Raw genomic sequence first — 54,681 nt, forward strand, 5'->3', positions numbered from 1 at the left:
AGCCGAAGATCGCGGATGACCACCCCGCTACGCCGCTCACTCGCTACGGCGCCTTGTGGAGGCGCGCTTCGCGAGCGGCTCCGCTACCGCCCAGCTACACCACGTCCCGGGACACGACCTCCGTCAGCGCCTCACGGCTGGTGGCCGAGGGATTCCGCTGACCCGAAGACGCGTCGGACATTGAGAAGCCAGTCAGCGGTTCGCCCCCGCCTCATACAGGCAATCTACGAAGGCATGGATGAGGAGGAAAGCGAGCTCCTTGCGGGCCAGCCTGTCGGGCCGACACACTGAAGTGGAGATAGCCGCTCCCCCAGTTTGCTATCCGCCATCGCGTGCCTCAACGTGCCAGGCGCGATCGGCAGATCGTTGGAGCGAGGAAGGGGAAGACATACTCGCCCGCGCCCTTTCGCCGGATTTCGTGGAGCTCAAGCGCGTCTTTGCTCAGCGCCACGGGCGGATCCGAAAGGAGCACGAGGTGCTCTGCCCGCCCTTTGGTGCGGTCCTCGGGGATGATCCATGTCTTTTCGCTCCAGATCCAGCTCCGAGCGGCGCATCCCTGAAATCTCGCCACCCACCGACGCGTTGCAGGGCGTTACAGGTTGTATCGGCGACCACATCGCCTGATCAGAGGCGGGCGGGACGGCCGACTGCACGTGAACACGGCTGAACATCGAGTGGGCCTTGTGACCCCAGTGTGACCCCAGCGGGAATTCACCCAGGCCAGCGATGCACTAAGTGCTTGAAAAAATTGGCGCGCCCGGAACGATTCGAACGTCCGACCCTCAGATTCGTAGTCTGATGCTCTATCCAGCTGAGCTACGGGCGCGCACACGCCTTACGGCGAGGGCGCGGAACCTAGTCAGGGGCCGGGCAAAGCGCAAGCCCCCTGTCGGCATTTCATGGCGGGGGGCTGGAAATCCGGGAAGAAGGAGGCAAGAAAGCGAGGGTGCGCCGGTCGGGGAGGCCCGGTAGAGGAGACGCCGGATGGTCGCACTGTCCCTGGAACAGGTGGTGGAGATGCTTGTGGCCGTGCGCGACGCCGCCGTCCGGCCGGCCACCGAGCAGATCGGCTTTCTGGGCTACTGCCTGGACCGGCTCAACCGATCGAAGGCCCAGTTCCTGCAGGACCTGTGGGTGGACTACGAGCTGAAGGGCCGACGCGACGGCTTCTTCGTCGAGTTCGGCGGCGCCGACGGGGTGAGGTTCTCCAACACCTATTATCTGGAGACCGAGCTCGGCTGGCGCGGCATCGTGGCCGAGCCGGCCCGCGTCTGGCATCCGGCCGTCCGCGAAAACCGCGCCTGCTTCGTGGACGGCCGCTGCGTCTGGACCCGGACGGGCGAGCGGCTGGTGTTCAACGAGCCGGCGATCGCGGCCCACGCCACCATAGACGCCTATTCCGACCGCGACCGCCTGGCCCACACCCGCAAGGAAGGGCAGCGCTACGAGGTGGAGACGGTCTCGCTCGACGACCTCCTGGCCCACTGGAACGCGCCGCGCCGGATCGACTACCTGTCCGTCGACACCGAGGGCTCGGAGCTCGACATCCTCAAGGCCTTCGACTTCGAGGCCTGGGACGTGCGGCTGATCACCGTGGAGCACAACCACTCCCCCCAGTGCGAGCCACTGCGCGAGTTCCTCACGTCCAAGGGCTTCCGGCGGAAGTTCGAGATGCTCTCGAACGTCGACGACTGGTACGTGCGGGCGGACTGACCCGGCTTCAGGGGATCGGCACCCCCAGCGCGCCGCCCAGGCCCTTCAGCATCTGGTTGCGGCGCTTGGCCTTGGGGTCCTGGGCCCTGGGGTCCTGGGCCCTGGGGTCCTGGGCCGGACGCTGGGCGCGCGGGCCGTCGTCTTCGTCGCCCGGGTCGTCCATGCCCGGCATGGCCATGCCCAGCATGCCGCCCGTGGCCGACCGGTAGCGGACCTTGACCTGCCATTCCTGGTTCCAGTCGACCTTCGGGTCCTGGGGCCTGGGCGGATAGACGAAGTTCGCCTCGTCGCCATAGGCCACGAGTTGCACCATCGCCTGCGGCGCGGCGTCCAGCACCTCCTTGGGCACCGAGCAGGTGGTGGTTTGCGGCCCCATCAGGGCGCGCGAGGCCACGAGGCGGGCGACGTCGCGGTCCGAGATGTAGTCGGGCATGGAGAAGGCCGAGGCCTGCACCTCGGACGAGGTCCACAGCACCATCGTCTCCTCCTGGCCGCCGATGGCGGTGGCGAGGTAGGCGCGGGCATGGGGGACGGCGTTCCAGCCCAGCCGGCCGAAGCCCGCCGGGGCCTTGTCGTTGGTCGTGAGATTCAGCGGCCCCAGGAAATCCTGGTCCGGCGTCAGGCTGAAGCGGATCTCGGGGCTGTAGTTGCCCCGCACCACATGCTCGCCGGCCAGCGAGCTCGCCCCCTGCACCTGGGTGCGGGCGCGCTCGTTCGGCCATTCGCCGTAGGTCTTGTTGCGGGCGGGCGACGGCGGCTGCATCGGGCGGATGTCGAGCCCCTTGCTCAGGGCCGCCATGCCGGCCGGGACCTTGCCCGCCGCCATCTGGGCCATGTCGATCACCACCGGCTGGCCCGGCCGGGCGCGCTCGCCGCAGCCCCAGAAGATCAGCATCCTGCCGCGCGGCTTCTCGTACTCGCGGGGCATCTCGGGCGTCTCGTCGGACTTCTGGACCGGCTGGGCCTTGGGGGTGACCAGCGGCAGACTCTTGCCCGCGCGCAGCGCCTCGGGCGGCACGTGCTCGGCGGCCGGCGTCGGCGCCTGGCGCGACGAACCGAGCTGGAGGATCAGCGACTTCTGCGGCCCGCCGCCGCCCATCATCGCCCCCATCATGGCGCCCATCGAGGGGCGCCCGCCCATCATGCCGGCGCCGAAGCCGGTCTGGGTCTGGGCGCTCATCCAGTAGGTCGCGACGGGGCCCGTCACCTTCTGCTGGACCTTCTGGCCGGCGGGCTGGGCGGCGGCGGCGTTCGCCAGGGCGGCCGCGCCCGCGACGAGGACGAGCCTGCGTCCGAAAGACATCACGTGAACTCCTGAACAGCGTAAGGCGAAGCTACCAGCCGGGAGTCTGCGCCGGAAGGTCCCGCCAGCAGGCGACATCCGACCCCGGCCAGGCGGCCGCCTCGTACACGCCCCGGGCCACGGCCCGTGCAAGCGTGTCCGCGACCAGGGCTCCCAGCCGTGCGACCGTGTAGTCCGCGGGGGCCTCCAGGGGCCGCCGTCCCGTGGACAGCGCGAAGACCACGTCGCCGTCGAACGGCGCGTGCACCGGGCGGATGGCGCGGGCCAGCCCGTCCTGGGCCATGACCGCGAACCGCTTCGCCTGGGCCGGCGTCAGGATGGCGTCCGTGGCCACGCAGGCGATGGTGGTGTTGCGCGCCTCGGCCGGGCGCTTGGCGAGGCCCCACTCCTCGGGACCGGCGCGAAGGCCCTCTGCGCCCAGCCCCCCGAACTCGCCGCCGATCTCGTAGGGGGCGGCCCAGAACGTCCGCCCGCCCGGGGCCGTCACCGAACCCCAGCAGTTCACCGCCACGAGCGCGCCCACGGTGTAGCCGTCCGCCGTCACGGCCGAAGCCGAGCCGACGCCACCCTTCAAGCTTCCGGCCATGGCGCCGTAGCCCGCACCCGCCGTCCCGAGCGCGAACTCCAGATCCGCCGCGGCGACGGCCCTGCGGCCCAGGTCGCGGTACGGCGGCGCCTCGCCCCAGGCCTTGTCGCCGCCGTTGGCCATGTCGAACAGGATCGCCGCCGGAACCACGGGAGAGGGCGGCACGCCGGGGATAAGCCCATAGCCGCGCCCTTGCGCGCCCAGCCAGCCCACCACGCCGTCGGCCGCGGCCAGGCCATAGACCGAACCGCCCGACAGCACGACCGCGTCCACGGCGTCCACGAGGTTCTCGGGCGCCAGCGCGTCGGTCTCCCGCGTGCCCGGCGCCCCGCCGCGCACGTCCACGGCGCAGACCGCGCGGTTGTCGGGAAGGATCACGGTCACGCCCGTTCGTGCGTCGGCATCCTCGGCCTGCCCGATTTTCAGGCCAGGAACGTCGGTGAGGAGGTTGCGGGGGCCGACCCCAGGGCGCATGTCCTGCATGTGGGGGACCTCGCACGAGGCGGCGTTTGTTGTCCACGCGTCCGCGCGGCTATGGTCGCGCTTCCATCGTTCCGGAGTGCTACCGTCCGTGACTGTCCAGACGCGTTTCCTGCCCCTCGCCATCGCCGCCTTGCTGGCCGCCTGCGCCGCCCCCGCCAGGGTCGAGCCGCCCGCCGCGCCCCTCGCGGCGAGGCCCGCGAAGTCTTCCGGCATGGTCGCCGCCGCCAATCCGATGGCGGTGGAGGCGGGGCTTCGGGTGCTGCGCGAGGGCGGCTCGGCGGTGGACGCCGCCGTCGCCGTCCAGGCCGTGCTGGGCCTGGTGGAGCCGCAGAGCTCGGGCCTCGGCGGCGGCGCGTTCATGACCTACTACGACGCGAAGACCCGCTCGGTGACCGCCTACGATGGACGCGAGACCGCGCCGATGGGCGCCACGCCCGACATGTTCCTGGGCGCCGACGGCAAGCCGCTGGACCGGGCGACGGCGATCCTGTCGGGGCGCTCCACCGGCGTTCCCGGCGCGGTCGCCATGCTGGCCATGGCCCAGGCCGACCACGGCAAGCTGCCCTGGAACCGCCTCTTCGCCGACGCCGAGCGCCTGGCCGACCAAGGCTTCCCGGCGCCCGGCCGCATGGCCATGTCGGCCGCCAGCCGCGCGCCCCAGGCCTCGGCTCCCGACGCCGTCGCCTATTTCACCAAGCCCGACGGCACGAAGATCCAGCAGGGGGATATCGTCCGCAACGCGGCGTACGCCGAGACGGTTCGCCGAATCGCCGCCGAGGGTCCCAAGGCCCTGCTGGAAGGGACCATCGCCGAGGCCATCGTGGCCCGCGTCCATCAGGACCCGATCCCGGGCGCCCTGAGCCTCGAGGACATGAAGCGCTACCGGCCCAAGAAGTCCGAGGCGCTCTGCCGGCCCTATCGCGTCTACATCGTCTGCACGCCCGGCGCGCCGTCCGGCGGTCCCGCCGTGCTGCAGGGCCTGGGCCTGCTGGAACGCACCGACATCGCCGCCCATCCGAACGACGCCGAGGGCTGGTACCTGTTCAGCCAGGCGAGCCGCCTGATGTACGCCGACCGCGACCGCTATATCGGCGACCCGGCCTTCGTGGACGTACCCGTCAACGGCCTGCTCGATCCGACCTACCTCGATGAGCGCGCCAAGCTGATCGGCCCGACCGCCGGCCCGCCCCCGCAACCGGGCCTGCCCCCCGGCGCCAAGCCCCGCGCGCCCGACAACACCCGCGAGCCCGGCGGCACCACCCACTTCGTGGTCGTCGACGGCGCCGGGAACGTGGTCTCCATGACCACCACCGTGGAGAGCATCTTCGGCTCGGGCCGTATGGTCGCGGGCTTCTTCCTGAACAACCAGCTCACCGACTTCTCCTTCTCGCCCACCGACAAGGACGGCCTGCCGGTCGCCAACGCCGTCGGTCCCGGCAAGCGGCCCCGCTCGTCCATGGCCCCGTCCATCGTCCTGGACCGCGACCGCAACTTCGTGGCCGCCGTGGGCTCGCCCGGCGGTCCGGCGATACTCGCCTACAACCTCAAGGCCCTGGTGGGCGTGCTGGACTGGAGGCTGCCGATGCAGGACGCCATCGCCCTGCCGAACCTCATCGCGCCGGGACCGTTCTACGCCGCCGAGGTGGACAAGTTCGCCCCCGAGGTCGTCGCCGGCCTCGCGGCCAAGGGCGTGAACCTCCAGTCGGGCCCCGGCGCCGAGGGTTCGGGCCTGCACGGTGTCGAGGTGACGCCCCAGGGCCTGCGCGGCGGCGCCGATCCCCGCCGCGAGGGCGTGGCGCTGGCCCCCTGACGCGACGTCCTAGGCGCCCGCCTTCGCCCGCCGGGCGCCCGCCTTGGTGGGCGCGCCGGGCAGGCGCAGTTCGAACACCGAGCCCTCCGGTCCCGTATCGGCCAGGGTCAGGTCGCCCCCATGGCCAAGGGCCAGTTCGCGGGCGATGGCCAGCCCCAGGCCGGCCCCGTCGGGCCGTCCCGACCCGGCGAACGGCTGGAACAGCCGCTCGCGCACCCGCTCGGGGATGCCCGGCCCGTTGTCGGCCACCCGGATCACCGAGGTCGCGCCCTGGGCTTCCAGGGTCACCTCCACCCGGCCGGGGGCGGCCCGCCCCTCCTGGTGCTCGATGGCCTGGCGGGCGTTGCGGAAAAGGTTGGCGAGGATCCGGTGGAGCTGGTCGGGGTCGGCGGCGACCCGCGCGCCGCGCTCCACCTTCGAAACCAGCCGCACGCCCTTGTCGGCCAGCCGCGCCTCCAGCGCGGCCTCGTCGACGGCGACGGCCAGCACGACCTGCCGAAGCTCCGGGGCCGCCTCCTGGGTCTTGCCGTAGGCCAGCACGTCGGAGGCCAGCTTGACCGCCCGGTCCAGGGCCCGCTCCAGGCGCGGCAGGGCCTGGGTGACCTTGGGGTCCTTCAGCGCCGCCAGCCGTTCCGAGGCGATCTGGGCCGAGGTCAGCATGTTCTTCAGGTCGTGGTTGATCTTGGCCACGGCCTCGCCCAGGGCCGCGAGCCGGGCCCGGGAGTTCAGCGCCGCGCGCAGGTCGGTCTGCATCCGGTCCAGCTCGGCCTCGGCGCGGCCGATCTCGTCACGGCGGCCCGACAGCTCGACCCGCGCGTCGGGGTCGTCCGGATCGGCCCGGAAGCGCTCCATGGCGTGGGTGATCCGCTGCATGGGCCGCACCAGGAAGAGGTTCAGCGCCACGAAGACCAGCACGCCGGCGATCGTCGAGACCAGCACCACGATGCCCAGGAGCCGCCAAAGGTAGCTGGCCAGCGCCCGCTTCAGCTCGGTGTCGACGGCCACGAATTCGATAAACTCGGCCCTGCGGAAGCGCGGCTCGGCCACCACCCGCACCCGCCGGCCCTCGGGGCCGAAGATCGTGCGGAAGGGCGCCACCAGCGACAGCCCCGCCGCCCGGGGCCTCAGGTCCACCACGTAGGGCGCCTCGGCAGGCCGTGCGCCGGCGAACACCAGCGAGCGCACCCCATCCACCGAAATGGCCACGATCTCGACCCCCGCGCCACGCAGGAGCTCGGTCTTGAGCTGCTCGCTCACCACCCGGTCGGGGGCCACCTCGGGCGCCAGCGAAGCCAGTTCGGCGGCGCGGACCCGGTCCAGCAGCCACTGTCGCTCATAGGCCGCCATGGCCGGCGGAATGGCGATCATGCCGCCCAGGGCGGCGAAGAGGACGGTGAGGACCAGCAGGCGCGCCGAAAGGCCGCCGGGCCAGAAGATGCGGCGCCTGTCCCGCTCGGGGTGCTCCTTGGGCGCTGAGGCGTCCGCCATGATCCTTTCGAGTTAATCGCTCGCGCCCGCCAGGGCAACGCGAAGCCGCGCGCTTAGGTGGAAACCGTCCGCGGGCGCCCGCTATTTCGCCCCGACGGCGTCCCGGACGGAAGCGAAACCGTCCGCCTTCAGACGGGCGGCCAGCTCGCGCTTGATGCGGGTGATCAGCCCAGGTCCCTCGAAGACCAGGGCCGAGTAGAGCTGAACCGCGCAGGCCCCGGCCCGGATCTTGGCGTAGGCGTCGGCGCCGGAGGCGATCCCGCCAGCCCCGATCAGCACGAGACGACCCTGGGCGGCCTCGGCGAACCGGCCCAGCATCTGGGTGGACAGGCTCATCAGCGGCGCGCCTGAGAGCCCGCCCGCCTCCTCGCGGAAGCGCGACTTCAGCGGCGGGCGGCTGACCGTGGTGTTGGACACGATGATCCCGGCAAGGTCGTGCGCCGCCACCGTCTCGACGATGGTCTCGACCTCGCCGTCCTCCAGGTCGGGCGCGACCTTGAGGAACATCGGCGCCAGGCCCTCGCGCGGCAGCGAATCGCGCGCCTCGGCCACCCGGCCCAGCAGTTCCTCCAGCGCGGCCCTGGTCTGCAGCGCGCGCAGCCCCGGCGTGTTGGGCGAGGAGATGTTGAGGGTGAAGTAGCTGGCCATGCCCCAGAGCCGGCGAAGGCAGGTCACGTAGTCGCCGATCCGGTCCTCGGAGTCCTTGTTGGCCCCGACGTTGGCGCCCACCACGCCCGACCGGCGTCGCGCGAGGCGGCCGGCGAAGGCCTCCAGGCCCTCGTTGTTGAAGCCCATGCGGTTGATCACCGCCCGGTCCTCGGTCAGTCGGAAGAGGCGCGGACGCGGGTTGCCGGCCTGGGGCTTCGGCGTGACCGTGCCGCACTCCACGAAGCCGAAGCCGGCGTTCAGCATCGGGCCGAACACCTGGGCGTTCTTGTCGAAGCCCGGGGCGAGGCCCACGGGGTTTGGCAGGGAAAGACCCGCCACCTCGGTCGTCAGGATCGGATCGTCCGCCGCCCCGCGCGGCCCCAGCCCCGCCTCCAGCGCCCGGATGGCCAGGGTGTGGGCGTCCTCCGGGTCCAGCCCCCGCATGGCCCGGGTGACGAGGCCGTGCAGCGCGCTCATGCCGAGATCCCGATCTGCGGCGCGCCGGCGGCGTCTAGCGGCGCCTCGGTCACGCTCCGCACCTTCGACACGTCCAGGGTCCCGTACAGGTGCGGGAAGAGGTCCCCGCCGCGCGAGGGCTCGAACTTCAGGGCGGCGCCCAGGTCGTCGGCCTCCACCTCCAGCACCACGAGATCCGCCTGGCCCGCGAAATGCCGCCGCGCCGTCTCCTGCGCCTGGGCCGCCGTGGAGAAGTGGATGAAGCCGTCGGCCCGGTCCACGGCCGAGCCCTCGAACCGGCCGGCCGCCTGCGCCGCCGCCCATTCGGGCCTGGGCAGGATCTTGTAGATGCGGCCCATTCTCAGGGGCGGTCCGGATAGAACAGGCCGTCGAAGCTGGGCCGGCCGTTGGCGTCGATCAGGAAGACGGCCGCCGCCCCGGGGGGGAACTTCCGCTGCGCCTGATGGATCAGTTCGCGCGGCGCCGAGCCCTCGATCAGCAGCTGGACGGCCAGTTCCTGGAGTCCCGGATTGTGGCCCACCACGATCACCGTGCCGGCGTCGCGGCCGGCCTCCTCGGCGGCCTGGCGCACCTGGCCCGCGTCGGCGTGGTAGAGTTCGCCCACCACCCGCGTCTCGGCGTTCGGAAAGGCGGCGGCGGCCTGGGCCCAGGTCTCCTGGGTGCGGGCCGCCGACGAGACGAGCGCCACGTCGGGCCGAAAGCCCATGTCGGCGAGGCTCGCGCCCACAGCGGCCGATTCCAGCACCCCGCGCGGCGCGAGCCGCCGGTCGAAATCTTCGCCGCTTGCGGAGTCCGGCTCGGCCTTGCCGTGCCGGAGCAGGATAAGCCGCTGCATGGATGCTCCCTGACCCGATGGTCCTCATAGACGAGGCGCGCCGCGCTGCAAGCCATTGACACCGGTTGGGCGAGACGGTCCAACGCGGCCATGACGGCCCAGGCCCCGATCACCACGGCCATCGAGACGGGCGGCGGGACCTGGCGGTTCCCGGCGACCCAGCCGCTGCGCCTGGATTCGGGCGCGAGCCTGGCCCCGCTCGAGATCGCCTACAAGACCTACGGCAAGCTCAACGAGACGAAGTCCAACGCGGTCCTCGTCTGCCACGCGCTGACCGGCGACCAGCACCTGGCCTCCACCCACCCGGTCACCGGCAAGCCCGGCTGGTGGAGCCGCGTCGTGGGCCCCGGCCTGCCGCTGGATCCCGAGCGCTACTTCATCATCTGCTCGAACGTGGTGGGCGGCTGCATGGGCACCACCGGTCCGGCCAGCCCCGACCCCAAGACCGGCGAGCCCTACGCGCTGTCGTTCCCGGTCATCACCATCGCCGACATGGTGCGGGCCCAGGCCATGCTGGTCGAGGCCCTGGGCATCGAGACCCTGTTCGCCGTGGTCGGCGGCTCGATGGGCGGGATGCAGGTGCTGCAGTGGGCGGCCGACTATCCCGAGAAGCTGTTCAGCGCGGTGTGCATCGCAGCCGCGCCGCGCCACTCGGCCCAGAACATCGCCTTCCACGAGGTCGGCCGCCAGGCGGTCATGGCCGATCCGAACTGGATGGGCGGCGATTACCTGAAGGCCGGCGTGCGCCCCGAGAAGGGCCTCGCCGTGGCCCGAATGGCCGCGCACATCACCTACCTGTCCGAAGCGGCCCTGCAGCGGAAGTTCGGCCGCGAGTTGCAGCGCGACGGGCTCTCTTGGGGCTTCGACGCGGACTTCCAGGTGGAGAGCTACCTGCGCCACCAGGGGGCGAGCTTCGTCGACCGGTTCGACGCCAACTCCTACCTCTACATCACCCGCGCCCTGGACTATTTCGACCTCGCCGCACAGCACGGCGGGGTGCTGGCCAACGCCTTCGCCAAAGCCCGCGGCGTGAAGTTCTGCGTGCTGTCCTTCTCGTCCGACTGGCTCTATCCCACGGCCGAGAGCCGCGACATCGTGCGCGCGCTGAACGCCGCCGGCTGCCGGGCCAGCTTCGTCGAGATCGAGAGCGACAAGGGCCATGACGCCTTCTTCCTCGACGAGCCCCAGCTCGACGCCACCCTGCGCGGCTTCCTGGCGGCCCAGGCTCAGGCCAGAGGGCTTAACGGCGGGCTGAAGGGGGGCCCCGCTTGAGCATCGTTCGCGAGGACTTCCGCGAGATCCTCCGCCTCGTGCGCCCGGGCGCGCGGGTGCTGGACGTGGGCTGCGGCGAGGGCGAGCTGCTCGAGATGCTGACCCGCGAGAAGCGCGTCGACGGCCAGGGCCTGGAGATCAGCCCCGAAGGCGTTTCCGCCTGCCTCGCCCGGGGCCTGGCCGTCGTCCAGGGCGACGGCGACCGCGACCTCGACCACTTCCCCACCCGGGCCTTCGACTACGCGATCCTGTCCAAGACGCTGCAGCAGATGCGCGAGCCCCGGCACGTGCTCTCCGAGCTGCTGCGCATCGCCGACCAGGCGGTCGTCTCGCTGCCGAACTTCGGACACTGGAAGGTCCGCTGGGCCCTGCTCGCGCGCGGCCGGATGCCCGAGACGGGGGCGCTTCCCGACCCCTGGTGGGCGACGCCCAACATCCATCTCTGCACCCTGCGCGACTTCACCGCGCTCTGCGACGACCTGGGCCTGCGGATCGACGCCTGCGCCGCCCTCGACGGCGGCAGGCCCGCCCGCCAGATCGACCCCAGGAAGCCGGTCGAGAACTGGCGCGCCGAGACGACCCTCTTCCTGCTGAGCCGCAAGGCCGAGGCGGAGCCGCGGGCCGTGCCCCGGAACCTGTTCGGCGAGGTCGAGCTTCCCAGGCCGGAAGGGCCTGCGAAGCCGAGGCGCCGGAAGGCGAAAAGCTAAGGGTTGTCCCTCCCCCTCGTGGGGAGGGTGGATCCGGCGAAGCGGGAGACGGTGGGGCCGTTTCCCGCTACGCCAGGCCGAGCGCCCGCACGACAGCGCCCTGATCGAAGTAGGGCCGTTCGCAGACGATCTTGGCGGCGCCAGGGGCGAACTCGAAGCTCGCGGCCATGCGCACGCGGAAGGCCTTTCCGGTGGGCTCGATGGTGCGGCCGGCATGGCGCAGCGGGCCGAGGTGGGTGCCGGTGAGCCAGAACTCCACCAGCACGGTGTCGCCGTCGTGGGCGATGGCGATGATCTCGTTCCCCTGGTCCGGGAAGGGCGTCCGCGAGGCGGCGAAGTAGCCGCGCACCGCCGCCTCGCCGTCGAACACCACGCCGGAGCCGTACATCTCGTATCGGGGGCGCTCGAAGGTGGCGATCACGCCGTCCCAGTCTTGGACGACCTCCAGCGCCATGTGCTCGCGCACCACCTGGATGCGCGCGGCGGCCAAGTCTTCCATGTCGTCCTACCCCGTGATCGCGCCTTCGTCGGTCTCGCCGGTGCGGATGCGGACGGCCTTCTCAAGGTCGAGGACGAACACCTTGCCGTCGCCGATCTTGCCCGAGTTGGCGGCCGCCTTGATGGCCTCGACGACGCCCTCGCAGATGTCGGTGGGGACGGCGATCTCCAGCTTCACCTTGGGCAGCAGCTTCACCTCGTACTCGGCGCCCCGGTAGACCTCGGTCTTGCCGCGCTGGCGGCCGTAGCCGCGCACCTCCGTGACGGTGAGCCCTGATGCGCCGGCCTCGGTGACGGCGTCCAGGACCGCGTCGAGCTTGCTGGGCTTGATGACCGCGATGATGAGCTTCATGCGCCGGAATCTCCGATCTTGCGGGCCGACCCTAGGGCCTTCCCCGGGCGTTCGCCAAGCGTCCGCCCCGTCGCGCCGGCCCCGGCCGGACTGGGAACGAGCGCCGGCCGGACGACGCCGGCCCGCACCCGCGCGCCCTTGGGCTTCACCGCGTAGGTCTGCTTGACCGCCTCCATCAGCAGCAGGCCCGCGAAGCCCGGCCACAGGCGGGAGCCCACCTGCTCGAATCCCTCCGCCCAGCGGGCCATCCAGCCCACCGGCGGCACGTAGAGCGCCCGCGTCCAGCCGGACGGCTCCAGCTCGGCCTCCCGCAGCAGCTCGGCGAGCTGGGCCCGGGTATAGGGCCGGCCGTGCCCGAAGGGGGTCTTCTCGGCATTGGCCCACAAGCCGTTGCGCGCCGCCACGGTCACGATCACCCGTCCCGAGGGGGCCAGCACACGCCAGACCTCCTTCAGCAGGCCCACCGGATCGGCGCTCTCCTCGATGGCGTGGACCACCAGGATGCGGTCGAACAGGGCGTTGCGGAACGGAAGCGCATCCTCGGGCGTGAGGGCGGCGAGGTTGCGCCCGCCCACGGGCCAGACCTCAACGCCCTGCTGCGCGGGCATGGCGGCGACCATCCGGCGGGCGGCCGTCTGGAAGGGCATGACGAACGGCGTGCCGTAGCCCAGGGCCAGCATGTCCAGGCCACGGCCGTCGCCCCAGGCCTCGACCAGCTTGCGCTCGACCATGGTCCGGGCCGCCCGGCCCAGGTCCGAGGCGTAGAACCGTCGAAGCTCGAGGACGTCCCTGCGCATGTCCGATGGCTATTCTCGACGCGGCGTTTCCACCAGCCTAAACCGGTTCGCGCGCCAGCCGATCAACCGCCGACGGAGTTGCATATGCCGGTCACCGTCCATCAGTTCCCCTGCCTGTCCGACAACTACGGCTTCCTCGTCCGCGACGACGAGACCGGCCTGGCGGCCTGCATCGACACGCCTGAGGCGGGCGCCATCCTGCGCGAACTGGACAAGCTGGGCTGGAATCTGGCGCTCATCCTCAACACCCACTGGCATCCCGACCACGCCGGGGGCAACGCCGAGATCAAGGCCGCCACGGGGGCGCAGGTCGTGGGCCCCGCCGAGGTGACGCGCATTTCCCCCATCGACCGCGAGGTGAAGGGCGGCGACGAGGTCCTCCTCGGGGCGACGCGCTTCCAGGTGCTGGAGAGCGGCGGCCACACCCTGGGCCACGTGGCCTATTACGACGCCGCCGACGGCGTGGCCTTCGTCGGCGACACCCTGTTCGCCCTGGGTTGCGGCCGTCTCTTCGAGGGCACCGCCGAGCAGATGTGGGCGAGCCTCCAGCGCCTGGCCGCCCTGCCCGACGACACCCGCGTCTACTGCGCCCACGAATACACGGCGTCCAACGCCCGCTTCGCGCTCAGCGTGGACGCCGACCCGGCGCTCAAGGCCCGCGCGGACGCCATCTTCGCCGCCCGCGAGCGCGGCGAGCCCACCGTGCCCACCACCATCGGCCTGGAAAAGGCCACCAACCCCTTCCTGCGGGCCGGGAACGCCGAGGCCTTCGCCGCCGTCCGCCAGGCCAAGGACGTCTTCAAGGGGTGAGGCGCGCGGCGCCTACTGGGTCGCCGCCACCATCACGATGCGCTCGGAGGACGGGCGGCCGGCCAGGCCCTGGGCCGGGGCCACGGTGATCTTCAGCACCTGGTCCTCGATGTCGGCCGAGGCGCGCTGGCCCTCGATCAGCAGCACCTTGCGGAACTGCGCGAGCAGGGTCCGGCCATCCTTGCGCCGCGACATGCGCACCACCGCCACGCTGGTCACGGTGGCGGCGTCGGCGATCAGGGCCGAGGAGGCCGGCGTCGCCTCGGCCTCGAAGAGGATGGTCCGCCGCGCCGCCCGGCTGGCCCTGAGGCTCGCCTGGGCCAGACGCTCCAGCAGGGCCTGGGGACTCAAGGGAGACAGCCGGAGCGGGGGGCCGTCGCCGGCCAGGGCCGCGGCCGCGCCGTCCGGCCGGGCGTCGGTGAAGACGGTGACGCCGCCCAGGCGCGTGGCGCGCAGCATCGGTTCGCCCAGGTCGTTCTTGTAGATGACGTCGCCACGCGGAGCGGGCTGGGCCTTCAGCGCCCAGACCTCGGGGCTGTCCTCGAACTTCAGCAGGGGCCGTCCCTGGGTGCGGTCCAGCACGAAGATCTGGCCGTCCTCGGAGACGTAGCGGGCGACGGGCGGAGCCTGGACCTGGCGTCCGGCGCCGGCCGGCTTGCCGAACAGCCCCTGGCGCAGGCCGGTCTGGGCCGAGGCCGGTTGAGCGAATCCCAATAGGGCGAATCCCAGGGCGACGACGCCCAGGAGCGCCGCGGCGATCGCTTTCAAAGACGCCGATGGCTCGCCGGTCATATCAAGCAGCAGATGACCCCGGATCGGGGCGCTTTTTGGACCGGTCCGGGGCGGACGCGGGCGCTGCGGCGTCGCGTCGCCCCGCGACGGTCAGCCGACGAGGTACTGGCCGCCATTCAGGGACAGCGTCGATCCGTTGACGTAGCCGGCCCGCTCGCCGGCCAGGAACGACACGGCGTCGGCGATCTCCTCGCCCCGGCCCAGCCGTCCGGCCGGGATCTGGGCGATGATGCCTTCCAGCACCTTCTGCGGCACGGCCTGGACCATCTCGGTGTCCACGTAGCCGGGGGCCACGCAGTTCACCGTCACCCCCTTGCGGGCGTTCTCGAGCGCCAGCGCCTTGGTGAAGCCGATCACGCCCGCCTTGGCGGCGGAGTAGTTGGTCTGGCCGAGCTGGCCCTTCTGGCCGTTGATGGAGCTGATGTTGATGATCCGCCCCCACTCGCGCTCCCGCATGCCCTCGATGACCTGGCGGGTCATGTTGAACAGCGAGTCCATGTTGACGCGAATGACCTCGCTCCACTGGTCGGGGGTCATCTTGTGGAAGAAGCCGTCGCGGGTGATGCCGGCGTTGTTCACCAGCACGTCCACGGGCCCCAGTTCGGCCTCCACCTCGGCGACGGCCCGGCGGCAGTCCTCGAAGACGCCGACGTTGCCCTTCACGACCATCACGCCCAGCTTGTCGGCGCAGGCCCGAGCCGCCTCGTCGTTGCCGGAATAGCCCGCCGCCACCTTGAAACCGTCGGCGCACAGCCGCTCGACAATGGCCCGCCCGATCCCGCGCGTGCCGCCCGTCACCAGAGCCACTCGAGCCATCGTCACCTCCCTAGGAGGCCTCCCGCCGGGAGGCCCGTTGTTGTTCGGCGGTCGACCGGTTGCTCCGACCCGTCCGCCTCAGATCGCCTCGACGCACATGGCCACGCCCATGCCGCCGCCGATGCACAATGTCGCAAGGCCCTTGCCGGCGCCCGAGCGCTTCATCTCGTGCAGCAGCGTCGTCAGGATCCGCGCCCCGGAAGCGCCGATGGGGTGACCGATCGCGATCGCCCCGCCGTTCACATTGACTTTATCCGGGTCGAGGCCGAGCTCGCGCACCACGCAGATGGACTGGGCGGCGAAGGCCTCGTTGGATTCCACGAGGTCGAGGTCGCCGGCCTTCCAGCCGGCCTTTTCCAGCGCCTTCCGGCTCGCGGGAATCGGGCCCGTGCCCATGATCTCGGGATCGACGCCGGCGTGGGCCCAGGACGCGATGCGGGCCAGCGGCTTCAGCCCCCGGGCCTTGGCCTCCTCGGCGCTCATCAGCACCAGGGCCGCGGCGCCGTCGTTGATGCCGGAGGCGTTGCCCGCGGTCACCGAGCCATCCTTGGCGAAGGCCGGCTTCAGGCCAGAGATGCTCTCCAGCGTCACGCCATGGCGCACATATTCGTCCTCGCTCACGACCGTATCGCCCTTGCGGCCCTTGATGGTCACCGGGACGATCTCGTCGGCGAACCTGCCGGCCTTCTGGGCGGCCTCGGCGCGGTTTTGCGAGACCACAGCGAACCTGTCCTGGTCCTCGCGGGTGATCTGCCAGCGGGCGGCGATGTTCTCGGCCGTCTGGCCCATGTGGTAGCCGTGGAAGGCGTCCCAGAGCCCGTCCTTCAGCATGGTGTCGACGAGGCCGAGTTCGCCCATCTTCACGCCGCCCCGCAGGTTCGCCGCGTGCGGCGACTGGCTCATGCTCTCCTGTCCGCCGGCCACGACGACCTTGGACGAACCGTCCTGGATCTGCTGGGCGGCCAGCGCCACCGCCCGCAGGCCCGAGCCACAGAGCTGGTTCAGGCTCCAGGCGGGGCTTTCGACGGGAACGCCGGCGCCCACCGCCGCCTGGCGGGCCGGGCCCTGGCCAGCGCCCGCCTGCAGCACCTGACCCATGATGACCTCGTCCACGTCCGACGCGGCGACGCCCGCCCGCTCGATGGCGGCCTTGATGGCGATCTTGCCCAGTTCGTGCGCCGGCAGCGACGACAGCGCGCCGTTGAAGGAGCCCACGGGCGTGCGGGCGGCGGAAACGATGACGATGTCGCTCATGGCGGGGGTGGACTCCTCGAAACTCTTTCAGCGGCCCGCCTCTTCTATCGGCAAGCCTGCGCCCGCCCGCAAGTCCGCGTTGCGCGAAACATTTGTGGCCATTTGCTTATCCGCTCGCATCCGCGATACTGCGGTGCAGAACGGGGCCTCGCAGGAGCGCGGCCTTACGGATAAGGACCAGGAATGGCCGAGACCGAGGAAACCGGCGCCGCCCAGGGTGAGCGCGTCGTCATCAAGAAGTATGCGAACCGGCGGCTCTACAACACGGCGTCCTCCAGCTACGTGACGCTGGAGCACCTCGCCGACATGGTGAAGAAGGGCGTCGACTTCGTCGTCTACGACGCCAAGACCAACGAGGACATCACCCGCACCGTCCTCACCCAGATCATCTTCGAGGAGGAGGAGAAGAGCCAGGGCCAGTCCCTGCTGCCGATCCAGTTCCTCCGCCAGCTCATCAGCTTCTACGGCAATTCGATGCAGGCCTTCCTGCCGAGCTACCTGGAGCTCTCGCTGGCCTCCTTCGCCCAGCAGCAGGAGCGCCTGCGCAGCCAGCTCGCGGCCTTCGGCCAGACGGGGGCGATGGCGGGGGGGATGTCGGGCGGCGCCTACGAGGAGCAGATCCGCCAGAACCTGGCGCTTTTCGACCGCGCCATGAAGATGTTCTCGCCGTTCGCCTATGCGCCCCGCGCCGAGGAGCCGGCCCAGCCCGCGCCGAAGGCAGCCGAGCCGGCGTCGGACGATTCGCTCGGGCAGCTGCGCAAGCAGATGGCCGAGATGCAGGCCCAACTCGACAAGCTTGCGTCCAAGGGTTGAGAATGGCCCGGCGATTGCAGCCGTGAGGCCATGATGTCCCGAATTGACCGCATCCGGCGCACGTCCCTGATCGGCGGGGGCATCGTGGCCGACAACGACCACGCGGACGAAGTCTTCGAGTCCAAGACCGAGACGTCGTCGGTGCAGCCGCCGCCGCGCCCCCCCGCCGGCGGCGAGCGCCACGGCGCGGCGATCTTCGCCGCCCAGCTCATGGGCCAGGAAGGCCAGAAGCGCGGCCTGCGCGCGGGTCCCCTGCACATCGGCCGCGCCCAAGGCGCCTATAACAAGGTGGAGTGGTCGGGCTCGAAGGACCGCCGCACGCCGGCCGGCCGCAACGCCAAGACCGAGATCTAGCGCGACTTCAGCCGCGCCACCTCCGCCTCCAGCTCCGCCACCCGCCGCTCCAGGGCGGCCAGCCGCGCCTCGGCGCTGGCCCCGGGGACGGGCGTCGAGACTCCCGCCCGGTCGGCGACTTCGGCCGCCGGCTCGCCCAGCAGCTCGGCAAGGATCGCCACCTCGCGGGCGGAAAGCTCCCTCTGGTCCTTGAAGACGAGATCCACCTCGGCCGGGCTCATCCCGGCCGCGGCGGCCAGGACGTCTCGCGAAAGCCCGCGCTCGGCGAGCTTCGCATCGAACCAGCGGGCGTCGAAGAAGAGGGCCATGGGTTGGCGCCGGACTTGCTTAACCGTGTTTCGAACCTTCGATCACGGACCGGGCCATGATTCAATTCGCCGCCAAAGCCTTCGACCTGGTCATCGTGACCCTGATCTTCTCGGCCCTCACCTGACCTCGTCGTAGCCGCCCGGGTCCCGCGCCCGGGACTGCAGCCACATCACGCCGAACAGGTCCGACAGCGAGGCCCACAGACGACCGAGGTTCGTATACTTCGAGCGGCCGGTCTCGCGGTGGCGGTGGTTCACCGGCCGGTACTCGGAGCGGTAGCCCTCGCGGATCACCAGCGCCGGCAGGTAGCGGTGGATATGGTCGAAGTAGGGAAGCCGCAGGAACACCTCGCGCCGGATGGCCTTCAGGCCGCAGCCGGTGTCGGCCGCGTCGTCCCTGAGCAGCCGGCGGCGCACGCCGTTACCGATCTTCGAGGCGATCTTCTTGGCCTGGCTGTCCTGGCGCTTGACCCGCTGGCCGCCCACCATGGCCAGCTCCGGCGGCCCCGCCAGCAAGGCGTCCACAAGCGCCGGTCCGTCGGCGGGATCGTTCTGGCCGTCGCCGTCCAGGGTGACGATCACCTCGCCACGGGCGGCCAGCACGCCGGTGCGGATTGCCCGGCTCTGGCCGGCGTTCTTCCGGTGGGCGACGACCCTCAGTTCCGGAATTTCGCCCTTGAGCGCGCTCAACGCCGCGCGCGTGCCGTCGCGGCTGGCGTCGTCCACGAAGACGATCTCGAAGCTGCGCCCCCTGAACGCCGCGGCGATCTCGCGGGCGAGCGCGGGCGCGGCGCCCTCCTCGTCGAAGACCGGGACAACCACCGAGATCTGGGGTGCGGAAGCCATGGCCCTCCATAGCGTGCGCCGCGTTCCGCCGCGACCCCGCACCGGTTCGTGCTATTCACCGCCCATGACCCTGGAGCCCCTCCTCGCCAAATGGAGCCGCGGCTGGCGCGGACCGGCCATCGCCGCCCTCGTCGCCTTCCTCGCGGGCCTGCCGGGCCTGATTGCCGTCCCCCCGCTCGACCGGGACGAATCGCGCTTCGCCCAGGCCACCGCCCAGATGCTGGAGAGCGGCGACTTCGTGGTCATCCGCTTCCAGGACCAGCCGCGTTTCAAGAAGCCTGTTGGCATCCACTGGCTGCAGGCCGCGTCGGTGGGAGCCTTCTCAAGTCCGGAGGCGCGCGAGATCTGGGCCTATCGCCTGCCTTCCCTGCTGGGCGCCATGCTGGCGGCGGCCGCCTGCGCCTGGGGGGCGGCCGCCTTCTTCGGGCCGCAGGCGGGCCTGGTCGCGGGCGTGCTGCTGGCGTCCACCTTCCTGCTCTCCACCGAAGCCTTCATCGCCAAGACCGACGCGGTGCTGGCCGGGACCACGACGCTGGCCATGGCCGCCCTGGGCCGCCTCTACGCCGCCGCCCGCGACGGGCCGCCCGCCGGCAAGCGGACCCTGACGTTGTTCTGGGGCGCGCTGGCCGTCTCGATCCTGGTGAAGGGGCCCGTGGGGCCGCTGGTCGTGGCCCTCGCGCTCGTCACGCTGGCGCTGTGGGACCGTCGGGTAGGCTGGATCACGCGACTGAAGTGGTGGTGGGGCCTGATCGCCATCCTGGTGATCGTCGGACCCTGGGCCGGGGCCGTCACGGTGGCCACCGACGGCGGCTTCTGGACCGAGGCCATCGGCGCCGACCTCGCGCCCAAGCTGGCGGGCGGCCAGGAGACCCACGGCGCGCTCCCGGGCTATCACGTCCTGCTCACGCCTCTCCTGGCGTTCCCGATCACCCTCCTGCTGCCGGTCGCCCTCGTGATCGCCTGGACCCGGCGCGCCGAGCCGGGCGTCCGCTTCGCCGTCGCCTGGCTGGTCCCCGCCTGGCTGCTCTTCGAGCTCATGCCCACCAAGCTGCCGCACTACACCCTGCCGACCTACGGCGCGCTGGCCTGGCTGGCGGCGGCCGCGCTGGCCCAGCCGCTCGGGCCGAGGGTCCGCTGGATCGGGGCCGGCCTGGGCGCGGCGGTCGCGCTGGCCCTCGCCGCCGGGGTCATCTACCTGCTCAGCCTCTACGCCGGCGCGGCCGACGCCTGGGCCGCGGCCCTGGCCGCCGCCCTGTTCGCCGGCGCCGGCCTGGTCGGCGGCTATCTGATGCTCCAGGGCGCGCCGCAGGCAGGCGTGGCCGCGGCGCTCGTCCTGGGCGTCCTGGGTCATGGCGCGCTGGCTGCGGGGCTCCTGCCCCGCCTCGGTCCGCTCTGGGTGTCGTCCAGGCTGGAGCGCGTCATGGCCGAAAGGCAGCTTCTCCCCCGCCAGGGCGTCGCCGAGGCTCCGGTGGCGGTCGCGGGCTACGCCGAGCCCAGCCTGGTCTTCGCCCTGGGCACGCCGACCGAGCTCGACGGGGCCGAGGAAGCCGCCCAGGCGATCGCCGAGGACCGCCCGGCCATCGTCGAGGCGCGCGAGGCCGAGGCGTTCCGCCGCGCCCTGGCGGCGCGGGGCGTGACGGTGCGTGAAGTCGCGCGCGTCAACGGTCTGAACTATTCCAAGGGGGACGAGGTGAGCCTCGGGGTCTATGTGAGCCCCGAGGCCAAGGTGCGAGAGGGTAGGCCATGAGCCGGCGTATCGAGATCGTGGAAGTGGGTCCCCGCGACGGGCTCCAGAACGAGAAGACCCTGCTCGAGGTCGACCAGAAGCTGGAGATGATCCGCCGGCTGGAGGACGCCGGCGCTCGGCGCATGGAGGTGGTCTCGTTCGTCAATCCGCGCCGCGTGCCCCAGATGGCCGGCGCCGAGGAGATCATGGCGGCGCTGCCCAGGACGCCCGGCCGCTCGCGCATCGGCCTGGTGCTGAACCAGAAAGGCTGGGAGCGCTGCGTGGCGGCGGGGTGCGACGAGGCCAACGTCGTGGTCTGCGCCTCGGACGGCTTCGGCATCCGCAACCAGGGCGCCTCGGTGGCCGAGCAGATCGACACCCTGGGCGCCATCATGCAGGCCCGCCGCCTGGAGGACCCGCCCGTGACCGTGACCGTCTCGGTGGCGTTCGGCTGCCCCTTCGACGGGGAAGTGCCCGAGGACCGCGTGGTGGAGATCGTGAAGACCGCCGCCGACATGCGCGTGGCCGAGATCGCGCTCGCGGACACCATCGGGGTGGCCGATCCCTGGACCGTGCGCCGCCGCGTGGAGGCCGCCCGCAAGGCCGCCGGCCGCATCCCCCTTCGTCTGCACTTCCACGACACCCGCAACACGGGCCTCGCCAACGCCTACGCGGGCGTGGAGGCGGGCGTCGATGTCCTGGACGCCAGCGTCGGCGGCCTGGGCGGCTGTCCCTTCGCGCCCAACGCCACCGGCAACATCGGGACCGAGGATCTCGTCTACATGCTGGAGCGGGCCGGTTTCGAGACCGGCTACGACCTTTCGCAGCTCATCGAAATCGGCAAGTGGGTGTCGGACCTGTTGGGCAAGGCCCCGGCCGCCAGCGTCACCCGCGCCGGCGTGTTCCCGTTCGCCGCCTGAGCCCTAGCGGGCCCGGAAGCGCCACATGAGGGGCCGGATCACCGCGGCCCCGACCACGATCGGCGAAAGCACCCAGGCGGCCAGGCGCTGCGAGAACGTTCCGGCGCGCTTGCGGAAGTAGCGGGCCAGGCCCACGCCCTTGTGGAACTCCACCTTCAGGGGGCTGGCCAGGCTGGTGTGGCCCAGGTGGACGACCTCGGCCTTGGGGTGGAACAGCACCGTCCCACCCTGCTGGCGCACCCGCCAGCACAGGTCCACGTCCTCGACGTGGAGGAAATAGCCCTCGTCGAAGCCCCCGACCGCCTCGAAGTCCTCGCGCCGCATGCAGAAGCAGGCGCCCGAGATGGTGGGGACCGCCGCCACGCCGTCGGGCGCCGCCTCGTCCTCCCAGTGCACTTCGAAGCGCCGCCAGCCGGGAATCCTCCGCGACAGGCGGCTCAGCGACATGAGCGCGCTCACCGGCGTGATGTCGCCCCGGCGCGCGCCACGCTGCTCGGTGCGGTCGGCGTTCAGGATTCGGCCGCCGACGATGCAGGGGACCGGCCGGCCCTCGATCTCGCGGACAAGCTCGGCCACGCAATCCGCTTGCAGGAAGGCGTCGGGGTTCAGGAACACCAGCAGGTCGCCCCGCGCCGCCTTCGCGCCCATGTTCGCGCCCCGGGCGAAGCCCACGTTGCCGTGGCCGGTGATGAGCCGCACCCGGCCGTTCCGCTCGGCCAGGCCGCGCAGGCGCCGGGCTTCGGCGGGGCTTGAGCCGTTGTCGACGATGACGAACTCGTCGACCAGAGGGTCGGCCAGCACCCGCGCGATGCTCTGCTCCAGCGCCTCGCCGGTCATGTAGACCACCATCACCACCGAGACGCCGCGGCGAGGCCGCAGGTCCTCGGGCGTCGTGGCGGGTCCGGCAGCGACGATGGGTGCGGCGACGCCGTTCATCCAGCCTCCTATTCGCCGCCCAACCCGCGCGCCGCGCTCTCCTCGCCGCGCTGGCGAGCAAGATCGGGCGGACTCGCCTCCAAGGCAAGCGCTTCCGCCGCCTCGGCGAGGGTGAGGATCGTCTGGCCGTCGGATCCGAGGCGCCGCAGGGCCACCTTGCCCTCCTCCGCCTCGCGGCGGCCGACCACCGCGATGACGGGGACCTTGGCGAGGCTGTGCTCACGAACCTTGTAGTTGATCTTCTCGTTCCGCAGGTCGAGGTCGACGCGCAGCCCCTTGGCCTTCAGCTCGGCGGCCGCCTTGCGGGCGAAATCGTCGGCGTCGGACGTGATCGTGGCCACCACGACCTGCACCGGCGACAGCCACAGCGGGAACGCGCCGGCGTAGTTCTCGATCATCACGCCGATGAACCGTTCCATCGAGCCGCAGATCGCCCGGTGCAGCATGACCGGCCGCTGCTTCGACCCGTCCTCGGCCACGTACTCGGCGCCCAGCCGCTCGGGCAGCACGTAGTCGAGCTGCAGCGTGCCGCACTGCCACGTGCGGCCGATGGCGTCCTTCAGGTGGAACTCCAGCTTGGGCCCATAGAAGGCGCCCTCGTTGGGAAGCATCTCGACCCGCTCGATCCCGGCGTTGAGCGCGGCCCGTTCCAGCTTCTTCTCCGCCTCGTCCCAGACCTCGTCCGTGCCGAACCGCTCGTCCGGCCGGAGCGCCAGCTTCACCGCGTGCAGCTCCAGGCCGCAGTCCCGATAAACCTGCTCCAGCAGGCGGATGAACTTCGTGGATTCCGCCTCGATCTGGTCCTCGCGGCAGAAGATGTGGGCGTCGTCCTGCGTGAAGGCGCGGACCCGGAAGATGCCGTGCAGGGCGCCCGACGGCTCGTAGCGGTGGCAGGCGCCGAACTCGGCCATGCGCAGCGGCAGGTCCCGGTAGGACTTCTGGCCGTGGTTGAAGATCTGCACGTGGCCCGGGCAGTTCATCGGCTTCACGGCCAGGGACTCGCCCTCCTCCGTTTCGCACGTGAACATGTTCTTCCCGAACTTCTGCCAGTGGCCCGACTTCTCCCAGAGCTCGCGGTCCATGATCTGGGGCGCCTTGACCTCCAGATAGCCGTCGGCGTCCAGCATGCGGCGCATGTAGGCCTCGACCGCGCGATAAAGCGTCCAGCCCTTGGGATGCCAGAAGATCATCCCCTTGGCCTCTTCCTGCATGTGGAAGAGGTCCATCTGGCGGCCGATCTTGCGATGGTCGCGCTTTTCCGCCTCCTCGAGACGGTGGATGTAGGCCTCCAGGTCGGCCTCGCTGGCCCAGGCCGTGCCGTAGATGCGCTGGAGCTGGGCGTTGCGGTGGTCGCCGCGCCAGTAGGCGCCGGCCAGCTTGGTCAGCTTGAACGCCTTGCCGGCGTGCTTCGTGGACGGCAGGTGCGGCCCGCGGCAGAGGTCCTTCCAGTTCCCTTGGCGATAGACGCTGACCTGCTCGCCGGCCGGGATGCCCTCGATGATCTGGGCCTTGTACTCCTCGCCGATCCCGCGGAAATGGCGGATGGCCTCGTCGCGGTCCCAGACCTCGCGCGTGATCGGCTCGTCGCGGTCGACGATCTCCTTCATGCGCTGCTCGATCTTGGCGAGGTCGTCCAGGCTGAACGGCTCGTCGCGGGCGAAGTCGTAGTAGAAGCCGTCCTCGATGGCCGGGCCGATGGTCACCTGGGTGCCGGGGAACAGCTCCTGCACCGCCTCGGCGAGGATGTGGCTCACGTCGTGGCGGATGGTTTCGAGCGCCTCAGGGCTCTCGCGCGTCAGGATCTTGAACGCGCCGCCCTTCTCCAGCGGCCGGTCGAGGTCGAGCAACTCGCCGCCGACCTCCACCAGGATGGCCTTCTTCTCCAGGCTCTTGGAGATGCCGGCGGCGATCTCGCGGCCCGTCACGCCGGCTTGGAACTCCCGCTTGGAGCCGTCGGGGAAAACCAGTTCGATCATGTCTTCAACGTCTTCCGGGTCGGGGGCGGCGGCGGATCATAGCCCGCCGGGCCCCAGGGATGGCATCGGCACACCCGCCGCACGCCCAGCAGGGCGCCGCGCCAGGGGCCATGGTCGATCAGGGCCTGGGCCGTGTATTCCGAGCAGGTCGGAAGGAACCGGCACTGGCGCCCGATCAAGGGCGAAAGCGTCAGCTTGTAGGCGCGCAGGGCGCCCCGGACGCAGCTCTCGTAAAGGCTCATGCCGGTCGCGGGAGGAGAGGGTTTCCCAAAGCCCCCGTCGCTTACGCCGGGGTCAGGAGGGGATCAAGCCGCGCCGGCGGGGGTAGTTCGCCCCCCATCCTTGAATTCGGTGGCGCGGCGGACAGCCTCGGCGGCGGCCTCGAACGCCAGCAGCGTCGAGGCGTGGCGGGCGGGATAGTCCTTCACCGGGGCCAGCATCGAAAGATCCGAGAAACGTCCGTCGGGCGGGGGTCCGCCCTCCTTCAGCATTGCACGGAACTGGTTAGCGGCCCGTTCCAGTTCGGGCAAGGTCGCGCCGATCACATGCGCCCCCAGCACCGAGGCCGCCGCCTGGCCCAGCGCGCAGGCCTTCACGTCCTGGGCGAAGTCCGAGACCCGGTCGCCTTCGACGGCCACGTCCACCACCACGCGGCTGCCGCACAGCTTCGAGACCTTCTCGGCCGAGCCGTCGGGCGCGGCCAGGCGCCCCACGCGCGGGATTTCCGCCGCGAGCCGCAGGAGCTTCGCCGAGTAGAGGTCGTCGATCATCGGGCCTTAGGTCGTGCCTGGGGGCCCTCAAGTCAAATCCCGCCTACTGCCGCGCCATCTCGGCCTGGCCCACGGCCTCGCCGTCCAGGGCCTGGTCAGGGTCCATGGTCACCGTCACCTTGCGCAGGGTTCCGGTGAAGGCGAACGGCGCGGCGTACTCGGCGACGGGGCTTCCCCGATCCAGGCCGATGTCCAGCCCCGACCAGGAGATGAGCGTGTTGAAGCCGTTCACGGCCGCGACCTCGCCGGCCGGCTCGCCGTCGATGGTGAGCGTGAACGTCCTGGGTCCGTTCTCCCCCCGCCGCGACACCACGCCCAGCCGCGTGGCTCCCGCCGGGATCGGCCGGTCCGAGACCACGGTCGTCTTCTCGCCGCCGATGTTCAGGGTGTGCTTCAGGCGCCCCTCCTCGACATAGAGCGAATAGCCGCTGGTGGCGTCGCCGTGGGCGATCAGCACGCCCGCCTCACCGCCGGTAAGCCGCACCTCGGCCTCGATGCGGTAGGACCGGGCCCGCACGTCCGGCGCCACGTCGGTGGGCAGATGGCCCATGCCCTTATGGAAGACGAACCGGCGCCGGGCGCCGTGGAAGCGGGCGGCGTTGTCGGCGAATCTCTGGCCGAAGCGGTCGTCCAGGGGCAGGACGTTATGGGCCTCCGCCTGCCGCCACCACTCGTCCGTCAGCGCCTTCAGCCGCTCCGGCTCCCGTTCCGCCAGGTCCTCGGTCTCCGAGAAGTCGCGGTCCAGGTGGAACAGCTCCCAGCGGTCCTCGTCGAAGGGCGTTCCCGGCGGGTGGAAGGCCACCGCCTTCCAGCCGTCCTTCCAGAGGCCCCGGTGGCCGAACATCTCGAAGTACTGCGGCGCCCTGCGCGGCGGGGCGGCCGGGTCGGTCAGGCTGGCGGCGAAGCTCTCGCCCTCCAGCGGCATTTGCGCCACGCCCTGAACCGTTTCGGGCGGGGAAATCCCGATCACGTCCAGCAGGGTGGGGACGAGATCGCAGGCGTGGGCGAAGCGCTCCCGCACCTCGCCCCGTGCGGGGATACCCTTCGGCCACGACACCACCAGCGGGTCGCGGATGCCGCCGCCGTGGGTGTTCTGCTTGTAGCGCCGAAGCGGCGTGTTGGACGCCATGGCCCAGCCCTGCGGGAAGTTCGAGTGCGTGTCGGGCCCGCCGATGTCGTCGATGCGGGCGATCTTCTCGGCCATGGACTCGCCGCGGAAGTTGAACGGCCCCATGGCGTTGACGAAACCCTGCGGCCCGCCTTCCTGGCTGGCGCCGTTGTCCGACAGCACCAGGATCAGGGTGTCGTCGCGCAGCCCGGCGCGGTCCAGGAAGTCCACCAGCCGGCCGAGGTGGCGGTCGGCGTGGTCCAGCATGGCGGCGAAGGCGCTCTGCAGCCGGGTGAACAGGCGTTGCTCGTCGGGCTCGTAGCTGTCCCAGGGCCGCACCCCGTCGTTGGGCGGCGGCAGGCGGGTGTCGGGCGGCACGATGCCCAGGGCCTTCTGCCGGGCGAGGCGCCGCTCGCGCTCGGCGTCCCAGCCGTCCTTGAAGACCTCGTCGTAGCTTCGGATCAGCTCGGCGGGCGCCTGGTGCGGGGCGTGGCAGGCGCCGGGCGCCAGCCACAGCAGCCAGGGCGTGTCGGGCGCGTCGGCGATGTGGTCGGCGAGATAGCGGATCGACTGGTCCACCAGGTCCTCGGTCAGATGGTAGCCGGTCTCGTAGGTCCCGGGCGCGGCGATGGGCGTGTTGTCCCGCACCAGCTCGGGCGAATACTGGTCGGTCTCGGCGTCCATGAAGCCGTAGAAGCGGTCGAAGCCCCGGCCCAGCGGCCAGCCGTCGAACGGTCCGGACGGCCCGGTCTCGGTCAGCGGCGTCACGTGCCACTTGCCGACCATGTAGCTTCGGTAGCCATGGGGCCGGAGCATCTCGGGCAGGGTCGCCGCCTCGCGGGCGATCTTGCCGCGATAGCCCGGATAGCCGCTGTCGAAGTTGGCCAGGCAGCCGACGCCGACCGAATGGTGGTTGCGTCCGGTCAGCAGCGCCGCCCGGGTGGTCGAGCACATGGCGGTGGTGTGGAAGCCCGAGTACCTCACGCCCTCGGCGGCCAGCCGGTCGATGACCGGCGTGCGGATCGGCGAGCCGTAGCAGCCGAAGTCCGAGAACCCCACGTCGTCGAACAGCACGACCAGGATGTTGGGCGCGCCCTTCGGCGGGCGCGGCGCCTCGGGCCACTCCGGGACCGAGTCCGCCACCGTCCGCCCGATCTTCGCCGCCATCGCCGCCCCTCCCCTTATGTCGTTGGGAGACACCTTGGCCGAGGGCGCCGGCGGAGGGAAGCGCCTACCCTCGCCGCTCGTTCCAGATCGCCTCGGCGCGCGCCTTCAGGGCCTCATTCATGGCGTGGAAGCCGCGGCGCACCGGGCCCGCCATCCGCCGGCCCAGCGAGGCGCCCATCAGCCCGCCGAAGATCTCGCCGTTGTCGACCACGCAGCCGGTCGCGGACAGGGCCTCGATCTCGATGTAGCGCAGGGTCTTGATCGTCCCGCCCAGCAGGCTGAGCTGCCAGTGGAGCTGCTCGTTCGGCACCCATTCCAGCACGCGCGGCCTGATCTCCTGCCGGGCCTGGCCGGGCAGGGCGAGCGTCATGGAAAGCTGCTCGCCGATGCGGATCACGCCCGCGGCCCGGGGATAGGTCGGGTTCCACTCGGACCAGCGGTCCAGGTCGTAGAGGACCTCCCAGATCACCTCGGCGGGCGCCTGGACGCCGATGCGGTCCTCCACCCGGAAGCCCTTGGGCCCCTTGGGCGGCGGCGGCTTGCCCTCGGTCTTCAGGCTCATCAGCTTGGGGCCCATGGAGCCGGTGCGGCCGAAGGGCGCGGCCTTCAGCTCGGGCGTCTTGAAGGCCATTACGATTGCTCCTTGATGCGCCAGGTGGCGCCGGTGGGATTGTCCATCACCTCGACGTTCAGCGCCGTCAGTTCAGCGCGGATGCGGTCGGCCTCGGGCCAGTTCCTGGCCGCCCGCGCGGCGACCCGCTGGGCGATCAGCGCCTCGACCCGCTCCTTGAGATCGGCGTCGCCGCCCTGGAACCAGGCCTCGGGGTCGCCCGCCAGGAAGCCCATCAGGTTCGCCGCCGCCAGCAGTTCGCCCTTGGCCACGGCGCGCTCGCCCGCCCCCGCCGTCTCCAGGCGGGTGGCCATGGCGAACAGCTCGGCCATGGCGGCGGGCGTGTTCAGGTCGTCGTGCAATGCGGCCAGGAAGGCGGCCGGCGGCGGCATCTCGGCGGCCGCCACGTCGCCCGCCCGGCGCAGGGCGCCGTAGAGCCGGTCCAGCGAGCGCTTCGCCTGCTCGATCAGGTCGGGCGTCCATTCCAGCGGCGCGCGGTAGTGGCCGACCAGCAGCGCCCAGCGCAGGGCCTCGCCGGGCGTGGTCTTCAGAAGGTCGTGGGCCAGCGCGACGTTGCCGACGCTCTTGCTCATCTTCTCCTCGGCCATGTTCAGGAAGCCGTTGTGCAGCCAGTACTTCGCATATTCGTGCGAATGGCCGGCGCAGACGCCCTGGGCGAGCTCGTTTTCGTGGTGCGGGAAGACGAGGTCGATGCCGCCGCCATGGATGTCGATCGGCAGGCCCAGCACCTCCCGGATCATGGCCGAGCACTCGATGTGCCAGCCCGGCCGCCCCGGTCCCCACGGGCTCTCCCATTCGGGTTCGCCTGGCTTGGACGGCTTCCAGAGCACGAAGTCGCGCGGGTCCTGCTTGTAGGGCGCCACGTCCACCCGGGCCCCGGCGATCAGGTCCTCCAGCGGTCGGCCCGACAGCTTGCCGTAGTCGGGGAAGCTCGCCGTCGAGAACAGCACATGGCCCTCGGCGGCGTAGGCGGCCCCATTGGCCACCAAGTCGCCGATCATCTTCACGATGGCGTCCATCGTGTCGGTCACGCGGGGCTGGAAGGTGGGCGGCAGCGCCCCCAGGGCCCGGGCGTCGGCGTTGTAGGCTTCGAGGTAGCGGTCGGTGACCGCGGAGATCGGCACGCCCTCGGCGGCGGCCTTCTGGTTGATCTTGTCGTCCACGTCCGTGACGTTGGCCGCGTAGAGCACGTGATCCGCGCCGTAGAGGCGGCGCAGCACCCGGAACAGCAGGTCGAAGACCACGACCGGGCGGAAGTTGCCGATGTGGGCGTAGTTGTAGACCGTCGGCCCGCAGACATACATCGTCACCCGCCTCGGATCGGTGGGGACGAAGTCCCGCTTGGCGCGGGTCATGGTGTCGTAGAGCTTGAGGGTCATGGTCACGCTGACGCTGGGGAACAGTTGCCGGTCCGGCCTTGCGACCCATATACAGACGGCCCGGACTTGAAGCCAACGTGGCGTCGGGTCCGTAAGGACAAGGGTGCCACGCGTCATTCCGGGACCGTCGTCCCGGCGCAACTCAGGCCCAAGGAAGACCGCTCTCCCATGGATGCTCCCGCTCGCGACCGCACCCTGATCGGGGCCGACGACAACCTCGACCCCGTGAAGCGCCCGACCCGCGAGGAGGCGATGGAGGCCGTCCGCACCCTCATCGCCTGGGCCGGCGACGACCCGCGCCGCGAGGGCGTGATCGACACGCCCAAGCGCGTGGTGGACGCCTACGCCGAATGGTTCGAGGGCTACAGCCTCGACCCCGCCAAGGAGCTGTCGCGCACCTTCGAGGACGTGCAGGGCTACGACGACATCGTCATGCTCCGCGACATCGAGGTCGAGAGCCACTGCGAGCACCACATGGCCCCGTTCCTGGGCAAGGCCTATGTGGCCTACATGCCGACGAACCGGGTGGTGGGCATCTCCAAGCTGGCCAAGGTGGTCGAGATCTTCGCCCGCCGTCTCCAGACCCAGGAGACCATGACCCAGCAGATCGCCGACGCCATCACCGACAGCCTCAGGCCCGCCGGCGTCGCCGTGCTGATCGACGCGGCCCACCAGTGCATGACCACCCGCGGCGTGCACCACCGCCACGTCTCGACCATCACCACCCAGTTCACCGGCGTCTTCAAGACTGATCCGACGCTGCGCCAGCGCTTCCTGGACTTCGTGAACCGGCGCTGAGGCGCTAAAGGGGAGGCCATGACCGGCTTCCCCACCGCCCCCGACAAGCAGGCCCTGGAACAGGGCCAGACGCTTTCGCCGCGCTTCGATGCGGCCGGCCTGATCGCGGCGGTGGCCACCCATGCCGAAACCGGCGAGGTGCTGATGTTGGCCTGGATGAACGCGGAGGCGCTCCAGCGCACTATCGACACCGGCGAGGCCCACTACTTCAGCCGCTCCCGGAACGAGCTCTGGCACAAGGGCGCCACCTCCGGGCAGGTGCAGAAGGTGGTCGAGTTGCGCGTCGACTGCGACCAGGACGCCGTCTGGATGAAGGTCCGGCCCCAGGGCGACGGCGGCGCCTGCCATACCGGCCAGCGCTCGTGCTTCTACCGCGTGGTCGAGAACGGCAGGCTGGTGAAGCGGCCGTGACCGTCGCCGCCGCCCTTCTCGCCTTCAGCGTCGCCGCCGGCCTCCTGACCATCACGCCCGGCCTCGACACCGCCCTCGTCCTGCGCACCACCGCCGCCGAGGGGTCGAAGCGCGCGGCCCTGGCGGGCCTGGGGATCGTGACGGGCTGTCTCGCCTGGGGCGCGGCCGTGGCGCTGGGCCTGGGCGCCCTGCTCGCCGCCTCGACCCTGGCCTTCACGATCCTGAAGTGGATCGGAGCGGCCTATCTCGTGTGGCTGGGCCTCAATCTGATCCTGAAGCCCCGTCAGCGCTTCGACCTCGACGCCGCGGCCGCCCCGGCCGGCGACGGCCTGGCCTGGATGCGCCGCGGCCTGCTGACCAACCTGCTCAATCCCAAGGTCGGCGTCTTCTACGTCAGCTTCCTTCCGCAGTTCCTGCCGCATGGCGTCCCCGCCGCGCCCTTCATCTTCCTGCTGGCGGCGCTGCACGCGGTCATGGGCCTCGCCTGGTTCGCGACGCTGATCGCGGCCACGCGGCCCATCGCCGGGGCCCTGAAGCAGGCCGCCGTCGTCCGCTGGCTCGACCGCCTGACGGGCGGCGTCTTCCTGGCCTTCGGCCTGCGCCTGGCCCTGGAGCGACGCTGAGCGGATTTCAGGCCGCGAGCGGCAGGGTGACGATCGCCGTGAGCCCGCCGGCTCCCGAAGCCAGCTCCACCTCGCCGCCATGCGCCCGGGCCGTCGAGCGCGCGATGGGCAGGCCCAGGCCCACGCCGCCCTGGTCCAGGTTCCGCGAGGCGTCGGCCCGGTAGAAGGGCTGGAAGGCCTGCTCCAGCTCCTCGGGCGAGAGGCCAGGCCCGGCATCGGCGATGGTCACCACCGCAGTCTCGCCCTCGCGGCGGACGCGGATGCGGGCCGAGCGGCCGTACTTCACGGCGTTGTCCACGAGATTGCCGAACAGCCGCTGGAGCGCCACGGGATCGCCGTCCACCGCCAACGGCTCCCCTTCCTCGATCTCCACGTCGGCGCCCAGGGTGGCGGCGTCGTCGGCCACGCATTCCACCAGCGACAGCAGGTCCAGGCGCTCGCGGGTGCGCGGGGTGCTCTCGTCGCGGATGAAGGCCAGCACGCCGGCGATCATCTTCTCCATCTGGGCCACGTCGGCGAGGACGGACTCGCGCACCTTGGGCGGCGCGGCCTCCAGCTTGAACCGCATCCGGGCGAGCGGCGTGCGCAGGTCGTGGGAGATGGCGCCCATCATGGCCGTGCGGTCGTCGACATAGCGTTTCAGGCGGGCCTGCATCTCGTTGAAGGCCACCGCGGCGGCGCCCACCTCGGCCGGACCCGACACCTTCATCGGCGGCGCGTTGGGGTCGCGCCCCAGCCGCTCGGCGGCCTCGGAGAACCGCTTCAGCGGCGCGGTGATCCGGCGCGCGATCAGCAGGCCCGCCGGCGCCACCACCAGGAAGCCGACCGCCAGCCACAGCATCATCCGCCGCTGCCAGAGATTGGGGAACGGCTCGGGGCTGGAGCGCACGATCGTCCAGCCGCCCTCGGGCCGGCGCACGGCGGCGGCGAAGTCGCCCACGATCGGCGGCTCGCCCATGAAGATGCGGTTGCGCCCGTCGTTCAGCTCGACGAAGCGGGGCGGCCGATCGGCCGGCGGGAGATCGCGGGGCCCGACGGTCCTCAGGTGCAGGCGGGAGCGTACGGGACCCCGATGGCGCTGGACCAGCCGCACGTCGGCCTCGGCGGCCCCGAGCGCGCGGGCGAGCGAGGCGGCGGAGAGTGGCGCGAACCCTTCGGAGCGCTCCAGATCCTCGGGAAGAGTCTGAGCCGTCTCGCGGCGCATGGGCGGGCCCAGCCTGGCCGTGAGCGATCCGCCCTTGAGCGCGGCGGCCACTTCCTCCACGCGGTAGATCGGCGGCCGCGGCGGCGGGTTCAGCAGAATCGCCATCGTGCTGACGGTGTGGGCGACCACCAGGCTCGCCAGCAGCAGCAGGACGAGCTGAAGGCCGATCGGCAGGCCCCTCAGCCGCCGCCGCTCAGGCGTGCTCATGGACGCGTGACCTTGGCGTCGAACATGTAGCCCGCGCCGCGCACGGTCTTGATGATCTCGCCCTCGATGCAGGCGTGCAGCTTGCGCCGAAGCCGGCTGATCTGGACGTCGACGGCCCGGTCGAAGACGTCGCTGGATTCGCCCCGGGCCAGCTCCAGGAGCTGGTCGCGTGACAGGATGCGCTGCGGATAGTCCAGGAAGGCGTTGAGCAGGGAGTACTCGCCCGAAGTCAGCAGGATGGTCGTGCCGTTGGGGGCGCGGACCTGGCGGCGCTGCATGTCCACGACGAAGCCCAGGAAGTGGTAGGCCTTGCCGCGCTTGGGCGCCCCGCCGCGCGCCTCCTCCAGCCGGCGGAACACCGCCCGCACGCGGGCCAGCAATTCGCGAGGGCTGCAGGGCTTGGCCAGGTAGTCGTCGGCGCCGAGCTCGAGACCCAGGACGCGATCCACCTCCTCGCCCATGGCGCTGACCATGATGATGGCCGGGCCGCCGCCATCCGCCGCCAGCCTGCGGCAGATGGAGAGCCCGTCCTCGCCCGGCATCATCACATCGAGGATGACGAGGTCGATGGGTTCGGCGCCGAGCACGCGGTCCATTTCGGCGCCCGAGGCGGCGGCGTGGACCTGGAAGCCGTATTCGCCCAGGTAGCCCGCGACCTGCTCGCGAAGCTGGGTGTCGTCGTCGACGACGAGGACATGGCGGGCGGGCAGCACGTTGGGGGCCGGGGTCATGGAAGGGTCCTCTGCGCCCGAACTGTGGCGCCAGCACTACCGGTTCGCCACAATTCCCGGCGGTTCGGACATGAAGCGGCAGGCCGGGCCCCCGTTCGGAGCCCCGGCCGCCGCAGCCTCAGGCCGCCGCCTGAGCCGTTGCGCCTGCGCTGGCGCGGCTCCACGAGTGGGTCCGTCCGAACGAGCCCAGGGCGGCGCTCAGCTCGGCCGCGCTCAGCCGGCCGTCGCCGTCGGAATCCAGCTTGGCCACGGCCTCACTCAGGGCGTCGCCATCTTGTCCGAGGGCCGAACGGATCTCGTCGAGGCTGAGCGCCCCTTCGGAATCCGCGTCCGCCGAGGCGATCAGGTCCGAGACCATGTCGGCCTCACCGGACTCCTCCTGCGCGCCCAGCAGGCTGGAGAGGGTCATCGAGGCGAAGGTCCCGCCGGAGGGCGGCGGCCCCGGGGGCGGTCCGGACAGCCGGCCCTTCCCGCCGGCCTGCACTTCGCCCGGCATCTCTTGCCCGTCGGCCTCGGCCTGCGGCCGCAGGATCATGCTCAGGAGCTTCTGGGCATGGGCCGAGCCGTAAGCCGCTGAATTTGCGGATATCTGCACGTCGGTTCTCACATTGCTGTTGTTGCCTGGGCCGCCTCGCCCCAGAGAGGTCGCGCCGACCAAATCAATCAAAGGCAAGACGAATGCTAGATTACACACTCCAGTTATATTTCATATTTTCGATCTTGATTGAAATATATGAGAAACGTTGGCGCATATCATCGAACATTACACCCCCTTTGTAGCCATTCGACAGACACAATTACATAAGACTTCTGACGTCACTGTCGGAGGGACTACTGGATGTCTGGGAAATTTTCGCCGGGGTCGGCCAATCCGCGCCGGCACGCCTGGCGGATCGGCGCGTCGGTCGTCAGCCTGTCGACCCTGGCCTGGGCCGCCCAGGCGAACGCCGAGACCAAGATCGATTCCGCACGCACGACGCCGATCGCGACGTCGACGGCGGCTTCCGGGTCGCCGGACAGCATCAGCATCACCAGCGACGGTTCGGTGAAGCCCGCGAGCGGGGTCGCCGTGACGCTCGACAGCGACAACGACGTCGCCAACGCCGGGACGATCCAGATCCAGGATGCCGACGGCGCCGTGGGCGTGCTGGTCACGGGCGGCCACACGGCCGGCGTCTCGAACTCGGGGACGATCCAGGTGGACGAGACCACGGAGGCGTCCGACGCCGACGAAGACGGAGACGATGACGGAGCCTTCGCCACCGGGGCGGGCCGTTACGGGATCCGCGTGACCGGCCCCTCCGCCTTCACGGGCGACATCGTCAACGGAAGCGGCGGGGCGATCACCGTCGAGGGGAACGACTCCGCCGGCGTCTCGGTCGAGACGGACCTCACGGGTTCGCTCTCAAACCTCGGCGGCATCACGGTCGTGGGCGACCGCGCCTACGGTCTCCGATCCACCGGCGAGATTGGCGGCGACGTGGCCATCCTGGGATATGTCTCCGCCACCGGCGAGGCGGCCCAGGGCGTGGCGCTCGAAGGCGACATCCAGGGCGGCGTGGTGGTCCAGGCGGCGGTCGTCTCGACCGGCTATCGTAGCACCGGCCGCAGCACCGACGCCGATGTGCTGGCCGCCCTCGACGCCGACGACCTGCTCCAGGGCGGCCCAGCGCTCGCCGTCTCGGGCAGCGTCGCCGGCGGCCTGCTGATCGACACCCCGCCCGCCGACAACGATTCCGAGGACGACGACGAGGATGACGACGGAACCGCCGACGCCTCGGAATCCACCGGCTCGGTCGCGTCTTACGGCGGCGCGCCGGCCGTCGTCGTGGGCGCGGCGGACCGCGACATCAGCCTGGGCGCGGTCAGCACGGCGGCGCCCTATGGCGTGGTCATCGAAGGCTCCGTGACAGGTTCGGGCGTTTATGACGGCGTCGCCGCCACGGGCCTTCAGCTCGGTCTGGAGAACGGCTGGCGGGTCGACATCGCGGGCGGCGTGACCGTCGGCGGCGCCGTGGGCGCCGTGGCCTATGAGGCCGACGCCACGGCGATGGTGCTGAACGGCGGCGCCTCGGCGCCGCTGCTGCGCGTCGACGGTTCGGTGACGGCCTCCGTCACCTCGGAGACCGGCTCCACGGCCCGCGCCATCCTGCTGCAACCCGGCGCGACGGCGGCCGCCCTGCAGAACGCCGGCTCGATCACCGCCATCCTGTACGGCGAGGCGGGCGACGCCGTGGCGCTCCAGGACCGTTCCGGCAGCCTGACCGAGATCCAGAACATCGGCGCCATCGGCGCCAGCATCGTGGCGACCGACGATTCCGACGACGCGGACGACGACACCGACACGACCAACGAAACCGTTACCGGCCGCGCCGTGGCCATCGACGTCTCGGCCAACATCACGGGCGTCACCGTGCTGCAGTACGACGAGAGCGGCGGCGAGACGCCCCCGTCCATCGTAGGCGACATCCTGTTCGGGTCGGGCGACGACCACCTGCGCGTGCTGGGCGGCGTGGTGACGGGGGACATCTCGTTCGGCGGCGGGGCCGACGCACTCACCATCGACGGAGGCGCCACCGTGGCCGGCCGGCTCGGCCTCGATGGCGGATCCCTGGCCCTGTCGATCGCCGACGGGTCCCTGGCCATCGAGAACGTGGGCGTGCTTCATCTCAGCTCGCTGATCCTGGGCGCCGAAGCCGAACTGGCCTTCACGGTCGACCCGGCGACCGGGACCTACACCGCCCTGCAGGTCGCCGGGACCGCCGCCATAGCGAACGGCGCGCAGATCGACCTGAAGCTCACCTCGCTGCTGCGCGGCGAGGCGACCTACACCTTGATCCGGGCGGACAGCCTGGCGGCTGGCGGCGTCGACGGCGGCCTGCTGGGCGACCTGCCCTACCTCTACGCGTCGCAGCTCGCGGCCGACACGGACGCGGGGACGGTGAGCGTGACCCTGTCGCGCAAGACCGCCGGCCAGCTCGGCCTGGCCGCCGCCGCCCAGGGAGCCTACGAGCCGCTGATCGGCGTGATCGGCGCCGATTCCGAACTGGAAAAGGTGCTGCTCGCCCAGACCGACCGCGAAAGCTTCCTCCACCTCTACAACCAGATGCTCCCAAACCGTTCAGGGAGCGTCTTCCGGCTGGCCGCGGCGGCTTCGGCCGCGGCCGCGCGGCCGATCGACGATCGACTGGCGCCCGAGGGCGGCGGCGTCTGGATCCAGGAGATCAACTACGGGCTGAACGTCGATGGGACCCTCGAGGCGCCTGGCTACAAGGGCTGGGGCTTCGGGTTCGTGGGCGGCGCCGAGTTGCCCGCCACGTCGCTGGGCGTGGCGGGCCTCACCCTGGGCGGGACCTCCAGCGAGCTGGACGACGACGGCGCGACAGTGGGCGAGAGCCTGGTGATGAACCAAGTGGAAGGCGGCGCCTACTGGCGGATGGCGCGCGGCGCCTTCTTCGCCAACGCGCGGGTCGCCGTGGACTATGTCTCGGTCAAGAGCGAGCGGGTGATCATCGGCGTGACCGACGACCTTCAGATCAGCCGGACGGCCAAGGCCGACTGGTCGGGCCTGGGCCTCGCCGCCCGGCTCCGCGCCGGCTTTCAGCTCGACTGGGGCGGCCGCTTCTATGTGCGCCCGGAGGCCGGCCTCGACTACTTCCGCCTGCGCGAAGGGGCCTACGAGGAGGCCGGCGGCGGCGAGGCGGTCGACCTGGCGGTGGAGGCCCGCACCAGCTCCAGCCTGTCGGGTTTCGCGGGCGCGGCGTTCGGCGCGGCCTTCGGCGAGGAGGTGACCTGGGGGCCGGAACTGCTGCTCGGCTGGCGCGGGGTCGCGAGCGAGAGCCTGGGCGACACCAACGCCCGATTCCGTTCCGGCGGCGACGCCTTCCGGCTCATGGCCGACGAGATGGAGGGCCAGGGACCGGCCGCGCGGCTCTCGTTCAAGGGCGAGGGGGACATGGGCGCCTTCGTCCTGGACGGCGGCGTGGAGACCCGCGGCGACCTCGCCATCTACGACATCCGGCTCTCGGCCCACTTCCGGTTCTGAGGAGGTCCCCGTGGGAAGCCCCCGTGCCGACACTGGGTTGAAACGCCCGTGAAACAAGCGCGCCCAACTGCGGCCCGGCGGCCGGCGCACCTTGATCCCGCGCCAAGGCGGACGGCCCGATCTCTCCACCCCTGCCGGACCTTCGCGGGCGCCCGATCCTCGGGGTTGACCCCAAGCCGCCCCGAAACGCCCCTCCGCCTTTTCCCCCCGGGCGGAGGGGCCCGGGCGCGTCCCGAGATTGCGGCGCATCAATGCGCCGCCCGCCCGGAGGACGCAGGAACCGGCGACTTCACCCCCCCGCGGGACTCATCAGGTGGATAGACGACCCTCCTTTCCCACGCGCCGCTTGCCGACGGCGGCCTGCATGGCGGCTTCGGCCCTGCTCGCCGGATGCGCGGCGGGTCCCGACTACCGCGCGCCGACGCTGTCGGAACTCAAGGTCGCCGAGCGGTTCGCCGCCGCGCCCCCGGCCACGGCGGCGGATGAGGACGACCTGGCGCGCTGGTGGCGGGCGTTCGACGACCCCGCGCTGACCGGCCTGGTCGAGCGCGGGCTGGCCGCCAACCTCGATATCGACGAGGCGGGCGCCCGGGTGCGTGAGGCCCGCGCCAACCTCTGGGGCGCGCGCGGCGCGCTGCTGCCCGGCCTCGGCGCCTCCGGTTCGGCGGCGCGGGCGGTCGGCGGTCCGATCGAAGGCGACCGCACCCGGTTCCAGGTCGGGTTCGACGCCGCCTACGAGGTGGACGTGTTCGGCGGCGTCCGCCGCTCGGTGGAGGCGGCCCGCGCCACGGCGCAGGGCGCGGAGGCCAGCCTGCGGTCGGTCCAACTCACCGTCGCCTCGGAGATCGCCCTCAACTACTTCGCCGCCCGCGAGGCCCAGACCCGCCTGCGCATCGCCCGGGAGACCCTGGCCGCCCTGGACGAGACCGTCGAGATCGTGGGCTGGCGGCGCCAGGCCGGCCTGGTCGGCGCGCTGGACCTCGAACGGGCCCGCCAGATCCGCGACCAGACCGCGGCCACCATACCCTCGCTGGAGACCGACTATGCCGCCGCCGCCAACCGGCTCGCGGTGCTGCTGGGCGAGGCGCCCGGCGCGGTCGCCGCGGCCCTGGAGCCGGCGCGCGACGCCCCCGCGCCGCCGGGCGCGCTGCCGGCGGCCATTCCCGCCGATGTCGTGCGCCGCCGGCCGGACGTGGCGCTGGCCGAGCGCACCCTGGCCGCCGAAACCGCCCGGATCGGCGTCCAGGCCGCTCAGCTCTATCCGGCGTTGACGCTCAGCGGGAGCTTCAGCGGTTCGGGGACCTCGATCTCGGACGCCGCCAACGATCTGGCTGGCGACCTGATCGCCGGGATCACCGCCCCCATCTTCCACGGCGGACAGATCCGCGCTGCCGTCGAGGCCCAGCGCGCCAGCGCGGCGGCCGCACTCGCCGCGTACCGGACGGCCGTGCTCACGGCGCTGGAGGAATCCGAGAACGCCCTGACGTCCGTGTCCGCCACCCGGCGCCGCCGGCAGTCGCTGGCCTCGGCCGAGACCGCCGCCCGGAACGCCGTCGAGATCGCCCGGGCGCAGTACCGCTCGGGCCTCATCGACTTCCAGTCGTTGCTGGAGTCCGAGCGCACCCTGCTCTCCAGCCAGGACAGCCTGGCCTCGGCGCGGGTCGCCGAGGCCGCGGCGGCGGTCCAACTCTACAAGGCGCTGGGGGGAGGCTGGCAGGCCGCCCCCACGCCCTCCAGCGTCTCCGCCCCTGGAGCCCGTCAGGGTGAAGTGGCCGCCGGTTCGCCCGCCCGGGCGGGCCCCAAGCTTTTGAAGATAGCGCCTTCTTATCCGGATCAAGCGAGTCCGCTTGATCCTGGACGGCTCTAGAGGATCCGATGGACCAGACCTCCGACGCCCGCGCCAAGATCGACAGCTTCCTGGGCGTGAAACCGGGCGGGCGCCGTCCCCGGCCGCTGATGATCGCCGCCCTTGCGGCGGTCGGCGTGGCCCTGGCCTTGCTGATCTTCTTCCTGTTGCGCGGCCCGGGCGACGCGCCCCGCTACGCCACCGCCGCGGTGGAGCAGGGCGACCTGCGGGTGACCGTCTCGGCCACCGGCAACCTCGCCCCCACCAACGAGGTGGAGGTCGGATCCGAGCTCTCCGGCATCGTCAGCGCGGTCTATGTCGACAACAACGATCGGGTGACCAAGGGCCAGCTCCTGGCCCGGCTCGACACGTCTCGCCTGGAGGACACGGTCCGCGAAAGCGAAGCCGCCGTGGCGTCCGCCGAGGCCAGCGTCGCCCAGGCCGAAGCGACCCTGACCGAGGCCCGCGCGAACCTTCGCCGCATGGAGGAGGTGTATCGCCTGTCCGCCGGCAAGGCGCCTTCCGCCACGGAACTGGACGTCGCCCGCGCCGAACAGGCTCGCGCCGCGGCCAACCTGCGCGCCGCCCAGGCCGCCGTCGGCCAGGCCCGGGCGAGCCTGTCGTCCAACCGCACCCAGCTTTCCAAGGCCTCGATCCGTTCGCCGGTGAACGGCGTGGTTCTGTCGCGCGACGTGGAGCCCGGCTCGACGGTGGCCGCGACACTGAACGCGCCCGTGCTCTTCACCCTGGCCGAGGACCTCGCCAAGATGCAGCTCGAGGTGAAGGTCGACGAGGCCGACGTGGGCCAGGTAAAGGACGGCCAGAAGGCCACCTTCCAGGTCGACGCCTATCCCGGCCGGACCTTCAACGCCGTAGTCAAGCGCCTGGACGTCGGCGCCACGGCGACCGCCAGCTCCAGCGGCTCGGGACAGGTGGTGGCCTATACGGCCGTGCTGACCGCCGACAATCCCGACCTCGCGCTCCGGCCCGGCATGACGGGCACGGCGGCCATCGTGGCGACCGAGAAGAGGAATGTCCTGCTGGTCCCCAACGCGGCGCTCCGCTTCACCCCCGAGGCCGCCGCCGCGAAAAACGGCGGGGCGACCAGCATGCTGATGCCGCGCATGATGCGCTCGCAGGGCCAGGCCGCCGGCGTCGCCATCGGGCGGGGCAGCCGCCAGACGGTCTATGTCCTCAAGGACAACGGCGAGCTGCAAGCCGTTCAGGTGCAGGCCGGCGACAGCAACGGCAGCCAGACCGAGGTCGTCGGCGACGGGCTGAAGGCCGGAATGAAGGTCGTCACTGGCCAGCTCGCCGGGGCGGCGCAATGACGGCCGAGCCGCTGATCTCACTGCGCGGCGTCACCAAGACCTTCGGCAGCGGGACGGCGGCCTTCCAGGCGCTGAAGGGCATCGATCTCGACGTCCAGGCCGGCGACTTCGTGGCGGTGATGGGCCCGTCCGGCTCGGGCAAGTCCACGATGATGAACATCCTGGGCTGCCTCGACACCCCCACCAGCGGCGAGTACGTCTTCAAGGGCGTCCACGTGGAGCAGCTCGACCGGGACCAGCGGGCCCTGCTGCGGCGGCGCTATCTCGGCTTCATCTTCCAGGGCTACAACCTGCTCGCCCGGACCAGCGCGCTGGAGAACGTGGAACTGCCGCTGCTCTACCGCGGCGAACCGCGGCGGACGCGGCGGGACGCGGCGATGGACGCCCTGCGGAAGGTCGGGCTGGAGGACTGGTCGCACCATACGCCCGCCGAGCTCTCCGGCGGCCAGCAGCAGCGCGTCGCCATCGCCCGGGCCATCGTCACCCAGCCGGACGTGCTGCTCGCCGACGAGCCGACCGGCAACCTCGACACCGAGCGCTCGCTCGAGATCATGCGCCTGCTCCAGCGGTTCAACGACGAGTCCGGGATCACCATCCTGATGGTGACGCACGAGCCGGACATGGCGACCTTCGCCCACACCACCGTGAAGTTCCGCGACGGCCTGGTCGAGACGGTCGAGGCCGCCCGCCCCCGCGTCGGAGCCGCCACGTGAACGGCGTCCTGATCACCACCTTCGCCCTGGCGCTCCGGGAAATCCGCCGGCACCTGATGCGCTCGTTCCTGACGGTGCTCGGCATCGTCATCGGCGTGGGCTCGGTGGTCACCATGGTGACGCTGGGCAACGGGACGACCGCCGCCGTCCAGGAGCAGATCTCGAGCCTGGGGGCCAACATCCTGCAGATCCGCCCCGGCCAGGGGTTCGGTCGCGGCGGCGGCGGCGGCGCGCAGCCGCAGCCCTTCGAGGGCGACGACGTCGAGGCGCTCCGGCAGCAGGTGGCCGGCCTGGTCTCGGTCGCGCCCCTGGTCCAGTCGTCCGGTCTGGCGGTCCGCAACGCGGCCAACTGGTCGACCACCGTCTACGGCACCAGCAACGACTACCTGAAGGCCCAGTCCTGGAGCATGGCCGAAGGACGCACCTTCACGGCGGCCGAGGAACAGGCCGGCAAGACGGTGTGCCTCATCGGCTCCACCGTCCGGCGCAACCTGTTCCGCGACGAGAACCCGGTGGGCGAATCCATCCGCATCCGCGACCTCTCTTGCGAAATCGTGGGAGCCCTGGCGAAGCGCGGGTCCAGCATGGGGCCCATGGACCAGGACGACGTGGTCATCATGCCGGTGAAGGCCGTGCAGCGCCGGATCACCGGCAACCAGAACGTCAGCATGATCATGGTCTCGGTGGATCCGGCCTATGACTCCAAGACCGTCCAGGCCTCGATCCGGTCCCTGCTGCGCGAGCGCCGCCGGCTGCAACCGACCGAGGCCGACGACTTCAACATCTTCGACACCCAGCAGATCTCCCAGACCCTGCAGAGCACGACCCAGATGTTGACCGGCCTCCTGGGCGCCGTGGCCGCGGTCAGCCTGCTGGTGGGCGGCATCGGGATCATGAACATCATGCTGGTGTCGGTGACCGAGCGCACCCGCGAGATCGGCATCCGCCTGGCCATCGGCGCGTTGGGGCGCGAGGTGCTGCTGCAGTTCCTGGTGGAGGCCGTGGTGCTGGCGAGCCTGGGCGGCCTGCTGGGCCTGGCGCTCGCCCTGGGCGCCAGCCTCACCCTCGCGCCGATGCTGCAGGTCCCGTACATCTTCGATCCGACGATCAACGTGGTGGCCTTCGCCTTCTCGGCCCTGATCGGGGTGCTGTTCGGCTATTTCCCCGCCCGCCGGGCCGCCCGGCTCAATCCGATGGACGCCCTGCGCCACGAGTAGCCGCCACGCCGCGGCTTTCGGCCTTGACTCCCCACCTTTTGTGCCTAGAACAAAAGTGGAACGAAAGGAGTCCGGAAAACCATGTCCGATTTTCGCGGCAAGCGGCTCGCCGCGTTGCAGGCGAGGATCGCCGCCCTTGAGGCCGGCGTGCGGACGGACTTCGGCGTCCTGCCTTTCGACGAAGCGTCCCTGGACGAACGCCTGCCCGGCGGCGGCCTGCCGCTCGGCCGCTGGCACGAGGTCGTGGCCGAAGGGCTGGAGGTCGAGACCTCGGCCGCGCCGGCCGCCTTCACCGCCCTCCTGGCCGCGCCACTGGCCCGCCGGGGCGAGGCGGTGTGGGTCGTGCGCCGCGACGACCTCTGGGCGCCGGGCCTGGCCGGTCTGGGCTTTCCGGCCGGGCGGCTGATCCAGGTCTGCGCCCGCGACGAGGCCGAGGCCCTGTCGGTGATGGAGGACGCGCTATCCACCGTGGGCGTGGCCTGCGTGGTGGGCGAGGTCGAGACCGTGGACCTCACCGCCGGGCGGCGGCTGCAACTGGCCTGCGAGCGCCACGGCGGGACGGGGTTCGTGATCCACCGGCGGCCGTTCGGCGGCCAGGCCCGGCGCACGTCCGCGGGCTCGGCGGCGGCCACCCGCTGGCGGGTGGGCGCGGCGCCTTCCGAGCCGCCGGCGGGGGAGTTCGGCCTGGGCCCGCCACGCTTCCGGATCGAGCTGGAGCGGTGCCGGGGCGGGCGGACGGGCGCGTGGATCGTCGAGGCGGCGGGGGCCTACAGCCAGAGCCTTCTGGAGGAGACAGCCGATGTCGCGCATCCTCTGCGCCTGGTCGCCGAACTGGGCGATCGACAACTGGCGCCGGCGAGCGAACGCCGGGCGGCGTAACGACGCCGCAGACCCGCCCTTCGCCCTGATCGAGACGGTCCGCGGGGTCAGGCGGATCGCGGCCGTCAGCGCCGAGGCGCTGGCCCTGCGCGTCTATGCCGGCCAGAAAGCCGCCGACGCCAAGGCCATCGCGCCCGAGCTCGTCACCGCCGAGGCCGAGCCCGAGGCGGACGCGGACGCCCTGACGGCGCTCGTGGACTGGTGCGTGCGCTTCTCGCCGGCCGTCGCCGCCGACCCGCCCGACGGCCTGTTCCTGGACATCGCCGGGGTGGAGCACCTGTTCGGCGGCGAGGCCGAACTGATGGCCGAGTTCCGGGACCGCCTGGCCGCCAACGGCCTGTCCTTCCGCCTCGCTGTCGCCGACACGGCGGGCGCGGCCTGGGCGCTCGCCCATTTCGGCAAGGACGGGACCATCGCGCCGCACAGGGGCCAGGCGCCGCTGATCTCCCCCCTGCCGCCCGCCGCGCTCCGGCTCGATCCCGAGGCCGCCGCCAAGATCGAACGCCTGGGCCTGCGCCGCATCGGCCAGCTCATGGACATTCCCCGCGGCCCGCTGGGGCGGCGGTTCGGGGCCCACGCCTTGATGCGCCTGGACCAGGCCCTGGGTCGCGCGCCCGAGGCGCTGTCCTTCCGCCGCCCCCCCACGCCCTGGATCGACCGGCTGGCCTTCTTCGAGCCGATCAGCGCGCCCGAGGACATGGCCCGCGTCACCGGGGACGCCTGCGCCAGGCTCTGCGCCCGCCTGGAGGCGGAGGGCCGGGGGGCGCGGCGCTTCGAGATCGGCTTCTGCCGGGTGGACGGCAAGATCCCCGCCGTCGAGGTCGGCCTGGCGATGGCCGGCCGCGACGCCCGCCGGCTCGCGCGCCTGTTCGCGCCCAAGGTGGAGACCGTCGACCCCGGCTTCGGGATCGACGCGGTCCTCATCGCCGCCTACGAGATCGAGGCGGTGGCCGGGCGCCAAGTCCAGATAGAGGCGGGGCTCGCGCCCGCGCCCGAGGACGGCCTGATCCCCCTGGTGGACCGGCTGGCGAACCGCCTGGGTCCCGAGCGGGTCTGGCGCGCCGCCCCCGTCGAAAGCCATGTCCCCGAGCTGTCGGTGGCGCGGGAGGCCCCACTGGGCGCGCCGTCCTCCAAAGCCCGGCCGTGGGATGTGGAGGCGCCCCGCCCCACACGCCTGTTCCGCCGGCCCGAGCCCCTGGAAGGCGTCATCGCGCTCACCCCCGACGATCCGCCCACCCAGTTCCGCTGGCGCGGGCGCACGCACCGGGTCCGCCGCGCCGAGGGGCCCGAACGCATCGGCGAGGAGTGGTGGACCCGCGACATCGGCGAGGTCTCGGCCGCCCGCGTCCGCGACTACTACCGGGTGGAGGACCAGGACGGCGCCCGCTTCTGGCTGTTCCGCGCCGGCCTCTATCGGCCGGGCGAGCCCGCGAAGTGGTGGCTGCACGGGGTGTTCGGATGACCCGTTACGCCGAGCTGCAGGTCGCCACCAATTTCTCGTTCCTGCGGGGCGCGTCGCACCCGCACGAGCTGGTGACGGGCGCGGCGGCCTTGGGCCTGGAGGCCATCGGGATCTGCGACCGCAACAGCCTGGCCGGCGTGGTGCGGGCCTGGTCGGCCATGCAGACGCTCAAGGAAGGCGGCTCGCCCATCCGGGCGCTCACCGGCTGCCGCCTGGACTTCGCCGACGGGACGCCCAGCCTGCTCGTCTATCCCGCCGACCGTGAGGCCTACGGCCGCCTCACCCGCCTGCTCACCCTGGGCCAGCGGCGGGCCGAGAAGGGCGACTGCATCCTGCGCTACGGCGACCTCCTGGACCACGCCGAGGGCCAGCTCGTGCTGGTCGTCCCGCCCGAGCGGCTGGATGAAAGGTTCGGGGCCGACCTGGAGCGGATCGCCGGCGACCTGCCCGACGTGTGGCTGGCGGCGGCCCGCCGCTACGGCGCGCGCGACCTGAAGCGGCTCTCGCACCTGGCCACGCTGGCGGAAGGCTCCGGCGCGCCGATGGTCGCCACGAACGACGTGCTCTACCACGGCCCCGAGCGGCGGCCCCTGCAGGACGTGCTGACCTGCATCCGCGAGACCTGCACCATCCAGGAGGCGGGCCTGCGCCTGGCCGCCAACGCCGAGCGCCACCTGAAGAGCCCCGACGAGATGGCCCGCCTGTTCGCCCGCTTCCCCGGCGCGGTGGAGCGCAGCGCCGAGATCGCCGGGCGCATCGGCTTCGACCTCTCCCAGCTCCGCTACGAATATCCCGACGAGCCCGTCCCGCCGGGCAAGACCGCCATCCAGCACCTGCGCGACCTGGCCTGGGAAGGCGCCCGCTGGCGCTTCCCCGACGGGATCGATCCCAAGGTGCGCGAAACCATCGCCCACGAGCTGGACCTGATCGAGAAGCTCGATTTCCCGAACTATTTCCTGACCGTCCACGACATCGTCCGCTGGGCCAGGCAGCAAGGCATCCTCTGCCAGGGACGCGGCTCGGCGGCCAACTCCTGCGTCTGCTTCTGCCTGGGCATCACCGCAGTCGACCCCACCAAGCCCGACCAGGACCTGCTGTTCTCGCGCTTCATCTCCGAGAAGCGGGGCGAGCCCCCCGACATCGACGTCGACTTCGAGCACGAGCGGCGCGAGGAGGTGATGCAGTATGTCTACGAGCGCTACGGCCGCCACCGCGCCGCCATCGTGGCCACGGTCATCCACTACCGACCGCGCATGGCCATCCGCCAGGTCGGCAAGGCCCTGGGCCTGACCGAGGACGTGACCGCGGCGCTCGCCAACACCGTGTGGGGCTCCTATGGCGACGGCGTGCCGGACGAGCACATCCGCCAGTGCGGCCTCGATCCCGACGCCCCCGAGATCCGCCGGGCCACGGCGCTCGCCCAGGAGCTGCTGGGCTTCCCCCGCCACCTGTCCCAGCACGTGGGCGGCTATGTGCTGACCAAGCGCCGGCTGGACGAGACGGTCCCCATCGGCAACGCGGCCATGGCCGACCGCACGTTCATCGAGTGGGACAAGGACGACATCGACGCGCTGGGCCTGATGAAGGTCGACGTGCTGGCGCTCGGCATGCTGACGGCCCTGAAGAAGAGCCTGGACCTGCTGGGCATCCCCGACATCGCCGACATCCCGCAGGAGGACCCGGAGGTCTACGACATGCTGTGCAAGGCGGACTCGGTGGGCGTCTTCCAGGTGGAGAGCCGGGCGCAGATGTCGATGCTGCCCAGGCTCAAGCCCCGCAGGTTCTACGACCTGGTGGTGGAGGTGGCGATCGTCCGGCCGGGTCCCATACAGGGCGACATGGTCCACCCCTACCTGAAACGCCGGCAGGGGATCGAGAAGGCCGAGTTCCCGGCGCCGTCGCCCGAGCACGGCGATCCGGACGAGCTGCGCGCGGTGCTGGGCAAGACCTACGGCGTGCCGCTGTTCCAGGAACAGGCCATGCGGCTGGCCATCGAGGCGGCCAGGTTCACCGACGACGAGGCCGACGGCCTGCGCCGGTCCATGGCCACCTTCCGGGCCAATGGCCGGCTCTGGGAATACAGGGAGAAGTTCATCCGGGGCATGACGGCCCGAGGCTACGACGAGGACTTCGCCCAGCGCTGCTTCCGCCAGATCGAGGGCTTCGGCTCGTACGGCTTCCCGGAAAGCCACGCCATCAGCTTCGCCCTGCTCGTCTACGCCTCGGCCTGGGTGAAGCGCCGCCACCCCGACGTCTTCCTGGCCTCGCTGCTCAACAGCCAGCCCATGGGCTTCTACCAGCCGGCCCAGTTGGTCCGCGACGCGCGCGACCACGGCGTCGAGGTCCGCCCGCCCGACGTCCTGTTCAGCGACTGGGACTGCACGCTGGAGCCCCCATCCGCCCCCGCCAGCACGGGGGAGGAGCGGGGATTCAAGGCCGTCCGCCTGGGCCTGCGGCAGATCAAGGGCTTCCGGCAGGACGACGCGATCCGGCTCGCCGCGGCGCGCGAGGCCGGCGGCCGGACCCTCGCCGACCTGGCGCGCCGGGCCCGGCTGCCGCGCCGGGCGCTGGAGCTGCTGGCCGAGGCCGACGCCTTCCGCGGCCTGGGGATGGACCGGCGACAGGCGCTGTGGACGGTGAAGGGACTGGCCGACGAACTGGACGACGAGCGCGCCGCCCTCCTGGCCCGCCAGACGGTGAAGGAAGAGCAGGTCGAGCTGCCCTTCATGAGCCAGCCGCAGCACGTGGCCGAGGACTACCGGACCACCAGCCTCTCCCTGAAGGCCCACCCCGTGACCTTCTTCCGCGACGACCTGGCCCGGATAGGCGCGGTCCCCTGCGCGGCGCTAAGGACCGCCCGCGACCGGCGGCGGCTCTCGGTGGGCGGCCTGGTGCTGGTGCGCCAGCGGCCGGGCACGGCCAAGGGGGTGGTGTTCATGACCCTGGAGGACGAGACGGGCATCGCCAACATCGTGGTCTGGAAGGACGCCTTCGACGCCAACCGGCGCACCGTGATGACGTCGGCCTTCCTGGTCGTCCACGGCCAGGTGCAGAGCCAGGACGGCGTGGTCCACGTGGTCGCCGAACGCTTCACCGACCTCACCGAGCGCCTGTCGGGGATGCGCGAGGACGAGGCCCCCGTCACGGCCCGCTCCAAGGTCACCGGCCGCCTGATCCGCAGCCGCGATTTCCATTGAGGACCGCTGTCGGAAACCAGTGGTATGGTTCGTCCTTCGGTCGGGAGGACATCACATGACCGAGGCGATCCGACTGCTCGTGGGGACCCGCAAGGGCGCCTGGACGATCGAAAGCGAAGCGGCCCGCCGAGGCTGGACCGTGAAGGGTCCGCTGTTCCTGGGCCAGATCGTCAACCACTTCGTCGCCGACCCGCGCGACCCCAAGGTCATGCTGATGGCGGCCTCCACCGGCCACCTCGGCCCGACCATCCTCCGCTCGACCGACGGCGGGGCGAACTGGGCCGAGGCCAAGGCGCCCCCGGCCTTTCCGAAAGGCGAGCCGCACGGCCGCTCGGTGAATCACACCTTCTGGCTCCAGCCCGGCCACGCCGACGAACCCGGCGTCTGGTGGGCCGCGACCTCGCCGCCGGCCCTGTTCCGCAGCGAGGACCACGGCGACACCTGGGAGGGCGTGACGGGGCTGAACGAGCATCCGAAGATCCTCGACTGGCTGCCCCCGGACGGCGGCACGCCCGACGGGGCCATGGTGGCCGGGATCGCCATCGACCCGCGCGACGCGCGCCACATGTACCTCGCCACCTGCTCGGCCGGCGTGCTGGAGACCACCGACCAGGGCGCGACCTGGCGGCCGCTGAACCAGAACGTCGAGGCCAGCTTCCTGCCCGACCCGTTCCCGGAATACGGCCAGGACAGCCACCAGATCGCGCTCGCTCCCACCAACCCCGACCGCATCTGGCAGCAGAACCACTGCGGCATCTACCGGCTGGACCGGCCGGGCGAGCGCTGGGAGCGGATCGGCAACGCCATGCCGCCCGAGATCGGCGACATCGGCTTCTCCATCGTGCCCCACGCCCGCTGCGACCAGACCGCCTGGGTCTTCCCCATGGACGGCACGGACGTGTGGCCCCGCGTCAGCCCGGGCGGGCGGCCCGCCGTCTACCGCACCCGAGACGGCGGCGCGTCCTGGGAGCGGCAGGACAACGGATTCCCCAGGGAGCAGGGCTGGTTCACGGTCAAGCGCCAGGCCTTCTGCGCCGACGCGGGCGAACCCCAGGGGCTCTACCTCGGCACGACCGGCGGCGAGGTCTGGGCGAGCGGCGACGAGGGCGAAAGCTGGCGGCAGATCTGCGCCCACCTGCCGGAAATCTACTCGGTCGTGGCGGCGCCGGTCCCGTGATCTCGGTCTTCGTCCCCTCGCAGCTTGCGTCCTACACCGGCGGCGTCACGCGGGTGCAGGCGAGCGGCGCCACGGTCGGCGCGGTGCTGGACGACCTCGACCGCGCCTATCCGGGTCTCAAGTTCCGGGTGATCGACGAGCAGGACCGGGTGCGCCGGCACATGCGGATCTTCGTCGGTCCGGTGGAGACCCGAGATGTGGCCCGCCCCATCGCCGATGGCGAGGAACTGCTGATTTTTGGGGCCCTGTCCGGCGGTTAAAGCGCCATCACCCCGCGCTTGGGCGTGCGCGTGCCGAGCGTCTCGGCCGTCAGCGGGGCGCCGGCCTCCAGCAGGGCCGCGCGGCGGCCCGCCGGGTTGACACTGCGCTGGACGTCCTCGAACGGCAGCAGGGTCGCGAAGCACGGCTCGGCCAGCACGCGCGCCACATAGGCCGCCGTCTTGGGCCAGCGCGCGGGGTCGGGCTCGAAGCCGGCGTAGGCGGCGTTGCGGAAGAAGCTGGCCAGCGAGATGTCGGCCAGGTCGACGTCGCCGAACAGGAACCCCGCGGCCGGAAGCTCTCGCTCCAGGTAGTCGAGGGCGGCGGGGATGTCGGTCGAGAGGCTCTTCTCGACCCGGGCCTCGTCGCAGGGCTCGCCCCACACGACGGGCCTGACGTTGCGCTGATAGAACAGCCCCCAGATGAACACATCGCCCAGGCGGGTGTCGGCGAATTCCTCGAACCAGCGCGCGCGGGCGCGGTCTTTCGGATCGGCCGGCAGCAGGGCGCGGCCCGGATAGGCCTCGTCCAAGTAGGCGCAGATGACCGAGGAATCGCAGAGCGTCAGGTCGCCGTCGATCAGCACGGGGATGCGCCGCAGCGGGCTCAGCCGCTCGAACGTATCGTCGCCGAAGAAGGGCGTGATGGGGTCGATCTCGTAGTCCAGGCCCTTCAGCACCAGGCAGGCCAGGACCTTGCGCACATACGGGCTGACGAAACTGCCGATGATCTTCATTTGGAACCCCTCCGCGTCCAGCCCAGGGTTGGGGGCCGGACGCGGAGGAGCAAGGGCCAGTTAGAAGCGAAGGGCCCGGGCTTCCTTCACGTGGGGCAGCTTCTGGATCTTCTCCAGCAGCGCCTCGGTCGGCGCCTGGTCCACGCCCACGAGCGCGATGGCGTCCTCGCCGGCGTCCACGCGGCCCAGGTTGAACGTCGCGATGTTGATCTTCGCGTCGCCCAGCAGGGCGCCCAGGGCGCCGATGAAGCCCGGCTTGTCCAGGTTGTTCACGTACAGCATCTGCGTCGCGAAGGGCGCGTCGAGATCCATGCCCTTCACCTCGATGATGCGCGGCGCGCCGGCCAGGACCGAGCCCGCGAACGAACGCCTGCCCTTCTCGGTCGTGACCGTGATCCGGATCAGGCTCTCATAGATCGGCGAGTCCTCCTGGCGGCTTTCCGACAGGACGATGCCCCGCTCCTTCGCCACGGCCGGGGCCGAAACCATGTTCACCTCGGCCAGCATGGGGCGCAGCACGCCCGCGAGGGCGGCGGCGGTGAGCGGCTTGGTGTTCAGCTTGGCGACCTCGCCCTCGAAGGCGATGTCCACGGCCTTCACCCCGAAGTCGACCATCTGGCCGGCGAAGGCGCCCAGCTTCTCGGCCAGGGCCACGAAGGGCTTCAGGCGGGGGGCTTCCTCGGCGGTGACCGAGGGGCTGTTGAGCGCGTTGCTGACCGCGCCCGTGAGCAGGTAGTCGCTCATCTGTTCGGCCACCTGCAGGGCCACGTTCTCCTGGGCTTCCAGGGTCGAGGCGCCCAGGTGCGGGGTGGCGATGAAGTTCTCGGCCCCGAACAGCACGTTCTCCTTGGCCGGCTCCTCGACGAAGACATCGAAGGCCGCGCCGCCCACATGCTTCTCGTCCAGCAGCTTGCGCAGGGCTGCTTCGTCCACCAGGCCGCCGCGGGCGCAGTTGACGATGAGGACGCCCTTCTTCGTCTTCCGGAGGTTCTCTTCCGACAGGATGTTGCGGGTCTTGTCGGTCAGCGGCGTGTGCAGGGTGATGACGTCGGCGCGGGCCAGCAGCTCGTCCAGCTCGACCTTCTCGACGCCGATCTCCACCGCCCGCTCGGGCGACAGGAAGGGGTCGTAGGCCACCACCTTCATCTTCAGGCCCAGCGCCCGGTCGGCGACGATCGAGCCGATGTTGCCGGCCCCGATCAGGCCCAGCGTCTTGCCGTAGAGCTCGACCCCCATGAAGCGGTTCTTCTCCCACTTGCCGGCCTGGGTGGAGACGTCGGCGGCGGGGAGCTGGCGGGCGAGCGCGAACATCATGGCGATGGCGTGCTCGGCCGTGGTGATCGAGTTGCCGAAGGGCGTGTTCATCACCACCACGCCGGCGGCGGTGGCGGCGGGGATGTCGACGTTGTCCACGCCGATGCCGGCGCGGCCGACCACCTTCAGGTTCCTGGCGGCGGCGATGACGTCCTTGTCGACCTTGGTGGCCGAGCGGATGGCGATGCCGTCGTACTGATCGACGATCTTCAGCAGCTCGTCCTTGGTCAGGCCGGTCTTCACGTCGGCGTCGACGCCGCGCTGTTTGAAGATGTCGACGGCGGCGGGGCTCAGTTTGTCAGCGATGAGAACGCGGGGCATGGGATGTTCCTTGGGCGAGCCCTTCCCGCACCTGGGCGGGAAGGGTCGTGTCATGTCGGGGTGAGGAGGCGGCCGCTCAGGCGGCTGCGGCGAAATCGGCGACGACGGTCTCGAAGGCCCAGTCGAGCCACGGCGTGAGCGCGTCCACGTCGGACGTCTCGACCGTCGCGCCGCACCAGATCCGAAGGCCCGGAGGGGCGTCGCGATAGCCGCCCACGTCATAGGCGACGGCTTCCTTCTCGAGCACCGAGGCCAGCTTCTTGGCGAAGTCGGCCTGGGCGTCTTCGGAGAGGCCGGTGACGCGGGGGTCCACCACCTTCAGGCACACCGAGGTGTTCGAGCGGGTCGCGGCGTCCTCGGCGAGGAACTCCACCCAGGGCGTCTTGGCCACCCAGTCGGCGAGGATCGCCAGGTTGGCGTCGGCGCGCCGCTGCATCTCGGCCAGGCCGCCGATCCCCTCGGCCCACTTCAGGGCGTCGATGGCGTCCTCGACGCAGAGCATCGAGGGGGTGTTGATCGTCGCGCCCTCGAAGATGTCGCGGGTGAGCTTGCCGGCCTTGGTCATCCGGAACAGCTTCGGCATCGGCCAGGCCGGCGTGTAGCTCTCCAGGCGCTCCACGGCGCGGGGGCCGAGAATCAGCACCCCGTGGCCGCCTTCGCCGCCCAGGGCCTTCTGCCAGGAGAAGGTCACCACATCGAGCTTGGCCCATTCCAGCTTCTGGGCGAAGGCGGCGCTGGTGGCGTCGCAGATGGTGACGCCTTCACGGTCGGCGGGGATGAAGTCCGCGTTCGGCACGCGCACGCCCGAGGTCGTGCCGTTCCAGGTGAAGACCAGGTCGGCGTCCTTGCGGACCTTGGTCACGTCGGGAAGCTTGCCGTAGGGGGCGTCCAGCACCTCGGCCGGAAGCTTGAGCTGCTTGACCACGTCGGTGACCCAGTCCTTGCCGAAGCTCTCGAAGGCCATGAGCTGCACGGGGCGCGGCCCCAGCAGCGACCACAGGGCCATCTCGACCGCCCCGGTGTCCGAGCCGGGGACGATGCCGACGAGGTAGTCGTCGGGGACTTCCAGCACCTGGCGGGTGCGGTCGATCGCTTCCTTCAGGCGCGCCTTGCCTAGCTTGGAGCGGTGCGAGCGGCCGAGGACGGCGTTGGCGAGGTTTTCGGGGGTCCATCCGGGGCGCTTGGCGCACGGCCCGGACGAGAACTCGGGACGAGCCGGGCGCATGGCCGGCTTCGGGAGGGTGTTCACCTGCGATGTCTCCTATCCTTGCAGATAGGCAGCGCCCCGTTGGGAGGGCGTGGCCCGCGGTCCAAAAGCCCGGGTTCGTGCTGCAGCGCAAGAAAAACTTTCTGCAGGCGCCTTCAAACAGCGCTGTGACGCACCGCGCGGCCGCTTCCTTCAGACGCGCGCGGCGAGCGCGGCGGCCTTCGCCGCCTGGGTCCGGACGCGCTCGCGCCACGACACCACGGTGCCGATCACGAGGCACAGGCTGATGGCCAGGAAATCGACGTTGTTCACCGTGACGTGCAGGGTGTCGCGGGGCCGCTGCGCCACGAAGTAGAAGGCGTGCAGGCCGAACTGGATCGCGTAGAGCAGCATGACGCCGCCCAGCCACGGGCTCGCGTAGCGGACGGCGATGACGAGCATCGCCATGGCGGTGCCTGCGTCCAGCCACAACAGGATCGATTTGGGGAATAAGTGCTCGCCGACGACGGCCAGCAGCATGTTGGCCAGGATGACCGCGGCGCCGAGCCGTTCGGCGCGTCCGCCCTTCACCAAGGCGAACACGCAGGCCGCAAGGCTGAACGCGAGCAGGCCAACGATGATCGGCGAGTTGGGCATGACGCTTCGCCCCTAAGCCAATAGGAGCGAAGCGCCAGTTAATTTACAGCAAGGTCAGGTCAGCCCACGTCCCGCATGACGACGCGGGTCGTCTCGGGGGCTTCCATCTTGTTCTCGTAGCCCATCTTCGTCCGGATGCCGAGGCGAAGCTTGGCTTCGTTCAGCTCGTTGTGGACGCCGACCATGGCCGAGCGGGCGTCGCTCAGCGCCTTCATGGCCTCCATCAGCTTCACCTGCACGTCGTCCGCGAACACCAGCGAGGCGTTCACGTCCTTACGGGCGGCGAGCATGACGCTCATCAGCTCGGCCGCTTCGACGAGCGCGCCGTCGACCGCCGCCTCGGTGGTGAACAGCTTGTTCGCCACCTTCTGCGCAACAAAGACCTTCTCCATGTGGGACACCCTCCAGTTACCCGACACGCGTTAAGGTAAAGGAACGGTTAAGCTTCGCGCAAACGATTCATGGGTTGTTAACCATGTTTTTTTCCGCCGGGGGTTGCAGCGTGGCGCCCAGGGCACAATTCGCGGCCTCCCAGCTCGCGCGAGAAGCGAAGCGTTAGGGATATTTGCCTTAAGGCGGAGGTTGCGATGGCCCAGAGCTCCGCCCCGACCGACGTCTCCACCAAGGAAACGACGCCCACGGCGCCGTTCCATGCGCGCGTCGCCAGCGTCGGCCTGGTCACCACCGTGGTGGTGCTGCTCGCGGCCTGCCTGACCTTCATGTTCCAGCAGTGGGCGGTGGCCCGCGCCCAGTCGCACCGCATCCACGAGAGCCTGGCCGAGATCGCCGCCCA

Annotated in this window: 52 protein-coding genes and 1 tRNA gene (1 of these 53 only partly in view); 23 read left to right on the top strand and 30 right to left on the bottom strand. The window is 71.2% G+C overall.

Annotated elements, in window-relative coordinates; genetic code table 11:
* Positions 1-749: 749 nt before the first annotated feature.
* Positions 750-826, bottom strand: a tRNA-Arg gene (locus ACK4TT_RS06610).
* Positions 827-984: 158 nt separating this feature from the next.
* Here ACK4TT_RS06610 and ACK4TT_RS06615 point away from each other — a divergent pair.
* Complete coding sequence (locus ACK4TT_RS06615) at positions 985-1,713, top strand: FkbM family methyltransferase (RefSeq protein ID WP_409637646.1); 729 nt, start codon at positions 985-987, stop codon at positions 1,711-1,713.
* A 7-nt stretch (positions 1,714-1,720) separates the two neighbouring features.
* On the opposite strand, the gene ACK4TT_RS06620 is transcribed toward ACK4TT_RS06615, so the two are convergent.
* Both ACK4TT_RS06620 and ACK4TT_RS06625 read right to left on the bottom strand, forming a co-directional pair.
* Positions 1,721-3,016 (bottom strand): hypothetical protein, encoded by a 1,296-nt coding sequence (locus ACK4TT_RS06620; RefSeq protein ID WP_410212667.1) that lies wholly within the window; start codon positions 3,014-3,016, stop codon positions 1,721-1,723.
* A gap of 31 nt (positions 3,017-3,047) precedes the next feature.
* Positions 3,048-4,085: a P1 family peptidase gene (locus ACK4TT_RS06625; protein ID WP_409637640.1), complete on the bottom strand. Its 1,038-nt coding sequence runs from the start codon at positions 4,083-4,085 to the stop codon at positions 3,048-3,050.
* A gap of 88 nt (positions 4,086-4,173) precedes the next feature.
* On the opposite strand from ACK4TT_RS06625, the gene ACK4TT_RS06630 reads away from it, so the two are divergent.
* On the top strand, positions 4,174-5,895 hold the full coding sequence (locus ACK4TT_RS06630) for a gamma-glutamyltransferase family protein (protein WP_410212668.1): 1,722 nt from the start codon (positions 4,174-4,176) through the stop codon (positions 5,893-5,895).
* A gap of 9 nt (positions 5,896-5,904) precedes the next feature.
* Here the strand turns inward: ACK4TT_RS06630 and ACK4TT_RS06635 are convergent, their stop codons facing one another.
* The 4 genes from ACK4TT_RS06635 to ACK4TT_RS06650 form a co-directional block, all read right to left on the bottom strand.
* Positions 5,905-7,383, bottom strand: coding sequence for a sensor histidine kinase (locus ACK4TT_RS06635; RefSeq protein ID WP_410212669.1), 1,479 nt, complete (start codon positions 7,381-7,383; stop codon positions 5,905-5,907).
* A gap of 81 nt (positions 7,384-7,464) precedes the next feature.
* Positions 7,465-8,508 carry a quinone-dependent dihydroorotate dehydrogenase gene (locus tag ACK4TT_RS06640; protein ID WP_409637632.1) on the bottom strand — a complete coding sequence of 348 codons (1,044 nt, stop codon included), beginning with the start codon at positions 8,506-8,508 and terminating at the stop codon, positions 7,465-7,467.
* The gene (locus ACK4TT_RS06645; protein WP_410212670.1) at positions 8,505-8,846 is read right to left on the bottom strand and encodes a DUF952 domain-containing protein; all 342 of its coding nucleotides are present in this window, start codon (positions 8,844-8,846) and stop codon (positions 8,505-8,507) included. The genes ACK4TT_RS06640 and ACK4TT_RS06645 overlap by 4 nt, the downstream gene beginning before the upstream one ends.
* A gap of 2 nt (positions 8,847-8,848) precedes the next feature.
* Positions 8,849-9,343 carry a SixA phosphatase family protein gene (locus tag ACK4TT_RS06650; protein ID WP_410212671.1) on the bottom strand — a complete coding sequence of 165 codons (495 nt, stop codon included), beginning with the start codon at positions 9,341-9,343 and terminating at the stop codon, positions 8,849-8,851.
* A gap of 90 nt (positions 9,344-9,433) precedes the next feature.
* Here ACK4TT_RS06650 and ACK4TT_RS06655 point away from each other — a divergent pair, with 90 nt between their 5' ends.
* Both ACK4TT_RS06655 and metW read left to right on the top strand, forming a co-directional pair.
* The gene (locus tag ACK4TT_RS06655; protein WP_409637623.1) at positions 9,434-10,615 is read left to right on the top strand and encodes a homoserine O-acetyltransferase; all 1,182 of its coding nucleotides are present in this window, start codon (positions 9,434-9,436) and stop codon (positions 10,613-10,615) included.
* Entirely contained in the window at positions 10,612-11,322 is a 711-nt protein-coding gene (metW, locus tag ACK4TT_RS06660) for a methionine biosynthesis protein MetW (RefSeq protein ID WP_410212672.1), read from the top strand. Before ACK4TT_RS06655 ends, metW begins: the two co-directional genes overlap by 4 nt.
* 67 nt (positions 11,323-11,389) lie before the next feature.
* On the opposite strand, the gene ACK4TT_RS06665 is transcribed toward metW, so the two are convergent.
* The 3 genes from ACK4TT_RS06665 to ACK4TT_RS06675 are packed head-to-tail and all read right to left on the bottom strand — an operon-like array spanning position 11,390 to position 12,969.
* On the bottom strand, positions 11,390-11,821 hold the full coding sequence (locus ACK4TT_RS06665) for an ester cyclase (RefSeq protein ID WP_409637617.1): 432 nt from the start codon (positions 11,819-11,821) through the stop codon (positions 11,390-11,392).
* Positions 11,822-11,827: 6 nt separating this feature from the next.
* On the bottom strand, positions 11,828-12,172 hold the full coding sequence (locus ACK4TT_RS06670; protein ID WP_409637614.1) for a P-II family nitrogen regulator: 345 nt from the start codon (positions 12,170-12,172) through the stop codon (positions 11,828-11,830).
* Positions 12,169-12,969: a class I SAM-dependent methyltransferase gene (locus ACK4TT_RS06675; protein WP_409637611.1), complete on the bottom strand. Its 801-nt coding sequence runs from the start codon at positions 12,967-12,969 to the stop codon at positions 12,169-12,171. Before ACK4TT_RS06675 ends, ACK4TT_RS06670 begins: the two co-directional genes overlap by 4 nt.
* Positions 12,970-13,053: 84 nt before the next feature.
* Between ACK4TT_RS06675 and gloB the strand changes: the two genes are divergently transcribed.
* Positions 13,054-13,779 carry a hydroxyacylglutathione hydrolase gene (gene gloB, locus ACK4TT_RS06680; RefSeq protein WP_409637608.1) on the top strand — a complete coding sequence of 242 codons (726 nt, stop codon included), beginning with the start codon at positions 13,054-13,056 and terminating at the stop codon, positions 13,777-13,779.
* 12 nt (positions 13,780-13,791) lie between these two features.
* Here the strand turns inward: gloB and ACK4TT_RS06685 are convergent, their stop codons facing one another.
* From ACK4TT_RS06685 to ACK4TT_RS06695, 3 genes are all read right to left on the bottom strand, one after another.
* Entirely contained in the window at positions 13,792-14,493 is a 702-nt protein-coding gene (locus ACK4TT_RS06685; protein ID WP_410212673.1) for a DUF4908 domain-containing protein, read from the bottom strand.
* A 168-nt stretch (positions 14,494-14,661) separates the two neighbouring features.
* On the bottom strand, positions 14,662-15,387 hold the full coding sequence (locus tag ACK4TT_RS06690) for a beta-ketoacyl-ACP reductase (protein WP_409637602.1): 726 nt from the start codon (positions 15,385-15,387) through the stop codon (positions 14,662-14,664).
* A gap of 78 nt (positions 15,388-15,465) precedes the next feature.
* Positions 15,466-16,641 carry an acetyl-CoA C-acetyltransferase gene (locus tag ACK4TT_RS06695; RefSeq protein ID WP_410212674.1) on the bottom strand — a complete coding sequence of 392 codons (1,176 nt, stop codon included), beginning with the start codon at positions 16,639-16,641 and terminating at the stop codon, positions 15,466-15,468.
* A gap of 183 nt (positions 16,642-16,824) precedes the next feature.
* Here ACK4TT_RS06695 and phaR point away from each other — a divergent pair, with 183 nt between their 5' ends.
* Together phaR and ACK4TT_RS06705 are read left to right on the top strand one after the other, a co-directional pair.
* Positions 16,825-17,454 carry a polyhydroxyalkanoate synthesis repressor PhaR gene (gene phaR, locus ACK4TT_RS06700; protein ID WP_409637596.1) on the top strand — a complete coding sequence of 210 codons (630 nt, stop codon included), beginning with the start codon at positions 16,825-16,827 and terminating at the stop codon, positions 17,452-17,454.
* Between the two features lie 33 nt (positions 17,455-17,487).
* Complete coding sequence (locus ACK4TT_RS06705; protein WP_410212675.1) at positions 17,488-17,808, top strand: hypothetical protein; 321 nt, start codon at positions 17,488-17,490, stop codon at positions 17,806-17,808.
* On the opposite strand, the gene ACK4TT_RS06710 is transcribed toward ACK4TT_RS06705, so the two are convergent.
* The gene (locus tag ACK4TT_RS06710; protein ID WP_409637590.1) at positions 17,805-18,116 is read right to left on the bottom strand and encodes a helix-turn-helix domain-containing protein; all 312 of its coding nucleotides are present in this window, start codon (positions 18,114-18,116) and stop codon (positions 17,805-17,807) included. The two genes, ACK4TT_RS06705 and ACK4TT_RS06710, sit on opposite strands and share 4 nt — an antisense overlap.
* Before the next feature lie 117 nt (positions 18,117-18,233).
* Positions 18,234-18,962 carry a glycosyltransferase family 2 protein gene (locus tag ACK4TT_RS06715; protein ID WP_409637587.1) on the bottom strand — a complete coding sequence of 243 codons (729 nt, stop codon included), beginning with the start codon at positions 18,960-18,962 and terminating at the stop codon, positions 18,234-18,236.
* 64 nt (positions 18,963-19,026) lie between these two features.
* Between ACK4TT_RS06715 and ACK4TT_RS06720 the strand changes: the two genes are divergently transcribed.
* Together ACK4TT_RS06720 and ACK4TT_RS06725 are read left to right on the top strand one after the other, a co-directional pair.
* Entirely contained in the window at positions 19,027-20,709 is a 1,683-nt protein-coding gene (locus ACK4TT_RS06720; RefSeq protein WP_409637584.1) for an ArnT family glycosyltransferase, read from the top strand.
* A complete protein-coding gene (locus ACK4TT_RS06725) occupies positions 20,706-21,608 on the top strand; it encodes a hydroxymethylglutaryl-CoA lyase (protein WP_409637581.1) in 903 nt (300 codons plus the stop codon). Before ACK4TT_RS06720 ends, ACK4TT_RS06725 begins: the two co-directional genes overlap by 4 nt.
* Before the next feature lie 3 nt (positions 21,609-21,611).
* On the opposite strand, the gene ACK4TT_RS06730 is transcribed toward ACK4TT_RS06725, so the two are convergent.
* The 7 genes from ACK4TT_RS06730 to cysS all read right to left on the bottom strand — a co-directional run bounded on the left by ACK4TT_RS06730 (position 21,612) and on the right by cysS (position 29,575).
* Entirely contained in the window at positions 21,612-22,544 is a 933-nt protein-coding gene (locus ACK4TT_RS06730; RefSeq protein WP_409637578.1) for a glycosyltransferase family 2 protein, read from the bottom strand.
* An 8-nt stretch (positions 22,545-22,552) separates the two neighbouring features.
* The gene (gene thrS / locus ACK4TT_RS06735; RefSeq protein WP_409637575.1) at positions 22,553-24,520 is read right to left on the bottom strand and encodes a threonine--tRNA ligase; all 1,968 of its coding nucleotides are present in this window, start codon (positions 24,518-24,520) and stop codon (positions 22,553-22,555) included.
* Positions 24,517-24,762, bottom strand: a complete 246-nt coding sequence (gene yidD, locus ACK4TT_RS06740) for a membrane protein insertion efficiency factor YidD (RefSeq protein ID WP_409637572.1) — start codon at positions 24,760-24,762, stop codon at positions 24,517-24,519. Before yidD ends, thrS begins: the two co-directional genes overlap by 4 nt.
* A 63-nt stretch (positions 24,763-24,825) precedes the next feature.
* Positions 24,826-25,290: an iron-sulfur cluster assembly scaffold protein gene (locus ACK4TT_RS06745; RefSeq protein WP_409637569.1), complete on the bottom strand. Its 465-nt coding sequence runs from the start codon at positions 25,288-25,290 to the stop codon at positions 24,826-24,828.
* A gap of 43 nt (positions 25,291-25,333) precedes the next feature.
* Positions 25,334-27,565 carry an arylsulfatase gene (locus tag ACK4TT_RS06750; protein WP_409637567.1) on the bottom strand — a complete coding sequence of 744 codons (2,232 nt, stop codon included), beginning with the start codon at positions 27,563-27,565 and terminating at the stop codon, positions 25,334-25,336.
* Between the two features lie 64 nt (positions 27,566-27,629).
* Positions 27,630-28,196, bottom strand: coding sequence for an SRPBCC family protein (locus tag ACK4TT_RS06755; RefSeq protein WP_409637564.1), 567 nt, complete (start codon positions 28,194-28,196; stop codon positions 27,630-27,632).
* Entirely contained in the window at positions 28,196-29,575 is a 1,380-nt protein-coding gene (cysS, locus tag ACK4TT_RS06760) for a cysteine--tRNA ligase (RefSeq protein WP_409637669.1), read from the bottom strand. Before cysS ends, ACK4TT_RS06755 begins: the two co-directional genes overlap by 1 nt.
* Positions 29,576-29,743: 168 nt before the next feature.
* Between cysS and folE the strand changes: the two genes are divergently transcribed.
* From folE to ACK4TT_RS06775, 3 genes are read left to right on the top strand one after another with little or no spacing between them, the layout of a single operon-like run.
* Entirely contained in the window at positions 29,744-30,373 is a 630-nt protein-coding gene (gene folE, locus ACK4TT_RS06765) for a GTP cyclohydrolase I FolE (RefSeq protein WP_409637561.1), read from the top strand.
* 18 nt (positions 30,374-30,391) lie between these two features.
* Complete coding sequence (gene hisI / locus ACK4TT_RS06770) at positions 30,392-30,784, top strand: phosphoribosyl-AMP cyclohydrolase (protein ID WP_410212676.1); 393 nt, start codon at positions 30,392-30,394, stop codon at positions 30,782-30,784.
* Positions 30,781-31,407 carry a LysE family translocator gene (locus ACK4TT_RS06775; RefSeq protein ID WP_410212677.1) on the top strand — a complete coding sequence of 209 codons (627 nt, stop codon included), beginning with the start codon at positions 30,781-30,783 and terminating at the stop codon, positions 31,405-31,407. Before hisI ends, ACK4TT_RS06775 begins: the two co-directional genes overlap by 4 nt.
* Before the next feature lie 7 nt (positions 31,408-31,414).
* On the opposite strand, the gene ACK4TT_RS06780 is transcribed toward ACK4TT_RS06775, so the two are convergent.
* The 3 genes from ACK4TT_RS06780 to ACK4TT_RS06790 all read right to left on the bottom strand — a co-directional run bounded on the left by ACK4TT_RS06780 (position 31,415) and on the right by ACK4TT_RS06790 (position 34,084).
* Positions 31,415-32,818 (bottom strand): sensor histidine kinase, encoded by a 1,404-nt coding sequence (locus tag ACK4TT_RS06780; protein WP_409637552.1) that lies wholly within the window; start codon positions 32,816-32,818, stop codon positions 31,415-31,417.
* Positions 32,815-33,549 carry a response regulator gene (locus ACK4TT_RS06785; protein WP_409637550.1) on the bottom strand — a complete coding sequence of 245 codons (735 nt, stop codon included), beginning with the start codon at positions 33,547-33,549 and terminating at the stop codon, positions 32,815-32,817. The genes ACK4TT_RS06780 and ACK4TT_RS06785 overlap by 4 nt, the downstream gene beginning before the upstream one ends.
* A gap of 118 nt (positions 33,550-33,667) precedes the next feature.
* The gene (locus ACK4TT_RS06790; RefSeq protein WP_410212678.1) at positions 33,668-34,084 is read right to left on the bottom strand and encodes a hypothetical protein; all 417 of its coding nucleotides are present in this window, start codon (positions 34,082-34,084) and stop codon (positions 33,668-33,670) included.
* 303 nt (positions 34,085-34,387) lie between these two features.
* Between ACK4TT_RS06790 and ACK4TT_RS06795 the strand changes: the two genes are divergently transcribed.
* The 10 genes from ACK4TT_RS06795 to ACK4TT_RS06840 all read left to right on the top strand — a co-directional run bounded on the left by ACK4TT_RS06795 (position 34,388) and on the right by ACK4TT_RS06840 (position 49,676).
* Positions 34,388-37,594: an autotransporter domain-containing protein gene (locus ACK4TT_RS06795; RefSeq protein WP_410212679.1), complete on the top strand. Its 3,207-nt coding sequence runs from the start codon at positions 34,388-34,390 to the stop codon at positions 37,592-37,594.
* Between the two features lie 364 nt (positions 37,595-37,958).
* The gene (locus ACK4TT_RS06800; protein ID WP_410212680.1) at positions 37,959-39,461 is read left to right on the top strand and encodes an efflux transporter outer membrane subunit; all 1,503 of its coding nucleotides are present in this window, start codon (positions 37,959-37,961) and stop codon (positions 39,459-39,461) included.
* 8 nt (positions 39,462-39,469) lie between these two features.
* Positions 39,470-40,771: an efflux RND transporter periplasmic adaptor subunit gene (locus ACK4TT_RS06805; RefSeq protein WP_409637537.1), complete on the top strand. Its 1,302-nt coding sequence runs from the start codon at positions 39,470-39,472 to the stop codon at positions 40,769-40,771.
* On the top strand, positions 40,768-41,484 hold the full coding sequence (locus tag ACK4TT_RS06810; protein ID WP_409637534.1) for an ABC transporter ATP-binding protein: 717 nt from the start codon (positions 40,768-40,770) through the stop codon (positions 41,482-41,484). Before ACK4TT_RS06805 ends, ACK4TT_RS06810 begins: the two co-directional genes overlap by 4 nt.
* Entirely contained in the window at positions 41,481-42,701 is a 1,221-nt protein-coding gene (locus ACK4TT_RS06815; RefSeq protein ID WP_409637531.1) for an ABC transporter permease, read from the top strand. The genes ACK4TT_RS06810 and ACK4TT_RS06815 overlap by 4 nt, the downstream gene beginning before the upstream one ends.
* 81 nt (positions 42,702-42,782) lie before the next feature.
* The gene (locus ACK4TT_RS06820; protein WP_409637528.1) at positions 42,783-43,580 is read left to right on the top strand and encodes an ImuA family protein; all 798 of its coding nucleotides are present in this window, start codon (positions 42,783-42,785) and stop codon (positions 43,578-43,580) included.
* Complete coding sequence (locus ACK4TT_RS06825; RefSeq protein ID WP_409637525.1) at positions 43,501-45,042, top strand: DUF6504 family protein; 1,542 nt, start codon at positions 43,501-43,503, stop codon at positions 45,040-45,042. Before ACK4TT_RS06820 ends, ACK4TT_RS06825 begins: the two co-directional genes overlap by 80 nt.
* A complete protein-coding gene (locus ACK4TT_RS06830; protein WP_409637522.1) occupies positions 45,039-48,239 on the top strand; it encodes an error-prone DNA polymerase in 3,201 nt (1,066 codons plus the stop codon). Before ACK4TT_RS06825 ends, ACK4TT_RS06830 begins: the two co-directional genes overlap by 4 nt.
* 55 nt (positions 48,240-48,294) lie before the next feature.
* The gene (locus ACK4TT_RS06835; RefSeq protein WP_410212681.1) at positions 48,295-49,416 is read left to right on the top strand and encodes a WD40/YVTN/BNR-like repeat-containing protein; all 1,122 of its coding nucleotides are present in this window, start codon (positions 48,295-48,297) and stop codon (positions 49,414-49,416) included.
* Positions 49,413-49,676: a MoaD/ThiS family protein gene (locus ACK4TT_RS06840; protein WP_409637516.1), complete on the top strand. Its 264-nt coding sequence runs from the start codon at positions 49,413-49,415 to the stop codon at positions 49,674-49,676. The genes ACK4TT_RS06835 and ACK4TT_RS06840 overlap by 4 nt, the downstream gene beginning before the upstream one ends.
* Here ACK4TT_RS06840 and ACK4TT_RS06845 read toward each other — a convergent pair.
* From ACK4TT_RS06845 to ACK4TT_RS06865, 5 genes are all read right to left on the bottom strand, one after another.
* The gene (locus ACK4TT_RS06845) at positions 49,673-50,410 is read right to left on the bottom strand and encodes a glutathione S-transferase family protein (RefSeq protein WP_410212682.1); all 738 of its coding nucleotides are present in this window, start codon (positions 50,408-50,410) and stop codon (positions 49,673-49,675) included. The genes ACK4TT_RS06840 and ACK4TT_RS06845 overlap by 4 nt on opposite strands.
* 60 nt (positions 50,411-50,470) lie before the next feature.
* The gene (gene serA, locus ACK4TT_RS06850; protein ID WP_409637510.1) at positions 50,471-52,045 is read right to left on the bottom strand and encodes a phosphoglycerate dehydrogenase; all 1,575 of its coding nucleotides are present in this window, start codon (positions 52,043-52,045) and stop codon (positions 50,471-50,473) included.
* A gap of 76 nt (positions 52,046-52,121) precedes the next feature.
* The gene (locus tag ACK4TT_RS06855; RefSeq protein ID WP_409637666.1) at positions 52,122-53,270 is read right to left on the bottom strand and encodes a phosphoserine transaminase; all 1,149 of its coding nucleotides are present in this window, start codon (positions 53,268-53,270) and stop codon (positions 52,122-52,124) included.
* A 174-nt stretch (positions 53,271-53,444) separates the two neighbouring features.
* Positions 53,445-53,888 (bottom strand): hypothetical protein, encoded by a 444-nt coding sequence (locus ACK4TT_RS06860; RefSeq protein WP_410212683.1) that lies wholly within the window; start codon positions 53,886-53,888, stop codon positions 53,445-53,447.
* 59 nt (positions 53,889-53,947) lie between these two features.
* On the bottom strand, positions 53,948-54,280 hold the full coding sequence (locus ACK4TT_RS06865) for a hypothetical protein (RefSeq protein ID WP_410212684.1): 333 nt from the start codon (positions 54,278-54,280) through the stop codon (positions 53,948-53,950).
* 195 nt (positions 54,281-54,475) lie between these two features.
* Here ACK4TT_RS06865 and ACK4TT_RS06870 point away from each other — a divergent pair, with 195 nt between their 5' ends.
* Positions 54,476-54,681: the 5' portion of an ATP-binding protein gene (locus tag ACK4TT_RS06870; RefSeq protein WP_409637501.1), read on the top strand. Its footprint extends 1,702 nt past the window's final position; 206 of the gene's 1,908 nt are visible here — the first part of the coding sequence; it begins with the start codon at positions 54,476-54,478; its stop codon lies off the right edge, out of view.

This window comes from Phenylobacterium sp. (assembly GCF_046463815.1).
Lineage (GTDB): Bacteria > Pseudomonadota > Alphaproteobacteria > Caulobacterales > Caulobacteraceae > Phenylobacterium.

Excerpts from the sequence above, each read along its gene's own strand:
- ACK4TT_RS06615 (WP_409637646.1), top strand. The coding sequence starts at position 985 with ATGGTCGCACTGTCCCTGGAACAGGTGGTGGAGATGCTTGTGGCCGTG.
- ACK4TT_RS06620 (WP_410212667.1), bottom strand. The coding sequence starts at position 3,016 with ATGTCTTTCGGACGCAGGCTCGTCCTCGTCGCGGGCGCGGCCGCCCTG.
- ACK4TT_RS06625 (WP_409637640.1), bottom strand. The coding sequence starts at position 4,085 with ATGCAGGACATGCGCCCTGGGGTCGGCCCCCGCAACCTCCTCACCGAC.
- ACK4TT_RS06635 (WP_410212669.1), bottom strand. The coding sequence starts at position 7,383 with ATGGCGGACGCCTCAGCGCCCAAGGAGCACCCCGAGCGGGACAGGCGC.
- ACK4TT_RS06640 (WP_409637632.1), bottom strand. The coding sequence starts at position 8,508 with ATGAGCGCGCTGCACGGCCTCGTCACCCGGGCCATGCGGGGGCTGGAC.
- ACK4TT_RS06645 (WP_410212670.1), bottom strand. The coding sequence starts at position 8,846 with ATGGGCCGCATCTACAAGATCCTGCCCAGGCCCGAATGGGCGGCGGCG.
- ACK4TT_RS06650 (WP_410212671.1), bottom strand. The coding sequence starts at position 9,343 with ATGCAGCGGCTTATCCTGCTCCGGCACGGCAAGGCCGAGCCGGACTCC.
- ACK4TT_RS06655 (WP_409637623.1), top strand. The coding sequence starts at position 9,434 with ATGACGGCCCAGGCCCCGATCACCACGGCCATCGAGACGGGCGGCGGG.
- ACK4TT_RS06665 (WP_409637617.1), bottom strand. The coding sequence starts at position 11,821 with ATGGAAGACTTGGCCGCCGCGCGCATCCAGGTGGTGCGCGAGCACATG.
- ACK4TT_RS06670 (WP_409637614.1), bottom strand. The coding sequence starts at position 12,172 with ATGAAGCTCATCATCGCGGTCATCAAGCCCAGCAAGCTCGACGCGGTC.
- ACK4TT_RS06675 (WP_409637611.1), bottom strand. The coding sequence starts at position 12,969 with ATGCGCAGGGACGTCCTCGAGCTTCGACGGTTCTACGCCTCGGACCTG.
- gloB (WP_409637608.1), top strand. The coding sequence starts at position 13,054 with ATGCCGGTCACCGTCCATCAGTTCCCCTGCCTGTCCGACAACTACGGC.
- ACK4TT_RS06690 (WP_409637602.1), bottom strand. The coding sequence starts at position 15,387 with ATGGCTCGAGTGGCTCTGGTGACGGGCGGCACGCGCGGGATCGGGCGG.
- ACK4TT_RS06695 (WP_410212674.1), bottom strand. The coding sequence starts at position 16,641 with ATGAGCGACATCGTCATCGTTTCCGCCGCCCGCACGCCCGTGGGCTCC.
- phaR (WP_409637596.1), top strand. The coding sequence starts at position 16,825 with ATGGCCGAGACCGAGGAAACCGGCGCCGCCCAGGGTGAGCGCGTCGTC.
- ACK4TT_RS06705 (WP_410212675.1), top strand. The coding sequence starts at position 17,488 with ATGTCCCGAATTGACCGCATCCGGCGCACGTCCCTGATCGGCGGGGGC.
- ACK4TT_RS06710 (WP_409637590.1), bottom strand. The coding sequence starts at position 18,116 with ATGGCCCTCTTCTTCGACGCCCGCTGGTTCGATGCGAAGCTCGCCGAG.
- ACK4TT_RS06715 (WP_409637587.1), bottom strand. The coding sequence starts at position 18,962 with ATGGCTTCCGCACCCCAGATCTCGGTGGTTGTCCCGGTCTTCGACGAG.
- ACK4TT_RS06720 (WP_409637584.1), top strand. The coding sequence starts at position 19,027 with ATGACCCTGGAGCCCCTCCTCGCCAAATGGAGCCGCGGCTGGCGCGGA.
- ACK4TT_RS06725 (WP_409637581.1), top strand. The coding sequence starts at position 20,706 with ATGAGCCGGCGTATCGAGATCGTGGAAGTGGGTCCCCGCGACGGGCTC.
- ACK4TT_RS06730 (WP_409637578.1), bottom strand. The coding sequence starts at position 22,544 with ATGAACGGCGTCGCCGCACCCATCGTCGCTGCCGGACCCGCCACGACG.
- thrS (WP_409637575.1), bottom strand. The coding sequence starts at position 24,520 with ATGATCGAACTGGTTTTCCCCGACGGCTCCAAGCGGGAGTTCCAAGCC.
- yidD (WP_409637572.1), bottom strand. The coding sequence starts at position 24,762 with ATGAGCCTTTACGAGAGCTGCGTCCGGGGCGCCCTGCGCGCCTACAAG.
- ACK4TT_RS06745 (WP_409637569.1), bottom strand. The coding sequence starts at position 25,290 with ATGATCGACGACCTCTACTCGGCGAAGCTCCTGCGGCTCGCGGCGGAA.
- ACK4TT_RS06750 (WP_409637567.1), bottom strand. The coding sequence starts at position 27,565 with ATGGCGGCGAAGATCGGGCGGACGGTGGCGGACTCGGTCCCGGAGTGG.
- ACK4TT_RS06755 (WP_409637564.1), bottom strand. The coding sequence starts at position 28,196 with ATGGCCTTCAAGACGCCCGAGCTGAAGGCCGCGCCCTTCGGCCGCACC.
- cysS (WP_409637669.1), bottom strand. The coding sequence starts at position 29,575 with ATGACCCTCAAGCTCTACGACACCATGACCCGCGCCAAGCGGGACTTC.
- folE (WP_409637561.1), top strand. The coding sequence starts at position 29,744 with ATGGATGCTCCCGCTCGCGACCGCACCCTGATCGGGGCCGACGACAAC.
- hisI (WP_410212676.1), top strand. The coding sequence starts at position 30,392 with ATGACCGGCTTCCCCACCGCCCCCGACAAGCAGGCCCTGGAACAGGGC.
- ACK4TT_RS06780 (WP_409637552.1), bottom strand. The coding sequence starts at position 32,818 with ATGAGCACGCCTGAGCGGCGGCGGCTGAGGGGCCTGCCGATCGGCCTT.
- ACK4TT_RS06785 (WP_409637550.1), bottom strand. The coding sequence starts at position 33,549 with ATGACCCCGGCCCCCAACGTGCTGCCCGCCCGCCATGTCCTCGTCGTC.
- ACK4TT_RS06790 (WP_410212678.1), bottom strand. The coding sequence starts at position 34,084 with ATGATCCTGCGGCCGCAGGCCGAGGCCGACGGGCAAGAGATGCCGGGC.
- ACK4TT_RS06795 (WP_410212679.1), top strand. The coding sequence starts at position 34,388 with ATGTCTGGGAAATTTTCGCCGGGGTCGGCCAATCCGCGCCGGCACGCC.
- ACK4TT_RS06800 (WP_410212680.1), top strand. The coding sequence starts at position 37,959 with ATGGCGGCTTCGGCCCTGCTCGCCGGATGCGCGGCGGGTCCCGACTAC.
- ACK4TT_RS06805 (WP_409637537.1), top strand. The coding sequence starts at position 39,470 with ATGGACCAGACCTCCGACGCCCGCGCCAAGATCGACAGCTTCCTGGGC.
- ACK4TT_RS06810 (WP_409637534.1), top strand. The coding sequence starts at position 40,768 with ATGACGGCCGAGCCGCTGATCTCACTGCGCGGCGTCACCAAGACCTTC.
- ACK4TT_RS06820 (WP_409637528.1), top strand. The coding sequence starts at position 42,783 with ATGTCCGATTTTCGCGGCAAGCGGCTCGCCGCGTTGCAGGCGAGGATC.
- ACK4TT_RS06825 (WP_409637525.1), top strand. The coding sequence starts at position 43,501 with ATGTCGCGCATCCTCTGCGCCTGGTCGCCGAACTGGGCGATCGACAAC.
- ACK4TT_RS06830 (WP_409637522.1), top strand. The coding sequence starts at position 45,039 with ATGACCCGTTACGCCGAGCTGCAGGTCGCCACCAATTTCTCGTTCCTG.
- ACK4TT_RS06835 (WP_410212681.1), top strand. The coding sequence starts at position 48,295 with ATGACCGAGGCGATCCGACTGCTCGTGGGGACCCGCAAGGGCGCCTGG.
- ACK4TT_RS06845 (WP_410212682.1), bottom strand. The coding sequence starts at position 50,410 with ATGAAGATCATCGGCAGTTTCGTCAGCCCGTATGTGCGCAAGGTCCTG.
- serA (WP_409637510.1), bottom strand. The coding sequence starts at position 52,045 with ATGCCCCGCGTTCTCATCGCTGACAAACTGAGCCCCGCCGCCGTCGAC.
- ACK4TT_RS06855 (WP_409637666.1), bottom strand. The coding sequence starts at position 53,270 with ATGCGCCCGGCTCGTCCCGAGTTCTCGTCCGGGCCGTGCGCCAAGCGC.
- ACK4TT_RS06860 (WP_410212683.1), bottom strand. The coding sequence starts at position 53,888 with ATGCCCAACTCGCCGATCATCGTTGGCCTGCTCGCGTTCAGCCTTGCG.
- ACK4TT_RS06865 (WP_410212684.1), bottom strand. The coding sequence starts at position 54,280 with ATGGAGAAGGTCTTTGTTGCGCAGAAGGTGGCGAACAAGCTGTTCACC.